This window comes from Streptomyces sp. NPDC107654 (assembly GCF_055639035.1).
The window spans coordinates 1-56,297 of the sequence record NZ_JBVKBI010000019.1; the positions used below are offsets into that span (position 1 = coordinate 1).

The following is a 56,297-nucleotide window of genomic DNA, read 5'->3' on the forward strand; positions in this document are numbered from 1 at the left end:
GCTGGACTGGTACAACTACCACCGACCCCACACCGGCATCAGCGGCCAACCACCAGCCAGCCGCGTCACCAACCTCTCCGGACAGCACATCTAGGTCTGTGTCCCCGCTTGCTGTTCCTCTCCCGTGGGCAGGCCCGTGGGGTGGCGGCCCGGTGGTTGCTGTGGTTCGGGGCGGGCGGGGGCGGCAGGCACCGGGCGGTCCTGGGGAGCGTCGGTGGTGACGGTCATCGGCTCCCCGTGGTGCAGCACGACCATCGGTTCCCCTTCCACCAGCCGGTAACGCGCCCGGGACGGGCCGATGTCCACCTTCAGCCTGCGTCCGCGGACCAGCACGGTGAACGCCACCCTGGACAGTGCTTCCGGCAGGCGCGGCGCGAAGGCGAGCAGGTCGGGTCTTCCGTCTTCGCCGACGTACCGGCGCAGGCCGCCGAACCCCGCCACCAGGGCGATCCAGGTCCCGGCGAGGGAGGCGATGTGGAGCCCGTCGCGGGTGTTGTGCTCCAGGTCGCCGAGGTCCATCAGCGCGGCCTCTCCGAGATAGGCGTAGGCCAGCCGGAGGTGCCCGGTCTCGGCGGCGAGCACGGCCTGGCAGCACGCGGACAACGAGGAGTCGCGGACGGTGAGCGACTCGTAGTACGCGAAATTGCGTGCCTTCTGCTCCTCGGAGAAGAGGTGCGGGCACTCCATCATCGCCAGCACCAGGTCGGCCTGCTTCACCACCTGTTTCCGGTAGAGGTCGAAGTAGGGGTAGTGGAGCAGCAGCGGATAGTTCTCGGGTGGGGTCGCCTCGAAGTCCCAGCGCTGGAGCGTCGTGAACCCGGCCGACTGTTCGTGCACGCCGAGGGAGTCGTTGTACGGCACCGCCATGCGCGTCGCCGCGTCCCGCCAGACCGCGGTCTCCTCGTCGTCGACGCCGAGTTCCGCGGCCCGGTCCGGATGGCGCGCGGCCGCGTCGGCGGCGGCCAGCAGGTTCTGCCGGGCCAGCAGGTTGGTGTACAGGTTGTCGCGGGTGATGGCGCTGTACTCGTCCGGTCCGGTGACCCCGTCGATGTGGAAGACGCCTTCCGCGTCGTGGTGCCCGAGGGAGCGCCACAGTCGGGCGGTGTCCACGAGGAGGTCGAGCCCCTCATGGCGTTCGAACTCCTCGTCGCCGGTCACCATGACGTACCGGACGGCGGCCAGGGCGATGTCGGCGTTGATGTGGAAGGCGGCGGTGCCGGCCGGCCAGTAGGCGGAACACTCGGCGCCGTCGATGGTCCGCCAGGGGAAGGCCGCTCCGGCCAGGCCCAGTTGACTCGCGCGTTCCCGGGCCGGCTGCAGCATCTTGTGCCGCCATCTCAGGGCCGACGCGACGGCTTCCGGCGCGGTGAACGTGAGGACGGGCAGCACGTACGACTCGGTGTCCCAGAAGGAGTGCCCGTCGTACCCGGTGCCGGTCAGGCCTTTGGCGGGGATGGCCCGGTTCTCGCCGCGGGCCGCCGCCTGGAGCACGTGGAAGAGGGCGAACCGGACCGCCTGCTGGATCTGCGCGTCGCCCTCGACCTCGACGTCCGCGCCGGCCCAGAAGCGGTCCAGGTATTCCCGTTGCGCGGCGAGCAGCCCGTCCCAGCCCGTGCTGACGGCGGCCGCCACCGCTCCGTCCACCTGGTCGTGCACGGCCGGCAGCGAGCGCTGCCCCGACCAGCCGTAGGCCACGAACTTGACCAGTCGCAGGGGCTGCCCGGGTACCAGGTCCGCGGTCACCGTCAGCCGGCTGACGTCGGGCTCGCTCTGTGCCGTCCGGCGTGTGCTCTCGGGGCCCTCCACGAGGTGGTCGGCCGCCGCGGCCACCCGCAGGGCGCTGTGGGTGGTGCGGTGCACGAGCCGCAGGCGGGTGTCCTGGGCGAAGTGCTCTTCGGCGATCAGGGGGGTTTCGACCGCGGCGGCGACGCGCGGGTCGCCGTGCAGTCGGGGCAGTTGTTCGTTGGCGACCAGCTCGGACTGCACGGCCACCGTGGTGGGTCCGTCGACCGGCTCGACCTCGTAGACGATCGCGGCCACCGCGCGCTGGGTGAAGGAGACGAGCCGCTGTGAGGTGATCCGGACGGTGCGGCCGCCGGGCGAGGTCCACCGCGCCGTGCGGCGGACGACACCGGCGCGGAAGTCCAGAACGCGTTCGTGTTCCTGCAGCCGGCCGTAGCGCAGATCGCACGGGTGGTCGTCGACGAGCAGACGGATGATCTTGCCGTCGGTGACGTTGATCATCGTCTGGCCGGACTCGGGATACCCGTAGCCCGCTTCCGCGTACGGCAGCGGGTGGCTCTCGTAGACGCCGTTGAGGTAGGCGCCGGGCAGTCCGTGCGGCTCGCCCTCGTCGAGGTTGCCGCGCCAGCCGACGTGTCCGTTGGAGAGCGCGAACACCGATTCGCTCTGGGCGAGCACGTCCAGGTTGAGGTCGGTCTCGCGCAGGCACCACGGCTCGACCGTGTAGCTGGGATGGGTGATCACCGCGACTCCAGAAGCTCGGCCAGGTCACGGACGACGATGTCCGCTCCGTGGGCGCGCAGTTGGTCCGCCTGGCCCACCCGGTCGACGCCCACGACCACACCGAACCGTCCGGCCCGCCCGGCCTCGACGCCGGCCAGGGCGTCTTCGAACACGGCGGCCTCGTCCGGTTCGACGCCGAGGCCGCGGGCCGCTTCCAGGTAGGTGTCGGGGGCGGGCTTGCCGCGCAGTCGGCGTTCGCGCGCCACGACTCCGTCGATCCGTTCCTCGAACAGGTCCTCGATGCCCGCCGCCGCCAGGACGTCTCGGCAGTTCGCGCTGGACGACACCACCGCGCGGCGCAGGCCGGCCTCCCGTGCCGCGTGGAGGAAGCGGACCGAGCCCTCGTAGGGTTCCACGCCCTCCTCCCGGATGCGTTGCAGGACCAGGGCGTTCTTGCGGTTGCCCAGTCCGTTCACCGTCTCCGCCTGTGGCGGGTCGTCCGGGGTTCCCTCGGGCAGGCGCACACCCCGTGCGGCGAGGAAGGTGCGCACACCGTCCTCGCGGGGCCGCCCGTCCACGTACTCGTCGTAGTCGTCCACCGCGTCGAAGGGCACGAACTCGGTCCCCTCGCGTGTCGCGCGTGCGCGGAGATAGCCGTCGAACATCTCCTTCCACGCGGCCGCGTGGACCTTCGCGGTCTGGGTGAGGACACCGTCGAGGTCGAACAGACAGGCACGGACATGAGCAGGAAGCCCCAGCATGCCGCCGAGGCTAGGAGCCGCCCGCGGCCGCCCGCGTCAGGCCGTCGTCCGGCACGCCGGAAGACACCCGCTCGGTGGAGGGCCGCGCCGTGGGGTTCCCGTGGCGCGGTGGTGTCCGCGCGGCGGTGTAAGGAGCGGGGCCGGTTCCGGTCCACGCCTCGGCGTCGCGGAGCCGTGGCCGGCCGCGGCTCACTGTCCGACGGTGGCTCTGCGCTGTGCCTGTTCGAACTCGGTGAGGGGGTCGCCGCCCGTCTGCCAGGGCCACGGGGTGACCGTCCCTCCGATGGCCTCGAACACCGGCCGGGCTTCGACACGGCGGTCGGCGGCCATCAGCGCGTAGGCGAGGAGGTTCAGGTCGGCGAGGGCCCTGGCGTGGCGGAGGAACCCCGGCTGCCCCCAGGTGTGCGCCACGCGGTCGAGCGCCTGGGCGGCCATTCCCTGGGACCAGTGGGTCCGCGCCACCAGTGCCTCGTATCCGCCCCGGCCGAGAATGGCGTGGTACTGGAAGACCTGGGCGGTGAGTTCCGTCGCCGCGCAGGGCGCGTTGGAGGGCATGCGGGCACACAGCGCGTCGACGAACTCCAGAACCTGGAGCCGGGAGCCACCTTCCTCGGGGGTGAGGTAGCCCAGCATGTTCATGTACGCCTCGCGGTTCCAGCGGTCACGCGCGAGCACCTCGTTCCACACCCCGAAGACCTGGGGCTGCTTCCAGCGCTGCCGGCGCGCCACCTTCAGCAGGGCCACCCAGGGGGTGGGGTCCTGCGGTGCGAGTTCGGCGGCGCGCAGACAGGTCTCCACTGCGTCGTCCGCCGTGTCGCCCGCGTGGTCCTCCGTGTGGGTCCGTGCCGCCTGGGACCACGCGTGCAGCACGAGCGCGGTGGCGTTGCGGGGCTCCCGCGCGGCCCAGGACGCCGGCAGTCGGGAGGCGGCGAGGAAGTCCGCCAGGACGCTGATGCGGTGCGTACGACGGTCCCAGTCGCCCGGGTCCTGGTCCAGGAGCCGGGACAGCTGAGCCGCGCACAGGTCGGTGGTGGCGATCGTTCCCGTCCTGGTGGTGGCCAGCAGGGACTTCAGCAGTCTGCCCAGTTCCTGGTCGTCGAGTTCAGGGGCGAGACGGGCCCGTTTGCGGCGGCTTGAGAGAAATCCCATGGCCGGAGGCTAGATCGGATCACACCAGGCGCAAGGGGCGAGGTGAGATCGTTATCGATCACACACCCTCCGTGATCAACGGTGCGGGCATCGGGGGGTTGTCCCCCGTGGAAACGTGATCTCGTATCCGTAGGATCGCCGTGACCGCTCATCGATTCCACTCGCTTCACACGGGGGACCTTCATGCGACGCCCACAAACACGCGTCCTCACAGCCGTCACTCTGGTTGCTCTCACCGCCGGCGGGCTCTCCGCCTGCTCGGAACTCGGCCAGGACACCACCTTCGAGGACGATGCCAAGGTGTCCCGGAAGGTGACCTCGATCCGTCTCGACAGTGAGAACGGCAGTGTGCGGGTGGACGCTTCGGCCGCCGCCTCCGCGGTCTCCGTGCACCGCAAGGTCACTTACCGCGGTGACAAGCCCGGTGGTACGTCCTTCCGTGTCGAGGACGGCGCCCTGACGCTCTCCGGCTGTGGTGAGCACTGCGGCGTCGACTACGTCGTCACAGTGCCTGCGGGTCTTCCCGTGACGGGGGGAACGACCAACGGCTCACTGGTGCTGGCCGGTGTCGGCCCGGTGGATGTGCGGACGAGCAACGGTGAGGTCGCGGTGACCGGCGCGGCGGGCCCGGTGAAGCTGCGCACCTCCAACGGCGACATCGGCGTCAAGGACGTCAAGGGCGGCGACATCGTCGCGGAGACATCGAACGGCGAGGTGACGATCCGGACGGGATCCCCGCAGAACATCAAGGCCCGGACGAGCAGCGGCAACCTCACCGTCACCGCGCCGCCCGCCAGGTACCGGATCTCGGCGGAGGACTCCCACGGCGACAGGCAAGTGGCGTTCAGGAACGACCCGTCGGGCGAGTACCGCCTGGATCTGTCCACGACGAACGGTGACCTGACGGTGGAACGGGCGGGGTAGCGGCCTGCTCGAAGGGCTCGTCGTGCCAGGGCATGTTGGTGCCGGTCAAGGTCAGCGGGCGGTCTCCACCACGGTGAGGTGCCGCCGCGTCCCGGCTTGCGCGGGAGGCGGCGGCACGTCGTCGTACGGAGACGACCGGGAGATGGCCGGTCGCCGGTGAGCGGCCGGCGGGACCCGTGCCCTAGGCGTCCGGCGTGAGCGCGGTGAGCAGGGCGCGGATCGGGTCGTTGTCGGAGTCGGTGCCGTGGGTCTCGGCGCCCTCGGCGGTGTCGGCCTCGGCACTGCGGGGGAACATGGCCTCCTCGTACGCGGTGAGCGCGGCCTCGATGTCGTCGGGCCGCGCGGCCAGGGCCTTGCCGAGTTCGGCGCCGTCGAGCATGGCCAGGTTGGCGCCTTCGCCGTTCGGGGCCGAGAGGTGGGCCGCGTCGCCGATCAGGGTCACCCCGGGCACCCGGTCCCACCGGTGCCCGGCCGGCAGGGAGTGGAGGGCACGCAGGACCGGCGGGGCGTCGCAGTCGGTGATCAGCGCGGTCAGCTCCGGCGCCCAGCCGTCGAACTCCTTCGCGATCCGCGCCGTGGCCACCGCCGCGTCGGCGAAATCGACGGCGTCGAACCACTCCTGCGGTTCGGCCAGCCCCACGTAGGCGTGCAGCGTGTCGCCCTGTTCCCGGTGCGCGAAGAGCTCTCGGCCCGGCGTGTGCACGATCATCGACCCGCCGCCGACCGCTTTGGCGGCGGCGGGATGCCGGGTGTCGGCGTCGAACAGGTAGGTCTCGACCACCGACTTGCCGGTGTACTCGGGTACGGCGGTGGAAAGCAGCGGGCGGACCCGGGACCAGGCGCCGTCCGCGCCGACCAGCAGGCTGGTGACGACGGTGCCGCCGTCGGCGAACGTCACCTCGTGACGGCCGTCGCCCAGGGTGCGGGTGCCGCTGACCTTGTGTCCCCACCGGACGGTGCCGGCCGGGAGCGAGTCGAGGAGGATCCGGCGCAGCTCGCCGCGTTGCACCTCCGGGCGTCCCCCCGTGCCGTCGTCGGCTTTGTCGAACAGGACGGTCCCGTCGGGGGCGAGGAGCCGCAGCGCCTGGCGGCCCTCCAGGATGATGCCGTGGAACTCGTCCATCAAGTCAGCTGACTTCAGCGCGAGTTGGCCGTTGTAGTCGTGGATGTCGAGCATCCCGCCCTGCGAGCGGGCAGCCGGGGAGGGCTCCGCCTCGTAGACGGTGGCCGGTATTCCGTGGACGTGCAGGACGCGGGCGAGCGTGAGGCCGCCCAGTCCGGCGCCGATGATCGTGATGTCCGAGGTCATGGGGGTTTCCGATCCGGTGAGTCGGGACGATGGCGCTGCTGGTGGCCGGTGCCGGTACCGATTCCGGTACTGCCGGCGCAGGCGGCCGGCTCCAACCAGCTCCAATGTCCCGTCAGCCACCGACAGACCACCGACAGATCATCGACACGGCACCCACAGGGGACCGACAGAGCGCCGATGGGCCGTCGGCGGACAATCACCGTACGATGCTGTCGTGATCACCTGTGTTGTCGAGTACACGATCGACGCGGCGAAGATCGACGCCTTCGAGCGCTTCGCCGAGCGGTGGATGACGCTGGTCGAGGAACACGGCGGCACCCACCACGGCTACTTCCTGCCGGCCGAGGGCGCGAGTGACAGGGCGATGGCGTTGTTCAGCTTTCCCGGTCTGGCCGCCTACGAGCGGTACCGGGAGCTGTTCGGCAGGCATCCGGACTTCATCGAGGCCGATCGCATCCGGGACGACAGCGGATGCGTCCTGCGCTACGAGCGCACCTTCATGCGTCCGTTGCTGCCGCGCCGTGACTGATCGGCGGACGGGGCCGCGTACAGGTCGCGGAGCAGTGCGATCTCCGCTCCGTGGTGGATGACCTCACGGTTGACGTGGAGGACGACGGCCGCGAGCGGCCAGTCGCGGTAGGTGTCCCACAGGTCGTCGCTCGGGGCGCTCAGCGCGTCGGCGTCCAGTCCGCGCACCCCGGCGGTCCACCCCTCGTACGCCTCGTCGAGCTGGCGCAGCGCCTCGGTGGCCGTCGCCGCGTACGGGAAGGTCTCGTAGTCGGTCTTCGGGCCGCCGAAGTAGTGCGCCACCCGCATGCCCAGGACTCCGACGACGACGTGGCCGAGCCGCCAGGCGATGGTGGTGACCGGGGCCGGGTGCGGCTCGGGCGTCGCCCAGTCGATGACGTGGCTGCCCGATCCCGCCGCCGACGCCGTCCGGACGCGGTCGCGCGGGCGGACGTTCCAGGCGCCGGCCGCCGGTTCCCAGAAGTACTCGTCGTCGCCCAGGCCGTCCAGCCTCGGGCGCAGTTGGTGGCGCCAGTGCCAGTCGAGTTGCGCCACCAGCTGCTCTTTCCAGTCGATCTCCATGGCGACGACCGTAGGCGCGGAGCGGACCCGGCCGGTCCAGCGGCGCAGCCGACGCCCGGAAAGTGTGAACGGCTCTCCCCCGTTCGTGGGGGTGCCGTCCCGTCAGCCGTGTCCCGCCCGGCGCTCGGTCCAGGCGGCCGCGTTCGCGACGAAGTTCCCGATCAGCCGGAGACCGGAGCGGGTGCAGACGCTCTCGGGGTGGAACTGCACGGACTCGACCGGCAGGCGACGGTGGCGCAGGCCCATGACGTACCCGTCGTCCCGCGATCTCGCGCTCACCTCCAGCTGCTCCGGCAGCGTCTCCTCGACGACCACCAGGGAGTGGTAGCGCGTGGCGGTGAAGCCGTCGGGCATCCCGGTGAAGACACCGCGTCCGTCGTGCTCGATGTCGCTGGTCTTGCCGTGCATGATCCGCTCCGCCGGCCGGACCAGGGCGCCGTGGGCGGCGGCCACCGCCTGGTGCCCGAGGCACACCCCCAGCAGCGGGACCCGGCCCGCCGTCGCCCGGACGAAGCGCGGGTAGTCGTGGTCGTCGGGCGTTCCCGGCCCGGGGCCGAGGACGACCGCGTCCGTGCCCGGCCCGGGCAGGTCGGCGGCGTCGACGTCGGCCGCGCGGACGACGACGACGTCCACGCCCGTCGTCAGCAGGTACTGGCGGATGATGTGGACGAAACTGTCGAAGGCGTCGATGAGCAGGACCTTCACGTCAGCAGTTCCTCTCCCGTCACCGCCCAGTGGGCGGCGCTGCACTTGGCGAGGGTCTCCGTCCACTCCCGCTCGGGGTCGGAGTCGGCGACGATGCCCGCCGACGCTCTCGTCCGGTAGGCCCCGCCGTCGTGGACCAGGGTGCGGATGCACAGGGCGAGGTTGAGGTGGCCATGGTGGCCGATGATGCCGACGGCGCCCGCGTACAGGCCCCGGCGCCTGGTCTCCAGGGCTTCGATGATCTCCATGGCGCGGATCTTCGGTGCGCCGGTCATCGTGCCGGCCGGGAAGAGGGCCGCGATGACGTCGAAGACGTCCGTGTCCGGCTCGGTCCGCCCGGTGACCGTGGACACCAGGTGCAGCACCCTCGTGTACCTCTCCGTCCGCAGCATGTCGGGCGTGTCCAGCGTGTCCCTGCGGCACACCCGCCCGATGTCGTTGCGGCACAGGTCCACCAGCATGACGTGCTCCGCGATCTCCTTCGGGTCCGCGCGCAGCGCCGCGGCCTGGCGGGCCGCCTGACCGGGATCCGCGCCGCACGGCAGTGTGCCGGCGATGGGCCGCATGGTCAGCAGGTCGCCGTCCTTGCGGACGAACAGCTCGGGGCTGGCGCCGATGACCGTCCGCCCCGCGAACGGCGCGAGGTACATGTACGGCGAGGGGTTGCGCAGGCGCAGGCGCGTGTAGACGTCGACGGGGTCGGCCTCGCTCTCGATCGTCAGCTCGTGGCCGAGCTGCACCTGGTAGATGTCCCCCGCCCGCAGGTGGGCCAGGGCCTGCCGGGCGTCGGCGCCGAACCGTTCGGGCGTCGTGCTGTCCCGCACGCGGAGCGGCGGCGGCACCTCGGGACACCCGGGGCCGTCCGCCGGTGCGGGCGGGGCGAGGGCGAGGGTGTGCCGGACGGCCTCCGCGTCCAGCCGCGGCCACCCGGGGGCGTCGGCGAGCGCCAGCTCGGCGGGCGGCTGGGGCCCACGCGCCTGCTCCGCCGTGTACGACAGGCAGCCCTGGAACAGGGCCAGGGAGAGGTCGGGCAGGTCCTCCTCCTGAGGGATGAGGCGGGGGAGGTCCTCGATGTAGTGCACGGTGTCGTAGCCGAGGAAGGCGAGGAAGCCGAACTCCCCGTCGGGCTCGGCGGGTTCACCGGGTTGACCGGGTTGACCGGGTACGCCGGGTTCTTCGCGGCAGAAAGCCTCGGTCAATGCCCGCAGCGCGGTCCACAGCGCACCGGGCGAGGGCAGGTGCAGCGAGCCGCGGTCCGCGGCCGGCAGGCCGAGTCCCCTGCGCATCGCGCTCGTCGCGAGCCGCGTGAGCGCCGGGGCGCCGGCGGCCTCGACACGGCCGCGGGTGACGGTGACGGTGAGCAGGGCGCGGAAGCCGACCAGGCTGCGCCGGCTGTCGGGCTCCGGGCCGCCCGCGGACTCCAGGAGGTAGACCTGGTCCCGCCCGAAGCGAGCGGCCAGCGCCCGGTACGCGGCGAGCGGCCGCGGCGCGGCACAGCGCGAGCGCCGTACCGTGACGGTGACGGCCGGGGGGTGAACGGGCGAGTGCGTCGTCATGGAGCGGCACTCCTTCCTGGCCTCTGCCGACGCCTGGTCTCTGCCGGGTACGGGTGGTCAGCCGGGCAGCAGGTGCCGCACCGCGGCCTGCCGGGCTGCCCGTACCTCGTGATCCGGTTCCGCACGGTTGTCCTGGAAGCGTGCCGCCTTCCAGCTGACGAACGCACCGGTGTGGGTCACGGGGTCGAGGTCTGCGGTGAGTTCGACGCTCGCCCGGACGCCGCACCTGTCGAGGAGGCGCCGCTCGGTCGCCGCCGCCACCGCCGCCGCGTCGTCCTGGTGGCCGGGCAGGAGTTCCAGCCGTACGGTGACCCGGTCCGTGCCGTCGGGGCCGGGGTCGACGACGATCTGGTAGCCGAGGCAGCCCCGCACACCGTCCAGCAGCGCCTCCTCCAGCTCCGCGGGGCGCAGGCGCCGCCCGCCGACGGTCACGTGGTCGGCGACGCGTCCCGTCACCGCGACCTGGGGCCCGGGCCGGCCGCAGGCGCAGCGCTCGTCGGACAGTCGCACGTGGTCGCCGGTGCGGTACCGGACGAGGGGCTTGATGCCGTCGACCAGCATGGTCAGGACCAGCTCGCCCTCGCCGGTCCGGCCGAGGCTCCGCCCGGTCGCGGGGTCGACGACCTCCGGGAGGTAGTTGGGACGCGAGAGGTGGAGCCGGCCCTCGGCACAGCCCGTGGCGATGGCGAGGGCCTCCTGTGAGCCGTACAGGATCGGCAGGGTGTCGGCTCCCCACAGCGAGGCGACGTTCCGGGCGAACGCCGGGGTGCAGATCTCGCCCAGCACCAGGAAGAGGTCGACCTTGAAGTCCCGGCGCAGGTCGTAGCCGTAGTGCCGGGCGGCTTTGGCGAGGCCCAGGCACAGGGCGGGCGCGCCGACGACGACCTCGACCTCCAGTTGGTGCATCAGACGCAGGGCCTTCTCGAAGCCGACCCGCGGCGACTCGGGCCAGATCTTGACGTGGGCCGCGCCGAGCCGCTGGGCCACCTCACCGAAGGTGTCGCCGAACGCGTACAGCTCGCTGGGGCCCATCAGCCCGATCACCGGCATGCGGTCGCCGTAGCGCGCCGTGAACAGCCGGCGGCACGCCTCCTCCACGTGCAGGTCGCTGGTGAAGACGTCCCTGGCGTCGCGCGGGCAGGGCGTGGAGGCCCCGGTCGTGCCGGTCGTCTCGTAGTAGACGAGGGCCTCGGACATGGGGCCGCACAGCACGTCCAGCAGTTCGCGGCGCAGGTCGTCCTTGGTCGTGTACGGCAGGTGCTCCAGGGACCGCGGGGTGAGGCCGTCGACGTCGGCGTCGGCGAGGTGCCGGCGGTAGAACGGGGAGTTGTCCCGCACATGGCGGACCACCGTCCGCAGCCGCTCCGTGTCCCAGGCGTCCCAGCGCTCCGCACTCAGCGTGCCGTTGAGGTAGTCGCCGGTGAACGAGGCGTACGCCTCACGGAACGGCGAGTCGACATGGTCGGCGTTCATCGGCCGGCTCCCTGGGCTCGGCGGGGCGATCGGTGACGCTCGCTGGCGATGTCGACGGCCAGTGCGTCGCGGCCCGTCAGCTCGCGGTGTTCACGCAGCACCTGGATCAGGTCGACCATGCGGTGCAGCATGCGGGTGACCATCTCCATGCCCTCCTCGTCCTCCAGCGCGCTGCCGGCCTCGTCGCCGTACACGACCGACGGGAAGCCGTGCCCGGCCACGATCATCCGGTTGAGCAGGATGTTGTGGAGCAGGTGCGCGTAGGTCTCGACGTGGCTGTAGCGGCGTCCGGTGACCACGGCGCCCGCCACCTTGTTGGTCAGCCGCCGGTCGAACCGGAGGTAGCCGGTGCCGGAACGCTCGATGAAGGCGGGCATGAGCGGTGCGCTGCCGAATCCGTGGACGGGGGTGGCGTAGATGATGCCGTCGGCCTCGGCCATCCGGTCGACGACCGCGGCCACGTCGTCGTCCACCGTGCAGGGCGTGGTGCGGAAGTTGCAGTCGCCGCAGGGGCCGCACGGGGACATCCGCAGGTCGCGCAGGCAGACGACGTCCAGGCGGGCGCCCCGGCCCGCGAGTTCCTTCTCGGCGTGGCGGAGTATGGCCGCGTTGTTGCCGTCGGGCCGTTCCGAGCCGTTGACCGCCAGGATGCGGATCTTCTGCGTGCCGCTCGCCACCTGCGCCTCCCTCGTGTGAACCGGTCGGGGTGTGGATCCTCGCCGGGCGCGGTTAGCCGGCGGTTACATCAGCGGCGCGAGGCGGCCGTGCAGCGCGTCGTCCAGGAGGCGCCGGGTGCGCGGGGCGGGCTGGGCGTCGAGCCCCTGACTGAGCCGGCGTGCGCACACGTCGTGCCACGACTTGACGCTGCCCAGTTCACCCCGCTTGCCGTGGACGTACATGAGGGTCTGGTAGGCCTCCTCCTGGTAGGGGTCCACGTCCAGGATCTGCCGGCAGTACCGCGTCGCCGCGGTGTCCTCGGCGTCGCGCAGGGCCAGTTCGCGCAGCCGGTGCAGGGCGCGCAGCACGGTGGACCGGGTCCACTCCCGCTGTTCGGCCACCCAGTCGGTGGTCTCCCCGGGCAGGAACTCGCCCCGGTAGAGCGTGACGGTCCGCCAGTAGTGGGCCGTCGCCGCGGCCGTGTCGCCGCGGCGCTCGGCCAGAGCGCCTCCCTCGAGGTGGCGTTCCATCTCCTCCGCGTCGATCCACACGCGGTCCGCGTGGAGGATGTAGCCGTGGTCGCGGTACTCGATGGTGACGGCGGGCCTCCCCCGCCCGTCGGACTCGGTGCGCAGCACCTGGCGCAGCGCGTGCATGGCGACCTTCAGCGAACTGCTGGTGGGTGTCCACTCGCTGCCGGGCCACAGCGCCTCGTACAGGTGCTCCCGCAGCATGAGGCGGCCTCGGTTCATCACCAGGTACTGGAAGAGGTGACGGGCCTTGCCCGCCCGCCACTTCAGGACGGGCGCCCCCTGGAGGGTGACGCTGAAGTCACCCAGGCAGCGGACCTCCACCGGCGCGCCGTCCGAGGCGTCGGCGTCGTCCGAGGCGCTCGCGTCATGGGGGGCGCGGCTGGTCGCGTGCGTGTCGGGCATGGTGTTTCCCCCTGATTTCCCCGTTGTGTCCGGCGTGAGACGGCTGGGGGGCCAACGTAGGAAGGTGCCATACGCGCCAACAAGCCAACGGTCGGCCGGTGAGCCCTTCGCATGAGCCGCCGAGTCCGAAGGTCGTAGTCATGCCTACACCCTTGGGGTCATCGGGTGGGAGCGGTCCCCCGGCGGGCTGCCGGCCGAGCGGTTCCAGCCACAACGGCCGCGCGCGCGGTCACAGGTTCGGCCGGGAGGTATAGCCTTGAACGGCGCTGAAGACTGTCACTTGGTTGTGCAGTGAGGGGGACCTGCATGGCGTCTGCGCAAGGGTGCAAGGAACGGAACGGCTCGTCGGGCAGTTGCACGACCGGCCCCGAGAGACGCGCGAGACACTTGCGTCGGCAGCCCGCCGTACGGGCGCGAGGCAGCGGCGCATGACCGACCCAGCCACCCATATGATCACCATCGTGGTGGCCGACGATCACCCCCTGTTCCGCGAGGGACTCGCGGAACTCCTGGCGACGGTGCCCGAGTTCAGTGTGGTGGGCACCGCGGGCGACGGCGACGAGGCCCTGTCCCTGGTAGGGGAGCACCGGCCGGACATCCTGATCCTGGACGTGCAGATGCCGGGCCCGGCGGCCGCGGTCGTGGTGGAGTGCGCCTGCCGGCTGTCACCGACGACCCGGACGGCCGTCCTCGCCATGCACGACGACACCACCCTGATGGAGGATCTGCTGCTGCGCGGTGCCGCCGCCTACCTGGTCAAGAACATGGCCCGGGACGAACTCGTGGCGGCGCTGACCACGGTCATGCACAGCAGCGGGAACGTGCTGGTGTCTGTGCCGCAGGGGGCCATCCGCGCCCTGGGGCGCAGTTCACCCGAGACCGAGGAGCCCTCGCCCCGTGAACTGACGATCCTGCGTCTGGTGGCACAGGGTATGACGAACCGTCAGATAGCCAGCAGGCTGCACGTGGCCGAGGCCACGGTCAAACGGCACCTGACCAACGTCTACGGCAAGCTGGGCGCCGTCTCCCGCGCCGACGCGGTGCGCCGTGCGGGCACGCTCGGGCTCATCGACTTCTCCTAGCGTCCGCCTCGCCGGAACCTAGAATGAGGGCCATGTCCCGTTCCTTACGGCCACGGCCGCTCACTTGGTCCCAGGTGGCGGCCTGGCGGCTGCGCCGGCACCACCTGGTCGACCCCCTGACCGCGCCGGATCCGGGCGATGCCGTGGAAGGCGTCGCGTCGGCGCTGTGCGGTGTGCACGCACAGGTGATGTCGTCGGCCGAACAGGCGGTGGCGGCCCGCACCCGGCTCCCCGACACCGGGGCCGCGGTACGTGCCGCGCTCTGGGACGACCGGAGGCTGGTCAAGACCTGGGCGATGCGGGGCACCCTCCATCTGCTGCCGGCCGCCGAACTCCCGTCGTACGTGGCGGCGCTCCGGCACGACGGGCGTCTTCTGACCGAACGGCTCCTGGAGCAGCAGGGGATCGCGCCGCGCGATGTGGAGCTGGTCCTGGACGCGTTGCCGGAGGCGCTGGGCGGGGAGACGCTCACCCGGGAGGAGCTGGCCGAACGCCTCGGTGCCGTCACGGGTGACGACGCGCTCGGCGAGAAGGTGCGCTCGGGGTGGGGGGTCCTGCTCAAACCGGCGGCGCGGCGGGGCCTGTTGTGCTTCGGCCCGCAGCGGGGCCGCAACGTGACCTTCTGCGCGCCGCGTCACTGGCTCGGCGGCCACGGCGAACCGCGCGGGGACACCGAACCGCCCCGGCCGGCGGCGGTTCCCGACGACGCGGAGCCGCCCGGGCCGGCCCGGGCGCTCGGCCGGATGCTGGAACGCTATCTGCGCGCGTACGGCCCGGCCGCACCGGACGACTTCGCCCGTTGGTGGGGCACGGGCACGCCCGAGGTCCGCGCGGCCCTGCGCGAACTGGGCGACGCGGTGGAGGCCACGAGTGTCGAGGGCCACCGGGCGTGGGCTCTGCGGGAGGACCTCGACGCGATGGAGGCGGCCCGCCCCGCGGCGGGCGACACCCCCCTGGTCCGGCTGCTCCCCGGTTTCGATCCCTACGTCGTGGGCGTGTCCCGGCAGTTGGCGTCCCTGCTGCCCGATCCGGCGCTGCGCACGAAGGTGTCGCGGACCGCGGGCTGGATCTCCCCCGTGCTGGTCGTCGACGGCCTGATCGGCGGGGTGTGGACGGCGCGGCGGTCGGCGCGGCACACCGAGGTCGAGGTCGAGGCGTTCACGCCGCTGCGCCCCGGGCTGCGCCGCCGGGTCACCGAGGAGGCAGAGACGCTGCTGGCGGCCTCCGGTGACCACGAGGTCGCGGTCCGCTTCGCATAACCGGTCGCTAACCTCCCCGCCCTAGGGTCGCGCTCCGACCGCCGCGGCACAGCCGAGCCGCGTCGGCGGACGGACCTGGGGAGGACGGATGATCCCACCGGCCACGGGCAGGAGGCCGCCCCCGGCGGGACGCTGGCTGCTGCGCGAGCCGTCGCACGAGTCTGCGGCACGCTTGTTCTGCCTGCCGTTCGCCGGCACCGGAGCCGCCTCGTTCCGCGGCTGGCCCGGCCGGATCGGCCCGCTGGAGGTGTGCCCGGTGCAGTTGCCCGGGCGGGAGAACCGCATCCGCGAGGACGGCTACCGCGACTTCGACACCTTCGCCGCGGACGCCTCGCGGGCACTGACGCCGTACCTGGACCGGCCGTACGCGCTGTTCGGGCACTGCATGGGAGCGCTGCTGTGCTACGCGCTGGCGGTACGGATCCAGGAGGACGGCGGGCGGCTTCCCGACCGGCTGTACCTCTCCTCCTGCCTGGTGCCCAGCCGCGGCTTCTTCGGCATGTTCCACCCGTCCATGAGCGACGAGCGGCTCGGCCGTGAACTCGGCCGGGTCGTGAGGCGGTTGGGCGGCGGTGAGATCCTGCCGGACCTGCTCCCCCTCGCGATCCGCGTGCTGCGCAACGACGTCGACATGTGCTACGGCTACCGGCCCCCGGGCCCGTACGCGCTCAAGTCGCCGATCAGCGCGATCGGCTGGCGCGACGACCCGGACGTGGGGCCGCGCGACCTGCGCGAGTGGGACTCCTACGGTCAGGTCACCCATCACACCCTCGACGGTGACGCGCTCGCCTACCTGACCGCGCCCACCGCCCTGACGGAACTGATCGCCGCGGACTTCGCACCCGCCGCCCCGTGACCGGGATCCGTCCGGGGCCGTCTGCTGGAAGGGACGACGATGAATCAGGACGCACGTGAGGCCGGATCCGCGACCCTCGTGGCGCTGTTCGCGCGGAGCGTGGGCCGGTACCCGGACGCCCCGGCGGTGAGCGACGGCACGTCGCGCCTGTCGTACGCGGAGCTGGACCGCCGTTCCACCGCGCTGGCCCGGGCACTGGTCCGGCGGGGGGTGCGCCGGGGCGACCGGGTCGGCCTGTACCTGCCGCGGGGCGTCGACCTGGTGACCGCCGTGGTGGGCGTGTTGCGGGCGGGCGCCGCCTGTCTGCCCGTCGACACCGGGTATCCGGCGGCCCGCCGGGACCACATGCTGTCGGCGGGCCGGGTGGCCTGCGTGATCACCGAGCCGGCCCGGTCCGAGGGGCCGGTGGGCGCCGGCTGCCCGGTCGTGGAGTGGAGCGGCGCCGAGGCAGGCACCACGACCGACGGCCCGCCGCTGCCGGAGCCGGCCGGGGCGGACGCGGCCTGTGTGCTGTTCACCTCCGGCTCGACGGGCACCCCGAAGGGCGTCGTGCTCGAACACCGGCAGATGGCCGCCTTCGCCCTGGACCCGGCGCTGCCCGAACTGCGTCCCGGTGACCGGTCGGGGCAGGCCGCGAGCGTCTCGTTCGACACGTTCACCTTCGAGGTCTGGCGGGCCCTCGCGGGCGGTGCCGAGATCGCCGTACTGCCCTCGTTCGCGCAGCTGCTGGCCACCGATCTCCAGCGCGAGCTGCGGCGGCGCCGGATCACCGCGATGCTGGCGCCGGCCGTCGCCCTCAACGACGTGGTGCGCCACGACCGTGAGGCGTTCTCCTCGCTGCGGCTGTTGTGCTCGGGCGGCGACGTCCTGCTCCCGGCGACCTGCCGGGACCTGCTGGCGGGCGGCTTCACCGGACGGTTGTTCAACCTCTACGGCCCCACCGAGACCACCGTCGCGTGCACGGGGCACGAGATCCGCAGCGCTCCGCCGGACACCGAGGAGAGCGTTCCCATCGGCAGCGCCTTCGCGGGCGCACGCCTGTACGTGCTCGACCCGGCGCTGCGTCCCGTGCCGCCCGGCACGCCCGGCGAGCTGCACGTGGCGGGCAGCGGGGTGGGCCGGGGCTATCTCGGCCGGCCGGGGCTGACCGCCGCCCGTTTCCTGCCCGACCCGTTCGCCGGGGACGGCAGCCGCATGTACCGCACGGGTGACCGGGTCCGGCAGCGGCCGGACGGGGTCGTGGAGTACCTGGGCCGGATCGACCGCCAGTGGAAGATCAGCGGCTACCGGGTGGAGCCCGGTGAGGTGGAGGCGGCGGTGCGCAGTCATCCCGGGGTGCGGGAGTGCGCGGTGACCGCGGTCGGCGAGGCGGGTGCGCGGCGCCTGGTGGCGTTCACCGTGCCCGCCGGCGAGGCGCTGTCGCTGCGGGAACTGCGGGCCTTCCTGGAGCAGCGTGTGCCCCGGTACCTGGTGCCGTCCGAGTTCGTGGTCCTGCCGTCGATGCCGACCGATCCGCACGGCAAACGGGACTGGGACCGCCTGTCGGCGATCCACGCGGACCGCCCCGTGCGCGGTGCCGGTCACGCTCCCCCGCGGGACGACGTCGAGCGCTACCTGGTGCGGTTGTGGGAGGACCTGCTGGCCCTGGAGGGCATCGGTGTCCACGACGACTTCTTCGCGCTCGGCGGGCACTCCCTGCTGGCGGTCCGGGCCCGCCTGACGATCCAGCGGGACATGCGGATCTCGCTCAAGCCGGAAGCGCTGTTCGAGGACAGCGTGCTGGAGGACCTGGCCCGCGTCATCAACGAGAAGCGAAAGGCGATGGTGAGCTCATGACCGGCCGCACACAGCCAGACGCGCCGACCGACGCGCCGATCGACCTCAACGACCTGGACCTGTTCGTGTCCGGCGACCCGCACGCCGCGTGGTCGTGGCTGCGGGAGAACGCGCCCGTGTACTGGAACCCGACGCCGGAAGGCGGCTTCTGGGCGCTGACGAAGTACGAGGACGTCGCCGCCGCGTACATCGACGCGTCCGCGTTCTCGTCCCGGTTCGGAACGGTGCTGGGCGGTTCGTACCGCAACGCCGCGGACACCGCGTCCGGCCAGATGCTGATCTGCTCCGATCCGCCCGACCACCGGCTGCTGCGCCAGCAGGTCCACAAGGCCTTCGCACCCTGGATGATCGAGAAGGCCACGCGGCGGGTGGTGGAGTTCCTCGACGCGGCACTGGACAAGTTCGTGGCCGCCGGCGGCGGCGACTTCGCCACCGAGGTGGCGCTGGAGCTCCCGGCCGGTTTCCTGTCCGCGATGTTCGACCTCGGACGCGACGACGCGTTCCGGCTGCTGCGGCTCACCCGTTCCATGATCGGGCACAAGGACCCGGAGTACGCGGGCTCGGCCCGGACGGGGATGACGCTGGTGGCCTCCCAGGTGGAGATCTTCGACATGGTCTCCGAGCTGATGGAGCGACGACGGCGCGAACCGGGCGGCGACCTGGTCAGCATCCTGTGCTCGGCCGAGGTCAACGGCCGCCCCATGTCGGACAGTCAGATCCTCTACAACTGCCTGAACGTGGCGGTGGGCGGCAACGAGACCACCCCGTACACCGCCACGGCGGCCGTGCTGGCCCTGGCGGACCACCCCGACCAGGCCGAGCGTCTGATCGCCGACCCCGGGCTGCTGGGCACCGCGGTGGAGGAGGTCTTCCGCTGGACGTCCACCAACGCCTACGTGCAGCGGACGGCCACCCGCGACGTGGAACTCCGCGGCGCCCTCATCCGCGCCGGGGACTCGGTCACGCTGTGGAACGCCTCCGCCAACCGGGACGAGGAGCAGTTCCCCGCACCGGACGTCTTCGACGTCTCCCGCACCCCGAACCAGCATCTGGCGTTCGGCGTGGCGGCGCACCGCTGCATCGGCATGGGCGGAGCACGGCAGGAGATCACCCTGCTCATGCGGGCGCTGGCGGAGCGCCGGCTGCGGTTCCGCGTGGCCGGTCCCGTCGAGCGCCTGCGGTCGAACTTCATGCTGGGCATCAAGCACCTGCCGGTGACGGTGACCGTCGGCTGAGCCGCGAAGGAACGGCCGCGGCATACGGCGGGAGGGGGGAGACGGTGTCTCCCCCCTCCCGCCGCCGTATGCCGGCCGGCTCCGTCACGTCCGCCCGGTGGCGTGCCGGAGGCTCAGCGGCCGCATGTCGGTCCAGTGCTCGTCCACGTAGCGCTCGCACTCCTCCTCGCTGCCGGAGAAGCCGGTGTGCCGCCAGCCGCCGGGCGGCTCCCGGTCGGCGGGGAACAGGCCGTACTGCTCCTCGACGTTGACCAGCACGTTCCATGCGCGGGGCGCGGAGTCCGCACCGGCGTCCTCGTGGTCGACGCTCATGCCATGCCCTCCACCGTGTCGTCGCCGTTCTCGTCGCCGTTCTCGTCCGCGTGCTTGTCCGTGTGCTTGGCCGCGTGCTTGGCCGCGTGCTTGGCCGCTGCGGTCCCGGCGTCCCCGGGCCGGTCGTGCGCCGTCTGTTCCAGGTGCGCGGCCAGGGTGCGCAGCCGGGGGTTGGCGAAGACGGTGCTCATGGGGACGGCGAGCCGGGTGGCTCGCCTGATGCGGGCCGCCACCCGGATGGCCAGCAGCGAGTTCCCGCCGATGCGGAAGAAGTCCTCGTCCGCGCCGACCTCTTCGACGCCGAGGACCTCGCACCAGGTCCGGGCCACCAGTTCCTCGTACGGCCCCGTGGGCGCGGCGTGCGCGGCCGTCCGGTCGGGGGCGCCGGTCGTACGCGGCTCGGGTCGCGGGAGCGCGGCCCGGTCCGCCTTTCCCGACCCGTTCAGCGGGAAGGCGTCCACGACGACGTAGGCGGCGGGCACCATGTGGTCCGGGAGGTGCCGGCGCGCCCATGCGTCCAGGTCCTCCTCGTCGGGTCGTCGCGGTGCGTTCGGCGCGCTCCGGCAGTACGCGACCAGGGCGGGGGCCGCGGGCACGTCGTCGCGCTTGACGACGAGGGCCTCGGCCACCAGCGGATGCCCGCCGAGCACCGCCTCGATCTCACCGGGCTCGATCCGGAAACCCCGCAGCTTGATCTGGTGGTCGAGCCGGCCCAGATAGGCGAGCGTGCCGTCGGTACGCCGGCGGGCCAGGTCTCCCGTGCGGTACAGCCGGCTGCCGTTCGCGGCGAACGGGTCCGGGACGAAGCGGGCAGCGGTCAGTCCGGGCCGGCCCAGATACCCGCGGGCGAGTCCGGTGCCGGCGAGGCAGATCTCCCCCGGCTCGCCGTCGGGGACGGGGCGCAGGTCCGGCCCGAGCAGGTGCAGGCCCACCCCGGGCAGGGGTGCGCCCAGGTGCGGGTCGTGCCGTGCCTCGACGGGGGTGCTGGTGACGTCCACGGTGCATTCGGTGGGGCCGTACAGGTTGTGGGCCACGGCGGCACCGGTCGCTCGGAGGGCGGCCAGGGACCGCCAGAGGTCCGGGTCGATGGCCTCGCCGCCGACGAGCAGCGTGAGCGGGTCCGCATCGGCCGCGGGCGTCAGGTGCTCGACGAGGGGGCGGAGGTGGGAGGGCGTGATGTCCAGGTCGGTGACGCGCTGTTCGCGCAGGAACCGGGCGAGCGCCTCCGGGTCGGTGCGCAGGTCCTCGGGCAGGAGGAGCAGTGTGTCGCCGGCGCAGGCACGGATCCACTGCTGCACGGAGGCGTCGAAGGAGATGCTCGCGTTCCACCCGACGCGGGCCGGTTCCCGGCGGACGATGCCGGCACCGCGCAGCCGGTCCAGCAGCTCGGTCAGGGCGCCGTGCGGGATCTGTACGCCCTTGGGCCGGCCGGTGGAGCCGGAGGTGTAGATGACGTAGGCGGGATGGCCGGGGCGGAGGTCCACCCGGGGCGGACCCGCCGCCGCGTCGGTGTCCAGGTCGAGGGAGTCGAGGTACAGGGCGCGGTCGCGCAGCGGCCGGGGCAGCCGGGCGGCGACCGAGGAGTGGGTCACCACGGTCGTCATGCCGCAGTCGGCGGCCAGGAAGCGGAGCCGGTCCTCGGGGTGGGCCGGATCCAGTGGTACATAGGCCGCGCCCGACTTCAGGATGCCGAACAGGCCCACCGTCAGGTCCGCGGTCCGGGGCAGGCACAGGCCCACCATGGTCTCCGGGCCGGCTCCCCTGGCGCGCAGGACGCGGGCCAGTGCGTCGGAGTGGGTCCGGAGCCTGCGGAAGGTCAGCGACCGGGCCGCGGCGACGACGGCGGGCCGGCCCGGATGCCGGGCGGCGGCACGGTCGAGTCCGCGGTGGACGGGCTCCCACTCCCCCGGCGGGCTCGGTGCCCCCTCGCGCGTGACGGTGGCCCAGGGTGTGCTGCTGCGTGTCACACGGTCCTCCTCTGCCCTGTTCGGCGCGGCCCTCTCCGGTCAGTACCGGTACTTGGCCGGTTCGGCGTCCAGGGCGGCTACGGCGTCGGCGAACTCACGTTCCAGGGTGGCCAGGCGCGTGGCGTCCGGCGTGGCGGCGTCGCGTTCGCGCATCAGCCGCTGGGTGGTGTCCAGCAGCGGCTTGAGCGCGGCTGCCGTGACGTTCTTGCCCGCCAGGTACGGCAGGGACCAGAAGTCGAAGTCGTACAGGGGCAGCCAGGTCGACTCGGTGACCGCGTCGAACATGGCGTCGCAGTGGGCGGCGGCCTCCCGGGAGTTCATCGTGAAGTGTTCCCAGCTGTAGCCCGCGCCCTTGATGCCGTACAGCTCCCGGTTGCGGTAGACGGGTGAGCGCTCGTTGCCCCACCACGCCTGGGCCCGCCAGAAGTCGGGGGCGGTCTCGTTGAGGAAGTCGACGGTGTTGGCGACGGTGCGTTCGTTCTCACCGGGGAAGCCGACGATGAGGGAGGCGAAGGTGGTCACGCCGCGTTCCTTCAGCCGCTGGATCCCGGTGCGGTACTGGCTGTCCTGCGCGAGCTTGTTCATGTTCTGCAGGACCTGGGCGTCCCCGGACTCGATGCCGAGGAAGACGCCGGCGCACCCGGACTCCGCCGCGAGGTCGAAGGTCTCGTCGTCGCGGGCGTTGGAGCAGCGCAGGTAGGAGTACCACCGCAGACCGAGGTCCTCCTCGATCATCATGCGGCACAGCTCCTTGAACCGTTTGGGCGGGACGTTGAAGGTGTCGTCGACGAACACGACGTTGCGTACGCCCTTCTCGGCGAGGGTCCGCAGCTCCCGGCGCACGGTGTCGATCGAGGCGGTGGTCAGGGCGCCGGCCCGGGAGGGGTAGTCGCAGAAGGCGCATTTGAAGGCGCAGCTGCGGGCCGTGCGGGTCTGTGCCGTGGCGCCGATCTGCCGGCTGCTGAAGCGGCTCCAGTCGATGGCGCAGGCGTCCAGGTCGTTGGCCTCGGGGCGGCGGCGGGTGAGCACCCAGGTGTCGTCGGGGCAGTGGATGACGTTGGGGACCTTCTCCACGGAGGCGCCCGCGGTCAGCGCCGCGCACAGGTCGGCCAGGGTCTGTTCGCCCTGGGACTCCTGGACGTAGGTGTCGGCGCCCATGGCGAAGAACATGTCCTGGAGCTCGTCGGTGATGCCGTTGAGGCACAGGTTGTCGATGAGGGGGCCGCCCACCACGATGTGCGTGTCGGGCGCGTGCTTGCGCACGAACTCCACGATCTGCACGACCGGCAGGATCGTCACGTAGAACGTCGTCGTGATCGCCACCATGCGCGGGCGCCGGCTGAGCAGCCCGGCCAGCTCCTCCTGCTCGGCCCCGAACAGCGAGACGGGTTCCGCGGAGTACCCCTGCCGGCGCAGGTGGTTGGTGAGGTAGAGCGCGGCGAGGTTGAAGACCTCGCCCACGTGGTAGCGGTCGTTGCGTCCGGTGGCGCGGTTGCGCAGCCGGCTGAACGCCTCCAGCCACGGCATGGAACGGCCCTCGAGGACGAGGTGCTCCTTGCGGTAGATCTGCCACTCGGGGGAGTCCGGACCGGCCTGTTCGCACATCAGCCGGTAGTCGTCGAAGTCACCGGCGTGGTAACCGATGACGACGCAGTCAAGTCCGGTCATGTTCGGCTCGCTTTCCGCTCGGGTCGGCGGGGGTGGGGAGGTGGGCGCGCACGAGTCCGGTCACGTACGGCAGGTGGTCGGCGAAGTGGAAGTGGTCGCCCGGGAGGAGGTGCACCTCCGCGGCCCGCCGGGTCCGCTCGGTCCACGCCCTGAGGGTGGGCTCGCTCACCAGGCGGTCCTCGGTGCCGCCCAGCACGGTGATGGGGCAACCCAGCCGTCGTGGTGCGGGCCCGAACCGGTAGTTCTCCACGATCGTCAGGTCCGCGCGGACGGCGTCGAGGACGAGCGTGAGCAGATCGGGGTCGGCCAGCACCTCCGCCGGCATCCCGCCGTACTCGTGCAGCCAGTCCACCAGCGCCGGGTCCGACCAGAGGGCGTCGCCGTAGGTCGCGCCAGGTTCGCGGGCGTGCGGTGCCCAGGCCCCCGACACGCACAGGGCGGCGGGCGGGCGCCCGGTCTGCTCCAGCTGCCAGGCCACCTCGAAGCCGAGGAGTGCGCCCAGGCTGTTTCCGAAGATGACCAGGGGCAGGTCCAGGGCGTCCAGCGCCTCGACGAGGGCGTCGCGCAACTCCTCCATGCTGCGCGCCGGCGGCTCGCCGAAGCGGGAGCCGCGGCCGGGGTACTGGGCGGCGAGGACGGTGACGTCGTCGGGGAAGTGCGCGGGCCATTCGGTGAAGGCGTGGGCGCTGCCCCCGCCGTGCGGCAGCAGGAGGAGGGCCGCGGTGTGCGGTCCGGGGGTCGGCCGCAGGTCCCACACCCAGGGCCGGGAGAAGTAGGCGGCGCGCTGGGGTGCGGAGGTCATACGGCCGGCTCCGCCGTGTAGCCGGGGAGCGGGTGCCGTCGGCACAGCCGGTGCACGGCTCGCCGTACCCGGTCCCGTACGACGGGGTCGAGCCGGTGTCCGGCGCCGCCGGCCGGCTCGGTCGCGGCGAGGACCTGGTGGACCAGGTCGGCGCACTCCCCCATGTCCCGCGGTTCCAGGCCGCGTTGGGCGAGGATGTTGGTCCCGAACCGGAGCCCGCTGGTCAGGCGCGGGGAGCGGGTGTCGTTCGGGATGCGGTTGCGGTTGGCGAGGATGCCGCACTCCTCCAGGGCACGCTCCGCGGCCGCCCCGGACAGGCCGAGGGGCGTGGTGTCCACCAGGACCATGTGGGTGTCGGTGCCGCCGGTGAGCACGCGGTGACCGCGGCGGGTCAGCTCCTCGGCCAGGGCCCGGGCGTCGCGCACGATGCGCTCGGCCAGCTCCCGGAACTCCGGTCGCGCCACCAGCGCGAGGGCCCGCGCCTTCGCGGCGATGCCGGCGGCGTTCAGGGTGCCCTGGCTGCGCGGGAAGACCGCCCGCTGCATGAGCTGGGCGAGGGTGCGGACCCCGTCGGGTCCGGGTGTGTCGCACTCGGCGCCGCTCAGGATCAGTCCGCCGCGCGGGCCGCCGAGTTGCTTGTAGGTGCTGAGTGTGGTGATGTGCGCGCGGTCGATCGGGCTGGGGTGCACGCCCGCGGCGACGAGGCCCGCGATGTGCGAGATGTCGGCGAGCAGGTACGCGCCCACCTCGTCGGCGACGGCGCGGAACCGTTCGTAGTCCAGGGCCCTCGGGTAGGCGCTGGCGCCGGCGATGACGACCTTCGGGCGGTACCGGTGCGCCAGGCGCCGCACCTGCTCGTAGTCGATGCGTCCGTCCTCGTCCACGCCGTATCCCACGGCGTGGAAGTAGTCGCCCACCACCGACGCGGGTGCGCCGTGGGTGAGATGGCCGCCCGCGTCGAGGGTGAGACCGAGCACGGTGTCGCCGGGGCGCATGAGGGCGAACAGGACGCTGAGGTTGGCCTGGGAGCACGAGTGCGGCTGGACGTTGGCGTAGCGGGCCCCGAAGACGGCGCGGGTCCGGCGCACGGCCAGCTCCTCCACCTGGTCGAGCCAGCGGCAGCCGGGGTGGTAGCGGGCACCGGGGTACCCCTCGGCCGTGACGTTGGCCAGGACCGAGGCGCCGCAGGCGAGGACGGAGGGGTCGGCGAGGCTGGCGTAGGCGACCATGGCGAGCGTGTCCTGCTGTCGCCTGAACTCCTGTTCCAGCAGCCCGTCCAGCTCCGGATCGTGCCGCCGGAGCGACGCCGCGGCGCTGACGGTCAGGTCCCGCTGCCCGGTGCCCCGCGCCGCGGGCCCGGCCTGGTTCGGCAACGTCAATGAGTCCACTGCCCTGCCCTCGCGTCCTGGGTGCGTGGTCGGCGACCCCGGGGGAACCGGGGCCCGGTGACCGTAGGGCGGCGGGGTTTGGCACCGGTTACGCCGCCCCCGGCGGCCGTGCACCGACGTCGGGTGCGGACCGATGGGCGGAGGGCGACGCACAGGGGGGAGGCAGCCGGCCGGGGGGACAGTCCGGGACCGTCGGCCTGATCGGCACCGGCGGCGGCAGCAGTGGCGACGGCAACGGCAACGGGGATTGTGCCGACGACCGTCTCACGAGCCGGGGTCCGCGGCCGACACCGTGCCGGCTGCGGCTGCGGCAGCGGCAGCGGCAGCGGCAGCGGCAGCGGCAGCGGCAGCGGCAGCGGCAGCGGCAGCGGCAGCGGCAGCGGCAGCGGCAGCGGCAGCGGCAGCAGGGAGCGTGTCCGCCGCCGTGGTTACAGGCCTAGGCCCGACCGGTCCGCGGCGGGTAGCCAGACGGGGCCGAGCGCGTCGGCCATGTCCCGGACGCGGGTGCCGCTCCCGGCGGCGTCGAGCAGCTGCGACAGGAGGCGGTGCGGCCGGTCCCGGCGCCACACGGCCGACCACGGGTACACCGGGGTGGGGTCCACGAGCGGAACCGTCCGGATGCGCTGCCCGTCGGGCACGTTCATGCCCGCGCCGACGAGGGTCGCCTCGCCGGGACTGTCCGCGACGGTGTCCACCAGATGGTCGAGGCTGAGTGCCGGTCCGCTCGTGTTCAGGTCGAGCGACCAGCTGTCGGCGAACTCCCGCACGAAGGCGGTCCATTCCAGCACACCGCCGCCCATGGGCGTTCTCAGGGGGACGCCGGGCAGCTCGGCGAGGCGGACGGACGGCTTCTGGGCGAACGGGTGGTCGAGGCCCACCAGCAGCACGAGGGGTTCCAGTCGCGCCGGACGGTACGCGAACTCGTCCCGCCACGGAGCGCGCAGCGCGTGCACCCGGCCGAACGCCACGTCGATCTCCCCGCGCCGCAGGGCGGGCAGCGCGTTCTCCAGGCCGTGCCGCATGCTCACCTCCAGCGGCGCCTCCGGGTCGGCGTCGATCCAGCGCTGCACGAGGTGTATGGGGACGAGGCGCTCGTCGAGGACGTCGATGCGCAGCGGACGGCCGGCCGCGGCGACGGCGGCGACGGCCGTGTCCGCGGCGTCCAGGGCGGCGACGGCCGGACCCAGGAAGCGGGAGCCCGCCTCGGTCAGTTCCACGCCCTGGCTGGAGCGCTCCAGGAGCCGGGTGCCGAGCAGCTCCTCCAGCCGGCGGATGCGTTTGGACAGCGCCTGCTGGCTGAGGTGGAGGCGCTCGGCCGCCTTGCCGAAGTGCTGCTCGTCGGCCGTCGTGATGAATGCCCTCACCTGCGCCATGTCCAGATCCACGCTCTCATCTTCGAAGACTCCCGATGGTTGTCAAACCGGGAGTGATCGTTGTTGGACAGGCCGCGTGCGCCCGGCATTGACTCGACGTGACGAAGATGTCCGTCCGCTTGCTGGGAGAACAGATGTCCACCATGGAAACCGGGCCCGAGCGCGGAGGAGGCGCCGCCGCACCGCCGGAGCAGCCCGCCGCGTTCCCGCGCCGCTGGAAGGCGCTGGCCGTGCTCTCGCTGGTCCAGTTCATCATCGTGATCGACAACACGGTGGTGAACATCGCGCTGCCCTCGATCGAGGACGATCTGGGCACCTCGCAGGCGGGTCTGGCCTGGGTGGTCAACGGCTATCTGCTGGCCGCGGGCGGACTGCTCCTCCTGGGCGGCCGGGTGGCCGACCTCGTCGGACGCAAGCGACTGTTCGTGATCGGTACGACGCTGTTCGCCCTGGCGTCGCTGACCAGCGGCCTGGCCTGGAACTCCGGCGTGCTCATCGTCAGCCGGTTCGCCCAGGGCGTCGGCGAGGCGATGGCGTCGCCGGCCGCCCTGTCGCTGATCGTCCTGATGTTCACGGACGGCAAGGAACGGGCGAAGGCCCTCGGCATGTGGGGTGGGCTGGCCGGCATGGGGGCGACGGTGGGCGTCCTGCTGTCGGGCGTGCTGGTGGATCTGGCCGGCTGGCGCTGGGTGTTCCTGATCAACCTGCCCGTCGCCGCCGTGGCACTGGCTCTCGCGGCGCGCACGGTTGAGGACGCGCCGGTCACGGGCGCCCGGCGACGGCCGGACGTCTGGGGCGGTCTGCTCATCACGGCCGGGCTCGTGGCGGTCGTCAACGGTCTGCTGCAGGCGTCGGAACACCCGTGGGGCAGTGTGGCGGTGTGGGGGTCCCTCGCCGGCGGGGTGGTGCTGGTCGCGCTGTTCGCGCTGGTCGAGGCCCGGGCGGCGGATCCGATGATGCCGCTGCGGTTCTTCACCGACCGCACCCGGATCACCGCCAATGTGGCCACCGTGTTCCTGACCAGCGCCATGGCCGCGATGTTCTTCCTGGTCACGCTGTACGTGCAGCAGGTCCTCGGCTACTCCCCGCTCCAGTCGGGTCTGGCCTATCTGCCGTTCTGCGCCGCCTTCATCCCCGGGATGGTGGTCTCCACGCAGCTGGTGACGAAGGCCGGCGCGAAGACGGCGATCATCGTGGGCTTCGGTGTCAGCGCGGTCGGCATGCTGCTGCTGGCGCGCATCGACGCCCAGGGCTCGTTCTGGGGACAGCTCGTGCCCGCGACGGTGGTGCTGTCGTTCGGTCTGGCGATCGGCCTGCCGGCACTGCAGAACGCGGCGCTGCACCGCCTGTCGGACGCGGACGCCGGCTTCGGGTCGGGGGTGCAGACGTCGGTGCAGCAGCTGGGCAGTTCGCTCGGACTCGCGGTGCTGACGACGCTCGCCGTCACCCACGCCCATGACGCGCGCGGCTCCGGCGGTGCGGCCGGGCAGGCCATGGTGGACGGTTACCGCTTCGCGTTCGTGACGTCGGCGGTGGTCCTCGTCGTCGGCGCGGTCCTGGTGGCCGTCGTCATGCAGGCCGTACGGCAGCCGCAGCAGCCCGGGTCCCCCCAGGTGCAGGCGCCCCCGGCCGGGGCGCAGCACACCTGACAGCCGGTCACGTCCGACCGGCCCGCGACGAGCGGCCGTCCCGCCGGAGTCATCCCCCGCCTCCGGTTCGGGGCGGCCGCTCTTCTTCCCTCCTACGGCTTGTCCCTCCTACGGCTCTTCCCTCCTACGGCTCTTCCCTCCTACGGAGTTCCCCCCCGCGTCGGGCCCGGGTTCAGGGGGTGTCGCGCAGTCGCTCCAGCGCCCGCGCCACCTCCTCGTCGCTCATCCCCTCCACCTGCTCCAGCAGGTCCGCCGCAACGGTCCCGTCGTCGCCCGCCCCGCCGGTTCCGGCGGCGTGGGCACCGGCCTCGACGGCACGGGCCAGCGAGGCGACACTGCTCGTCTCGAAGATCTGCAGCACCGACAGGTCGGTGCCGAACTCCTCGTTGACGGCGGCGATCACGTCCACCGCCAGCATCGAGTAGCCGCCGAGGGCGAAGAAGTCGTCGTCGCGTTCCAGCGCGTCACGGCCCAGGGCACCGGCCCAGATACGGGCCACGGCGCGCTCGGCCTCGGTGCGCGGTGCGCCGCCGCTGCCGGGCACCGGGCCGTCCGGGGATGCGGGAGCCGGGGCGTCGGCCGGTGCCGCGGACCAGGCCGGCAGCGGCGGGCGGGACCGGCCGGACTCCTCGCCCGGCGGTTGCGGCAGGGGTGCGCCGGGGTGCTCCACCGCGGCGCCGAGGATGTCCAGGTAGGCGTCGCAGATCAGGCGGGCGCTGCGCGTGTCGATGCGGTCGCTGTCGTACTCGAACCGGCCGGTCAGCCCCTCCAGGGTGTCGTCCAGCACCAGTTCGAAGTCGAAGCGGACGGTGTCGTTGGACATGCCCCGGCAGGCTGCGCGCACCGAGTCGCCGAGGGGGGTCCAGCCGAGGGTCGCGGGTGTGCCGCCGTAGCTGAAGATCGTCTCGGTGATGGGGTTGGTGCGCCCGTGGCGGGCCGGCCGCAGCTCCTCCACCAGCTTGCCGAACGGCAGGTTCTGGTGCTCGATGGCGCCCAGGACGGCCTCCCTGACCCGGTCGAGGACCGTCGCGAAGGAGGCGCCGCCGCCGGTGTCCGTGCGGATCACGACGGTGTTCGTGAGCGAGCCGAACACCCGCTCGTAGCCGGGGGTGTCGCGGCACGCGAGCGGCAGGGCCGTCGCCACGTCGGGGCGGCGGGCGAGCCGCGCGAGCAGCACCTGGTAGGCGGCCAGCAGGACCATGAACGGCGACCCGGCGTGCTTCCTGGCGAGGCCGACGACCCGCCGGCGCAGGGCTGCCGGGACGGTGAAGCGGACGGTGCGGCCCTGGGGAAGGGCGGTGCCGGCCGGGGCCGGCCGGTCGTAGGTCAGGCGCAGGCCGTCGTAGCCGTCGAGGCGGCGGCGCCAGTAGGCGGTCAGCCGCTCGGTCTCCGCCGGGGTCAGGGTGGCCCGCTGCCAGACGGCGTAGTCGGTCAACTGGGGCCCGGGGTCCGGCAGTACGACGTCACGGCCGGCTGTCAGCGCGGCGTACACGGCGCCGACCTCGTCCAGCAGGACGCCCACCGCTCCGCCGTCGGCGATGGTGTGGGAGGCGATCCACACCAGCACGTGCCGCTCGCCCGCCTCGTCCAGCCGTAGCAGCTCGAAGCACCACAGCGGCGCGGTCTCCAGGTCGAAGACGGTGCGGGCGAGTTCCAGGCAGCGGGCGTCGGCCGCGGCGCGGGGGTCGTCGTGCCGGGACAGATCACACATCGGCAGCTCCACCGGCACCCGTTCCCGGACCACCTGGCGCAGCCCGCCGGGGTCGGGTCGCAGCCCGGTGCGCAGGGCGTCGTGCCGTTGGACGACCGTGCGCAGTGCGGTGTGCAGGTGGTGCGGCTCCAGGGGGCCTTCCAGATCGAAGCGGAAGGGCACGTTGTAGTTCGGGGTGCCGGCGGTCAGCCGGCTGAGGAACCACAGCTGTTCCTGGGTGTGGGTGGCCGGGCGGGGGGCCGCGGGGTCGGCGCGCGGCACCGGCGGGGCGGCGGGTGTCTCCGGTCGTCCGTGTGCGGGGGGCTGTCCGGCCCGCGCGCGCTCGGCGAGGCGGGTCCACTGCTGGGGCGTCAGGCGGCTGAGGGAGTCGTCCATGACCGACCGAGGCTAGGGCCGCCGGGTTAGCGCCCGGTTACGCCCCACCGCGTAACCCTTGCCTAACCTCGGCGGTCTACCGTCCCCGCCTCCTGTCTCCAGCGCGGAAAGGGCGGAACGTCGTGCGGGACACCCACTCCCCCGAGTCACAGCTCTACGTCCACGAACGTGTGGCACTGGCAGCCCGCCGCACCCCCCGGGCCACGGCCGTCGAACACGCGGGCACGGCACTGGACTTCGCCGGCCTGGAGGAGTCGGCCAACCGGCTCGCCCGGCACCTGCAGGGGCTGGGAGTGCGGCCGAAGGCGCGGGCCGGCCTGTACCTGGGGCGCGGCACGGCGCACCTGATCGCCCAGCTGGCCTGCTTCAAACTGGGCGTGGCGGCGGTGCTGCTCGACCCCGCGCACCCCTCGGCCCGGGTGGCGTCGATGCTGCGGCACGCCGAGGCGGCCGTCGTCCTGGCGGACGAGCACACGTCGGCCGGGCTGGACGAGGATCCCGGGGTGCCGGTGGTCCTGATGGACGACGACACCTGGCGTTCGGCACCCGCCGAACCGCCCGGGGTCGCGGTGACCGACGCCACCGTCTGCCATGTGGCGTTCACATCCGGCTCGACGGGCGACCCGAAGGCCGTGCTGTTCCGGCACGGCGCCCTGCGGACGCTGGTGCACACCCTGATCGAGCAGTGCGCCATCGAGCCGCTCTCCCGCGGAAGTTGGCTGTGTTCCCCGGGAGCGGGACTGGTCGAGGTGGACTGTCTGCCGCTGCTCGCCGCGGGCGCGGCGGTGTGCGTACCGGAGCCGCATGTCGCGGCGGACCCCGGAGCACTGCGGGACTGGCTGGTGGGCGAGCGCGTCTCCCACAGCCTCATGATGACCGCGACGGCCGAGCGCTGCTGGTCGCTCGACTGGCCGGACGACACGGTGCTGCGCACCGTGCGGGTGGCGGGCGAGCGCCTGCGCGCCTGGCCTCCGGACACGCTGCCCTTCGAGGTGGTCAACGTCTACGGATCGTCCGAGGCCACCGTGGTGACCACCTGCAACCTCTCGGCCGTGAGCCGCACCCTGACCGAGGACGAGCGCCTGCACCGCGCCCCGCCGGTGGGCCGCCCCGTGCCCGGCGTGAACGTCCATGTGCTGGACGAGTCGCTCGCTCCGGTCCCGCCCGGCGAGCCCGGCGAGCTGTACGTCTCGGGCGCCGGACTGTCGCTGGGCTACCTCAACCGGCCGGCGACGAACGAGGAGAGGTTCCTGCCCAACCCCCTCCCCGACGATCCGCACCCGGTCCTGTACCGGACCGGCGACGTGGCACGGCGCTGGCCCGACGGCGAGATCGAGGTCATCGGCCGCGCCGACGACGAGGTGAAGATCCGCGGCTACCGGGTCCACCTGGGCGAGGTCGAGTCGGCGCTGGCCCGGCAGCCGGGTGTGCTCCAGGCCGCGGTGACCGTGACCGAACCGGCGGACGGGGAACGCCGGCTGGCCGGCTACCTCGTCACCGCCCCGTCCGCCCCTCCCCTGCTGTCCGAGATCCGCCGGGCGCTGCGCCGGACGCTGCCCGCCTACATGGTTCCCGTGAGCCTCACGGTCGTGGACGAGATACCCGTCGGCCCCGGCGGCAAGGTGGACCGGGCCGCGCTGCCGGCAGCCGACCGGAACCGGCCCGGCCTGGACGTGCGCAGGGTCGAACCGCGCAACGAGACCGAGCGGCGCCTGGCGGCCCTGTGGTCGGAGGTGCTCGGTCTCGACGACATCGGTGTCCTCGACGGCTTCTTCGACCTGGGCGGCGACTCGCTCAGCGCCGTACGGCTGCTGACCCGCGCACGGGAGGAACTGGGGCTCGACGTGGCCCTCCCGGAACTCATGCGCGCGTCGAGCGTCGCCTCCCTGGCCCGGCTGGCCGCGGCACGCGGCGCGGCCGAGGCGACCTCGTCCCTGGCCGGCCTGCCGCCGGTGCACCCCGACCCGGCCGGCCGGTACGAGCCGTTCCCGCTGACGGAGACGCAGCAGGCGCTGTGGATCGGCCGGGGCGCTGCCGTCGACTTCGGGAACGTGGGCTGCCACGGCTACTTCGAGTGGGAGCGCGACGGACTGGACGTGCCGCGGTTCGAGCGGGCGTGGGCCGAGGTGGTGCGCCGCCACGACATGCTGCGCGCGGTCGTCCTGGCCGACGGCACCCAGCGTGTGCTGCCCCGGGCCGCGGGCCAGGACGTGCGGGTGCTCGATCTGCGGGACGAGTCCCCGGACGCGGCCGGTGAGCGCGCGCGGCTCCTGCGCGAGGAGATGTCGCACCAGGTGATGGACCCGCAGACCGGCCCGCTGTTCGACGTCCGGGTCACCCTGCTGCCCGGCGGCCGGGTGCGTCTGCACATCGGCGTCGATCTCCTGGTCGTCGACGCCTGGAGCCTGTTCCAGGTGCTCTTCCCGGAGCTGATCGAGCTGTACGAGGACCCGGACACGGCCCCGCCCGCGCCGGACATCACGTTCCGGGACTACGTCACGCAGGCGCGCTCGGCACTGGAGGCCACGCCCGCCTACGAACGCTCCCGCGCCTACTGGCTGGAACGCGTCCCCGATCTGCCCGCCGCCCCCGACCTTCCCCTGGTCACCCGGCCACGGGGCACGATCCGCTTCGAACGGCACGCGCACCGGCTCGCCCCCGCGCGCTGGCACCGGCTCCAGGAACGGGCCCGCCGGCTCGGTGTGACGCCGTCCGGCATCCTCGTGGCGGTCTTCGCCGAGGTCCTGCGCACCTGGAGCGGGAACGACGCGTTCACCATCAACTTCCCCGTCTTCGACCGGCTTCCGGTGCACCCGGACATCGACCGGCTGCTCGGCGACTTCACCAACACGCTCCTGGTCGCCGTGGAGAAGACCGACGGGACGTTCGCCGAGCGGGCCCTGGACATCCAGGAGCAGATCTGGACCGATCTCCAGCACCGGCACTTCAACGGGGTGCGGGTGCTGCGCGAGCTGCAACGCCGCCGGCCGGTCGCGGGGGCCCGCCCGGCCATGCCGATCGTCGTCACGAGCCTGCTCGGGCATCCGCCCCGGCGACAGGTGTCGGGGCTCGGCGAGGAGACGTACGGCATCTCGCAGACCCCGCAGGTGCTGCTCGACTTCCAGATCCGGGAGATCGACAGGACCCTGCACCTGAAGTGGGACTTCCTCGACGCGATGTTCCCGCCCGGCCTCGTCGACGACATGTTCACCGCCTACTGCCGTCTGCTGGACCGCCTGATCACGGAGGAGGCGCTCTGGCAGGCCGAGCGGTTCGATCTGGTGCCGGCCGAGCAGCTCGCCGTACGCGCCGAGGTCAACGACACCGCCCGGGAGGTCGGCGACACGCTCCTGCACGAGGTGCTCGCGCGGCAGGCGGCCGAGCGCCCCGACGCCCCCGCGGTCGTCACCACCGCCCGCACCCTGTCCCACGCCGAACTGCACGCCCACGCCAACCGTGTCGGACGGAGGCTGCGCGAACTGGGGGCGCGTCCGGGCAGGCTGGTGGCGATCGTCGCCGAGAAGGGGTGGGAGCAGTACGCGGCGGTGTACGGCGTCCTCACCTCCGGAGCCGCGTATCTGCCGGTCGACCCCGGGGTACCGCCGCTGCGGCTGCGGGAGTTGCTGGAGAACGGCGAGGTGGAGCTGGTTCTCACACAGAGCCGGCTCGTCGACGCCCTCTCCTGGCCGGGGGGCGTACGGGTGCTGGCCGTGGACCGTGACTTCGACACCGTCGGAGACGCCCCGCTCGCCTCCGTGCAGGGGCCGCGCGACCTGGCGTACGTCATCTACACCTCCGGGTCGACGGGCCGTCCCAAGGGCGTGATGGTCGACCACCGCGGTGTGACGAACATGTTCGGCGACATCAACGCACGGTTCGGTGTCGGGCCCGGGGACCGGGTGCTCGCCGTGTCGGGGCTGCACTTCGACGCCTCCGTGTACGACGTCTTCGGCATCATCGCCGCCGGCGGGGCGGCCGTACTGCCCGACGCCGGTGAACGGCCCGACCCCGCGCACTGGGTGGACCTCGTCCGCCGGGAGTCGGTGACGTTCTGGAACTCGGTGCCCGCACTGGCGCAGATGCTGGTCGAGGCGGCCGAGCAGGTCGCCGGCGACCACGCGGCACCCGTGCTGGAACCGCTGCGGCTGACCGTGCTGTCGGGCGACTGGATCCCGCTGACCCTCCCCGACCGGATGCGGGCGCTGGCCCCCCGCCTGCGGGTGATGGGGTCGGGCGGGCCGACGGAGACCATCTGCTGGTCGATCCTGCAGCCGGTCGGCGAGATCGACCCGGACTGGACGAGCATCCCGTACGGCAAGCCGATGGCCAACCACCGCTACCACGTACTGGACGGCGCCTGGCGGGACCGGCCCGTGTGGGTGCCCGGAGAGATGGTGGTGGGCAGCGAGGTCGGACTGGCCCACGGTTACTGGCGCGACGAGGAACGCACCCGGGAGCGCTTCTTCCGGCTGCCCTCCACAGGCGAGCGCGTGTATGCCACGGGCGACCTGGGGCGCTATCTGCCGGACGGCTCGATCGAGATTCTCGGGCGCGACGACTTCCAGGTCCAGGTCAACGGGTACCGGATCGAACCGGGTGAGGTGGAGCACGCCGCGCGCAGCCATCCCCGGGTGGAGGCGTGCGTGGTCGTGGCGCCCGCACGGGAGAGCCGGGCCCGCCATCTGGTGGCCTTCGTGACCGGGGACGTCAGCGCGGACGAGGTGTCGGCGCACCTGAGGGAACGGCTGCCCGGCTACATGGTTCCGGCGGACGTACGGATCCTGGACGCGCTGCCGCTCACCGGCAACGGCAAGGTGGACCGGCTCGCCCTGACCGGGCAGGCGCGCCGTACGGCCGGGCAGACCGGTGCGGAGGACCCCGACGGCACTCCCGGGGGGCCGTTGGAGGCACTGGTGGCCGCGGTCTGCGCCGAGGTGCTGGAACGGCCCGAGGTGGGTGTCCAGGACGACTTCTTCCTGCTCGGCGGCGACTCCCTCACGGGAACGCGGTTCGCGGCCCGGCTCGGCTCGCTGCTGGACGTGCCCCTGTCCGTCCGCGACGTCTTCGACCTGCCGACGTGCGCGCAGCTGGCCAAGGGCCTGGCGACCGACCCCGAGCACGGCCCGCGCATCGTCGCCTTCGCCGAGACCGTGGCCCGGATGGCCACGGAGGACGAGGGAGACGGGGAGGGCAAGGGGTAGGCCGGGATGTGCGGTGAGGGGCTGCCGGACGGTGTCCGGCAGCCCCTCGGTGTCTCCTGGGTGTCTCAGGCAGGCGTCCCCGGGTGTCCGCGCCGCCCCGGTCAGCCGCCGCTCACGGAGGTCAGTGTCCGCCGGCCCGGCGTGTGCTCCAGGGTGCGTCCCGCCGACTGCGCGGCCGGCGGCAGCCTGCGCATCAGCTCGGCCAGGTCGCTCGTCGGCAGGGCCTGCGCCGCGTCGCACAGCGCGGCGGACGGATCGTGGTGTGCCTCGACGATGATGCCGTCGGCCCCCACGGCGGCCGCCGCGAGCGCGAGGGGCAGCACGCGGCCGCGGGTGCCGGCGGCGTGGCTCGGGTCCACGATGACCGGCAGGTGCGTGCGTTCCTTGAGGACGACGACGGCGGCGAGGTCCAGCGTGAAGCGGTATCCGGTCTCGAAGGTGCGGATGCCCCGCTCGCACAGCACGACCTGCTCGTTGCCGCCGTCGAGCACGTACTCCGCGGCGAGCAGCCACTCGTCCAGGGTGGCGGCCAGACCTCGCTTGAGCAGGACCGGCATCCGCAGCCTGCCGGCCTCGCGCAGCAGTGCGTAGTTCTGCATGTTCCGGGCACCGATCTGGACCATGTCCACCGCCTGTGCCACCCGCTCCATGTCCCGTACGTCCACCACCTCGGTCACCAAGGGCAGTCCGGTGCGCTCCCGGGCCTCCGCCAGGAGCACCAGTCCCGCGTCGCCGAGGCCCTGGAAGGCGTACGGCGACGTACGGGGTTTGAACGCCCCCGCGCGGAGCGCGTGCGCCCCGCAGCCCTGGACCTCACGGGCCGTGGTCAGCATCTGCTGCCGGTTCTCCACGGAGCACGGGCCGGCGATGACGGTGAAACCGGGGCCTCCGATCTCCACGTCCGACACCCATACCGGTGTGGTGGCCGCGCGTCCGGCCAGCCGCGCCGCCCGCGGGTAGCCGGCCGACAGCGACGTGATCTCCGTGACCTGTGGGAGGCCGTCCAGGGCGGCCGCGACGCGGTCCCGGTCACCGGTGAGCGACACCAGATGCGGCGTGTGCACTCTGAGACCGGATCCCGCGAACTGCACCGCCGACAGCACCTGCCGGCGCTGCGCGGGGGTGCACGTCTCACTCAGGACGATGGCGATCATCTGGGATCCTTCCTCGGGGTGCGCGGGCAGGCCCCGCGGCATGTGGCTCAGGCGCCGCGCAGCCGCGCGAGCCGCTGGGCGCAGTGGCGCAGCAGCTCGTGCGCGGTGCGGACGTGGTGCGGGTCGCTCGGGCAGTGCACTTCGAGGACCAGCCGCCCGGACGGCACGGGGCGCGCGGTGAGCAGCAGGGCGAATCGGGTGGTGCGGTACTCGGGCTCGACGTACGACGCCTCTAGGCCGGTGAAGCGGGGGGCGTCGCCGGTGGCCGCCCGCCCGTCCTGGTCGTCGTACACGAACATGACGTCCGCCAACGGGGCGGGCCGGTCGTACTCGTGGGGTGCGACTCGGCGCACCACGTGCTCGAAGGGGAGCCGGGCGTTCGCCAGGGCGGCGAGGACCGAGGCCCGGCCGCGCCGGACGAGTTCCTCGTCACCGGGAGAGCCGCCCACGTCGACGCGCAGCACCACCCGGTTCACGAAGCAGCCGACGACCTGGTGGGTGTCCGGTGTGTCCCGGCCGGCCACCGACGAGGCCACGACGATGTCGGTGCGCCCGGTCAGTGTGCCGAGGACGTCCGCGAAAAGGGCGTACAGGGCCATGAAGGGGGTGGCCCCGGTCCGTCGGCCGATGGCGCGCACCGCGTCCATGACGCCGGCCGGGACGTCGGCCCGCTGTACGACGCACCGGGCGCCGTCGACGGCGGGCGCGGCGGGCCGGGGCACGGGAGGCAGGCCGGCCAGGGTCCGCACCCAGTGGCGCGCCTGCCGCTCGGCCTCCTCACCGGCCAGCCACCGGCGCTGCCGGGCGGCGTGCTCGGCGAAGGGGGCGGGACGGGAAGCGGGCGCGGACCCGTTGTAGTGGGCCGCGAGGTCGTCGAGGAAGAGACGCATCGACCAGGCGTCGTTGGCGATCGCGTGGATGTCCACGACCAGGACGTGTTCGTCCGGGCCGAGGCGCAGGAGCGTGGTGTCCACGGGTGCCTGGCGTGCCAGGTCCCTGCCGCGCCGGTTGACGCGCTCGATCTCGCGCTGCACGCCGTCGGATCCGTCGGGGACCTCCACGAGACGGGGCTCCCGGGCCGGCGCGGTACCGCGCATCTGCCACAGCTCGCCGTCCTGCCGGCGGAAGGTGGAGGTGAGCAGGTCGTGCCGGTTCAGCACGGAACGGACGGCCCGGCCGAGGCCGTCGGTGTCGAGCGGCCCGCGCAGCGAGAGTGCCCACGGCCACAGGTAGCGGGGGTCGGCGGGATCGGCCTGGTTGAGCGTCCAGTACCGCTCCTGCGCCGCGGTCGTGGGGGCGCGGTCCGGCCGTCGCCCCGCCGCCAGGGCGTCGATCAGGGCCCTCCGGTCGGGTGACAGCGCCTGGATGCGCGAGCGGGCATCGGCCACCGGGATCAGCTCCTCGTACGCGTACGGCTCAGCGTGCCGGGGCCCGGTTTGCCCACGGTTACGGCCGCCTGGGCGACGGCGGGGGGCGGGGAGGCGTTGGGCGGAGGCGAGCGGGCGGTGGGTGATTGAGGCGGGTGGGGAGGCGCTGCGCGCAGGGAGGGCGTTGGGCGAGGAGCGGGCAGGCGCTGGGCCTTGGACGAGCGGGAAGGGCTGGGCGCAGGGCGGACGTTGCGCGAGGAGCGGGCAGGCGCTGGGCCTTGGGCGACGGGCGGGCGGCGTAACTTCCGGATAACCGGTTGTGCGTAGCGTCCCTGCTCGTCTTCGAGTCGACAGGCCGCGCCGCCGGACGCCGTGGCCCCGGGAGGAAGCATGTCGCAGCGCAGCGGCACCTGGCTGTTGCGGGAACCGTCGGCCCACGCGGACGCCCGGCTGTTCGTCATGCCGTACAGCGGCGTCGGTGCCTCGGTGTTCCGGCACTGGCCGGAGCGGTTCGGGCCCGTGGAGGTGTGCCCGGTGCAGCCACCGGGCCGGGAGAACCGGCTCGGCCACGCCCCGTACGAGACGTTCGAGGAGTTCGGCGCGGACTGCGCGCGTGCCCTGCTGCCCCACACCGACCGGCCCTACGCCGTGTTCGGGCACTGCATGGGCGCCTTGCTGGCGCACGCCCTGGTCATCGGGCTGGCAGCGGAGGGGGCCCCCGCTCCCCGGCGGCTGTTCGTGTCGTCGTCGCGTGTACCGCACTGGCCCCCGGAGCGCCGCTACCGGATGCCCGCCCCCGGCGCCACCGGCGTCTACCACCCGTCGATGACGGACGACCAGCTGCGTGAACAGGTGCAGCGGGTCTCCCGCATGCTGGGCCAGGGAGAGCTGCACCCCGATCTGGTCCCGATGGCGCTGCGGGTGCTCAGGGCCGATCTGCGGATGTGCTTCGGGTACCGCCCGGCCGCCGCGGAACCGGTCAACTGCCCGGTGACGGCCGTCAGCTGGGAGGACGACACCGACGTGCGCCCCGAGGAGATGACGTACTGGTCCGAATGCGGCCCGCTCAGCTCGCACACGCTGCCCGGCGGCAAGTGGACGGTCCTCGACGCCACCGCGCCGCTGGCCGAGGTGATCGAGCGGGACTTCGACCGGCCCCAGGAAGCCGACGCGCAGCGGAGGATGACGGTATGACCCCTCTCGTACGCCCCAGCGGTCCCGTGGAGATACGAGGGGTGCGCACGGAACCCGCCGAGATGGAGCGGGTGCTGCTGGAGCATCCCTCGGTCGCCAGGGCGGCGGTCCGCGCCACGGGCGGCGAGCCCCGGCGTCTGATCGCCTTCGTGGCCCCGTCCGGTGACGGACTGTCCCTGCGGGAACTGCGGGAGCACCTCGCCGACGCGAAGCTCGTACCGGACCGCGAACAGGCCACGGGAGTACCCGAGTTCGTGGCCATGACGGCACGCGCGCACCAGTCGGACGCGGCCTGGACCACGGACGGCCTCGCCGGCGCCCTGGAGGACCTGGCCCGCAGGCGGGCCCCGCACACACCGCCCACCGGTCCCACCGAGCGGTACCTCGCGGAGGTCTGGGAGGACCTGCTCGCCGTCGACGCCATCGGTCTCGACGACGACTTCTTCTCGCTCGGCGGCCACTCGTTGCTCGCCGTGCGTGTGCGGATACGGCTGCAGCGGGATCTGGCGCTGGAGGTGCCGCCGGAGGTGCTGTTCGAGAACAGCGTGCTGCGGCACCAGGCCGAAGCGGTGGACCGGGCGCGTGCCGACGAGGCCGCGCACTGAGGCCGACGAGCCGCGTACCAGGTGGAGAACCGCGCGTGTGAGGCGGAGGAAAGGAAAAGGAGAACACCGATGCCGGGGTCCCGTCCCATCCTGTCAGCCGACGAGATCGACCGTCTCGACTTCGCCGACCGGGTCCTGCACTCGACGTGCGACCTCACCGAGGTGTGGCGACATCTGCGCACGCACGAGCCGGTCCGCCGGCAGCCGCCACGCGACGGGCTGGCCGGTTACTGGATGCTGACGGCCCACCGGGACGTGAGCGCCGTCTACCGCGACACCACGCACTTCACCTCCGAACGCGGCAACGTGCTCGACGCGCTGCGCGGAGGCGGGGACTCGGCGGGCCGTCGCATGCTGTCGCTGACCGACGGTGTCCGGCACGGCGAGGTGCGCCAGATCCTGACCAAGACCTTCTCCCGGCGGGGGCTGGAGGCGCTGGGTGTACGCATCCGGGCGATGGCCCGGCAGCTGATCGGCCAGGCGCTGGAGCGCGGCACCTGCGACTTCGCGACGGACGTGGCGAAGGAGATCCCGCTGGCCGCGATCTGCGACCTGCTCGGCGTCCCGCCCCGGGACCGCGAGCGCATCTTCGCCCTCACCTCGACCATGGTCGCCTCCGAGACCCCCGTCCTCACCCCTGCCGACGCCTGGCGGGCCAAGAACGAGGTCCTGTACTACTTCGCCCACCTCTCCGAAGGACGGCGGACCGCCCCCGCCGACGACATCGTCACGCTGCTCACCTCGGCTCGGGTCAACGGCAGCGGTCTCACCGACGACGAGATCGTCTTCAACTGCTACAGCCTGATCCTCGGCGGCGGCGAGACCACGCGGATGGCCATCGGCGGGGCCGTGCTCGCCTTCCTCGACCACCCCGACCAGTGGCAGGCCTGGCAGCGTGGCGAGGTCGCGGTGGAGACGGCCGTCGACGAGGTGCTGCGCTGGACGACTCCGTCCATGCACATGGCGCGCACCGTCGTAGGGGACGTGACCGTCGGCGGCACGGATCTGCGGGCCGGCGACATCGTCACCCTCTGGAACGTGTCCGCCAACCGGGACGAGCAGGTCTTCGAACGCCCCGACGCCTTCCGTCTGTCGCGCAACCCGAACAAACACGTCACCCTCGGCGGCGGCTCCCACTTCTGCCTCGGCTCCCATCTGGCCCGCCTGGAGATCGGCGCCGTCCTGGAATCCCTCCGCGACCTGGTCACCGACCTGGAACCGGCCGGCGAGCCGGCCCGGATCTACTCCAACTTCCTCGGCGGGGTCTGCAGCGTTCCGGTGACCCTGAAGGGCCGGTGACCGGCACACGTCCTTCTCAGGCGCCGACCGGGCGGCGCAGTTCGTCGCGCGGGGCGCGGACGGTGCCGCTGTTGCACGTGCTCACCCTCTCTGTGCCGTGTGACGGGCCGGTTCGGGCGCCGAGAGTGCGGCCGAGCAGGGCCCGCCGTCTGGTGCATCAGGTGGTCGGCGCCGGCGGCCACGTGCCGCTGCCACCAGGAGGCCGGCGGGGTGCCGCGGACCCGGGCGTTGAACGCGCCCAGTACCCCGGCCCCCGACCGCTCGAACGCGGCACGGCACCCGGCACCCGTCACCCGTCACCGTCGTCCGAACCCGGACGACGCCGGCCCTTGCCCTGCCCCGCCCCGCTCCGCCCTGCCTCTGCAGCCGCTCGGTCAGGCACCGTGCCCCGTCTGCGAGAATGGAGGCCTTTCTCGGAGCGCCGCGGTATGCGGTGTTCGTCGCCCACAGGAGCACGCCACGGTGTCGCCACAGCACGGAGCCCCCTCTTCCTCCGGGGGGCGCAAGCGCCCCTCCACGGGCGAGGTCCGCAAGCAGTCCTCCTCCGCCGGGGGTCGCCGACGGCCGTCCGCCGGCGGTCAGGGCCGCCCGTCGTCCCAGGAGGCGGGCGAGCGCAAGCGTCCCTCGACGGCCCAGGGCCGCGACGGCGGTAGCCCGGGCCAGGGCCGGGAGCGCGGCACCGCAGGTCAGGGCCGGGGCCGCGGTACCACAGGCCAGGACGGGAAGCACGGCGCCGCAAGCCCGGACGGGAAGCGGAGCGCCGCAGGCCAGGACGGAAAGCGGGGCAGCGCGGGCCAGGACCGCGCGAGCCGGCAGGGTGCGGACGACAGGCCCGCCCGTGGGCAGCGGCCCGACTCAAGGAACCGGGACCGGGACCGCAGGCCGGCACGAAACGACCGCAAGGCGCCCAGGAATCGCGGGGCCGCCCAGGACGACACGGCGCCCCGGAACGGCGAGCTCGCGGAGGACCGCAAGGATCTGCAGGCCGACTGCGCCGACTGCTTCGGCCTGTGCTGCGCGGCCCTGCCCTTCTCCCGCTCGGCCGACTTCGCCGCCGACAAGCCCGCGGGTCAGCCGTGCTCGAACCTCCGGCAGGACTTCCGCTGCGGCATCCACGCGCAGCTGCGCGACAAGGGCTACCCCGGCTGCACCGTCTTCGACTGCTTCGGCGCCGGCCAGAAGGTGTCGCAGGTCACCTTCGGCGGCACCGACTGGCGTCGGGCGCCGAAGACGGCGCGCTCGATGTTCCAGGTCTTCCCCGTCATGCGGCAGCTGCAGGAGCTGCTCTGGTACGTCACCGAGGCCCTCGACCTGGCACCGGCCCGCCCCGTCCACGAGGAGCTGCGGAAGGCGCTGGCCCACATCGACGGTCTGACCCGCGGCAGCGCCGAGTCGATCACCGAGCTGGACGTGAACACGCTGCGCGGCGAGGTCAACACACTGCTGCTGAAGGCCAGCGAGCTGACCCGGGCCCGGGTCCCGGGCCGTAGGAAGAACCACCGTGGAGCCGATCTGATGGGCGCCAAGCTGTCCGGCGCCGACCTCAGAGGGGCGAGCCTGCGCGGCGCCCTCCTCGTCGCGGCCGACCTCAGCGGAGCCGACCTGCGCGACGCCGACCTGATCGGGGCCGACCTGCGGGACGCCGACCTGAGGGGCGCGGACCTCACCGGCGCGCTGTTCCTCACCCAGGCGCAGCTGAACGCGGCCAAGGGCGACGCGGCCACCGTAGTGCCCCCGGCGCTCAGCCGGCCCGCTCACTGGTAGGCGGGAATCACCACGGCGGTCACGACCGGCCCGCGCCGGGCCCGCCACCGACCGTCGGGGCGGTCCAGACGCACCCCCCACCACCGGGCCGGGACCTTCAGGGCGGCGGTGAACGTGCCGCGCTCCGGGTCGGGCGTGATCGCGCACTGGTCGAAGTCCAGCCAGCGCCCGGTCAGCGGGAAACCACGCCTTGTAGACGCTCTCCTTCGCGCCGCGGCAGACGGTCCCGGCATGGCCGGCACGCCCGTCCTGGTCCGGGAGGTGGAGCCGGCCACGGCCCGCCGCGGCGACCCCACCTCCGACGAGCTGGTCGACCGGTCGGCCGTCTGGATCATCCGACGCCCGGGCACAGCCACGAACATCAGCCCCTGGTCGTCCGGCAGGGCGACGGCCCCGCGGTCCTCGCCGGTCACCGGTGCTCCGGGTTCTCGTAGTCGTGGCGACAGCCGGCGTCCCAGGCGGTGCGCTGGTTGCCGTAGGCGGGGATGCCGCCGAGGTCCTTCAGGGCCCGCGCCATGTGGAGCAGGTTCCAGGTCATGAACGTGGTGTTGCGGTTGGTGAAGTCGTTCTGCGGTCCGCCCGAGCCGGGGTCCAGGTAGGAGGGTCCGGGCCCTGCCTCGCCGATCCATCCGGCGTCCGCCTGGGGAGGGATGGTGTACCCCAGGTGCTGCAGGCTGTAGAGGACGTTCATGGCGCAGTGTTTGACGCCGTCCTCGTTCCCGGTGATGAGGCAGCCTCCGACACGGCCGTAGTAGGCGTACTGGCCTGCTTCGTTGAGCAGACTGGAGCAGGCGTAGAGGCGTTCGATCACCTGCTTCGTCACGGAGCTGTTGTCGCCCAGCCAGATCGGTCCGGCCAGCACGAGGATGTCGGCCGCCATGACCCGGCGGTACAGATCCGGCCAGGCGTCGGTCTCCCAGCCGTGTTCCCTCATGTCGGGCCACACCCCGGTGGCGATGTCGTGGTCCACCGCCCGTACGACGTCGACACCCACCCCCTGCGCAGCCATGATGGCGGTGCTCCGGTCGATCAGCCCCTGGGTGTTGCTCGTCTCCGGGGAACGCTTGAGGGTGCAGTTGATCACCAGGGCCCGCAGGTCGTCGTACCGGGCCGGAGGCGTGTCGTCGGCGGGTGACGAAGCGGTCACGCGGTCCTCCCAGAGCCCTGCCGCCACCCCGTACCCGGCGGCGCGTCCATGTCCGGCAACAGCCTGCGTGCCGCTGCCGGCGGGCGCCAGCGCAGCGCCTCCGAACGGGCCGAGGCCGTACCCGGGGCTCGCCCGCCTGGTGTCCGGCGTCGGGCCGGCCCCGACGGAACGCGGTCCCTCCCACGCCACTCGTGGTCGAGGCCGCGTGGGCGCGGGGCGAAGTGGCGGGCCGGTGCGGTGACGTACTCGGCGTACGCGCCTGCCGGGTACGGGAAGCGTGGCATGCCGGCAAAGGCGCCGGTGAGCCAGGCGGCCGAGGAGCGTCGCATCGCACGGTGACGGGCGTAATGGGATGGTCCACGCACCGACACAGGCGGTGCCCGGCCAGGACGGCGGCCGACCCGGCGGTCGGCGGCGGCACGTGCACACACCGAGGGCCGGCGCCTTGCGGCACCGGCCCTCGGATTCAGCACAGGTGTGCGGCAGGTCTCGCCCGCCGGACCTCAGATGGCGCGGACGCTCGCGGCCTGCGGGCCCTTGGGGCCCTGGACGACCTCGAACTCCACGTGCTGGTTCTCCTCCAGGCTACGGAAGCCGTTGCCCTCGATCTCGGAGTAGTGCACGAAGAGGTCCGGTCCGCCGGCCTGGGCGATGAAGCCGAAGCCCTTTTCGGCGTTGAACCACTTGACGGTTCCCTGAGTCATTTCTTGCTCCTTGCAGGGGCTGGGTGCGGGACCCACACCGTGTGGTGTCCCGGGCCGGCCTGGACGCGACTTCTCCAGTTCCCTGAAGGAAGGCGGCGCCCGCGACATCGTTCTTCGCGAGCGTGCGGTGAAACACAGACACAAAAACTACGACCGCCATGTACAACCGACCCTCTGCCGGATTCATTCCCGCCCGTGGAGATCCTTCCCGGAGTCCCCCGTTCAACCCCGGCGACTTCGCATGCCCCAAGCTCCCCTCACTCCATTTCCGCAGGTCAGCGGCGTGATGGACGTCACGTCACCGAGATGCCCCAGACCGTCGCTGTGTCCCCGGGTAGAGGTCCCGGAGCCTCGGATGCCGGTGGGCGGGCGGCCGGCCCCGGGGAGGGCCCGTTCCCGGAACGGAGATCGCCGACCGCCGGTCACGTTGACACGGACGTGACCACTCCCATGGCACAGCTGGTCAGCAGTGCCCGCAACCGACCGGAGAGGGGCGCTCCCCCGCCGACCGGCCGGAGCGAGCTGTGAACCGGTGGCACAGGTGGATGCCGTCTGGTGGTTCTCACCGTGGCGCTGCGCGTCGTCGTTCTCGCTGTGCCTCCCGGGAGTGAGGGAAGCCGGTCGTAGGGAGCACGGGAGCGCTCCCTCGCAGCCGGCTGCCTCGGAGTCGTACTCACCTCCTGAGCCACCGCGACCAGAAGGGTGGGGCCCCGTCCGTCGTCCGACGCTCGATCAGTCCTGCTGTGGGTGTCCGAAGAGCAGGTCGTAGCCCGGCGGGAGTTGGATCAGGATGCGGTTCATCAGGTCCTCGTCCGCGATGTCGGCCACGACGCTGAGCACGGCGCTGACGTCCCAGGTGGCGGTCTTCTCCGTGGCGCCCTCGATCCAGGCCGCGGTGGCCCGGATGAACCGCTCGGGCGGCAGCGGTTCGTGGGCCTGGAGCGGGTTGAGCAGGACGAGCCCGAGCGTTTCGGGGAGCCGGGCGGCCAGCTCGGCGCGTACGTCGCCGACCAGGTGAGCGCCCAGCAGGGCCAGGACGACCCGGGCGGCGCGTTCCGCCTCGTCCCGCGAAGGGTAGTCACCGCGGTCCCGGACCGCGTCGATCAAGGCCTCCCAGTGCATTCGCATGATGTCCTCCCCAGTGGCCGGCCACCACGGCTCTCCGACGGTGCCGGGGGCCGTGGTGGCGTGAAGTGGCATCCGTGACGAGTCCCTGCGCCGACGCCCTCACCACGCTTGCGGTTCCGGGACGGACAGGCCGCCCCGGGACCGGTCGCCGCCGGGCGTGTCGGACGTGCCGGACGGGAGCGGTCCGCGCCTCCACCGGGCGCCGCAGGTGAGCCGGTTCGGTGTTCTGCGTCCCACGCCCAGTCATCGTCAGCCTGCGTCCGGCTTGTCGTCGTCGACGATCTCGGCGTCCACCACGTCGTCGTCCCTGCCGGATCCCGCCCCCTCGCCGCCCTGCCCGGCCTGGCCCGTCTGCCCGGACCGCCCCGTCTGCCCGGCCTGCTGGGCCTGTTCGGTCCGCGACTGCTCGTACATCGCCGTGCCGATCTTCTGCGCGGCCTGAGCGGCACGGTCCAGCGCCTGCCGGATCGCCGTCGTGTCCTCCGACTTCAGCCGCTCCTTCAGCTCGGCCAGCGCCGACTCCGTCTCGCTCCGGGCATCGGCCGGTATCCGGTCCGTGTTCTCCCGGATCAGCTTCTCGGTGGAGTACACCAACTGCTCGGCCTGATTCCGGGTCTCCGCCGCCTCCCGCCTCCGCCGGTCCTCCTCCGCGTGCTGCTCCGCCTCCCGCACCATGCGGTCGATGTCGTCCCGGGGCAGCGCCGAACCGCCGGTCACCGTCATCTTCTGCTCCCGGCCCGTGCCCAGGTCCTTCGCCGAGACGTGCATGATCCCGTTGGCGTCGATGTCGAAGGCCACCTCGATCTGCGGCACCCCCCGCGGCGCCGGCGCGATACCCGTCAGCTCGAACATCCCCAGCTTCTTGTTGTACGAGGCGATCTCCCGCTCCCCCTGGTACACCTGGATCGTCACCGACGGCTGGCTGTCCTCCGCCGTGGTGAAGATCTCCGAACGCCGGGTCGGGATCGTGGTGTTCCGCTCGATCAACCGGGTCATCACCCCGCCCTTGGTCTCGATCCCCAAGGACAACGGCGTGACGTCCAGCAGCAGCACGTCCTTGACCTCCCCCTTGAGCACCCCCGCCTGCAGGCTCGCCCCCACCGCCACGACCTCGTCCGGGTTCACCCCCTTGTGCGGCTCCTTGCCGGTCAGCTCCCGCACCAGCCCCGACACCGCCGGCATCCGGGTGGACCCGCCCACCAGCACCACATGGTCGATGTCGGACACCTTCACCCCGGCGTCCCTGACCGCGTTGTGGAACGGCGCCTTGCACCGCTCCAGCAGATCCGCCGTCAGCTGCTCGAACTGGGCCCGCGTCAGCTTCTCGTCCAGGTGCAGCGGGCCCTCGGCGGACGCCGTGATGTACGGCAGGTTCACCGACGTCTCCGACGACGACGACAACTCGATCTTCGCCCGCTCCGCCGCCTCCCGCAGCCGCTGCACCGCCATCTTGTCCCGCGACAGATCCACCCCGTACCCGTTCTTGAACCGCTGCACCAGGTGGTCCACCACCCGCTGGTCCCAGTCGTCCCCTCCCAGGCGCGTGTCACCGTTGGTCGCCTTCACCTCGATGACGCCCTCACCCATCTCCAGCAACGACACATCGAACGTGCCCCCGCCCAGGTCGAACACCAGGACCGTCTGCTCGCTCTCCCTGTCCAGCCCGTACGCCAGCGCGGCCGCCGTCGGCTCGTTGATGATCCGCAGCACGTTCAGCCCGGCGATCTCACCCGCCTCCTTCGTCGCCTGCCGCTGCGCGTCGTCGAAGTACGCGGGCACCGTGATCACCGCGTCCGTGACGTCCTCACCCAGGTACGCCTCCGCGTCCCGCTTGAGCTTCTGCAACACCCGCGCCGACACTTCCTGCGCCGTGTACCGCCGGCCGTCGACGTCCCCCTGGTCCGGGAACCGCCACCCGTGGTCGCCCATGTGCCGCTTCACCGACCGCGCGGTCCGCTCCACGTTCGTCACGGCCTGCCGCTTGGCCACCTCGCCGACCAGCACCTCACCGTTCTTCGCGAACGCCACCACCGACGGCGTCGTACGAGCGCCCTCCGTGTTCGTGATGACCGTCGGCTCCCCGCCCTCCAGGACCGCCACCACCGAGTTCGTCGTACCCAGGTCGATACCCACCGGACGCGCCATCGCCCTGCTCCCTCTCGCCCATGCTCTGCGTCACGTCTGTGCTGCCCGCCGGGGTGCCCGCTCCCACCGGACGGGACCGGCGCGCAGCGGAGGCTCGGGGCGGGCGGTCCCGGGCACCACGACGTACCGTCGCGCGGGCCTGACCGGACCCGCGAGGTCCGTGCCGCCGTCGCGGGCCCGCTCGGCCGTCCGCTCGCACGCCTGGTCGTAGGCGGCGCGCCGGACCGGATCGCGCAGCGTCTCGTACGCCGCCCGTACCTCGCGGAAGCGTTCGGCGGTGGCCGCGTCGACGCGGGTGTCGGGGCGCAGTTCCCACACGCGGGCGCGGAAGCCGGAGGTGATCGCCCCGGCCGTCGCGGAGGGCTGCACCCCCAGCAGTGCGTACAGGTCCGTTCCCCGCTCCGGCACCTGCATCCCGGGCCACCTCCTCGCCTGCTGCGAGCTGTGTTTTCACCCGTTGTCCGCCTCTAGTCATGAAGTAGGACGTGAGCCCGCCCTTGTCAAGATTCGGGTGTGCGTCTCCGGGCGGGTGGAGGCGGCGGGTCCTCACCCGGACGGCCGAGCCGCCGGTGGACGCTGCCGTGCGGGTGACACCGCGGTGACAACGCCGGTGACAGCGCGGAGCGGGCCTGGATCCCGCGCCGTCACGGGCCCTGGGCGGGCAGGCTCCGGTGCCGTCACGACCCCTGGGCGGGCAGGCTCCCGGCGGGTGATCTTGGGGCGGGCCCCGCAGGATGATCCCGGCTGAACGCCGCCCGATCTCCGCACACGCAGGGAGCACCCCCATGGCGATGACACAGACCTTGATACCGGCGCTTGAGGATGCCCACCAGGCCCATGCCGCGGCACGCGACCGGCTGCGGGCGGACGCGGCCCTCGCGCCGCCCGGCCCCCACCGGCAGATGCTGGAGCACGAGGCCGACGACCTCCAGGACCGTGCACGCCGCATCGAACGCCATGTCCGCGGGCTGCGTCCCCGCGGACTGCTGGGCGGCGCCGCGGACGTGGCGCGGTTCGCCGCCCGCACCACCTGGAAGACGGCCACGCTCCCGCTGACCGTCGGGCAGAAGGCCGTGACCGGGGTGGTGCGCGGCCGAGGGCCGGCCGACGAGCGGCAGGTGCTGAGGAACATCGAGGACGAGTACGCCGTCGCGGCCCGGGCCCTGGCCAGCACCCGGGCCGGAGAGGTCCTCGCCGACCAGGTCCAGGACCGCACCAGCCGCGACCTGCTGCGGGACGTGTGCCGCGAGGACCAGGAGCTGCTCGCCCTGCTGGAGGACAGCCTCACCCGGCAGGCCCGGACCGTGGCCGCCGCCGGCGACGGCCTCCGGGTGGAGGAGAGGGCGCAGGGCGGCCTCGTCGACACGGCCACCCGCCCGCTGCGGGCCGTCGTCCACCGGCTGCGTCGGCCGGCCTGGCCCGGGCAGCGTCTCGACGCCGGGGCGGAGCCGGCGGTGGACCAGCCCGAGGTGAGTGCCGCGGCCGAGCAGATCCAGGGAGCGGTCAGCAGCGAGGAAAGCCTGCCCATCGTCGGCTTCAGCCAGCTCGGCGTCGAGGAGATCGAGCGGCGCCTGCCCGCGCTGTCCGAATCCGACCTGCACGTCCTCGACGGGTACGAGCGCACGCACGCCCGCCGGAAGGCCGTCCTGGAGGCCATCGAGCGGCTCAGCTCCAGCCGGGCGGGCTGACCGCCGGGCGCCTGGGTCGCCGGGTCGCGCGTCAGGTGTCACGAGCAGTGGCGTGCCGCAGCGCGGCCGCGAGTCCGTGCGGGTCGGGGACGGACAGTGCGAGGCGCGTGTACGGGCTCCGCGGGTGAGGGAGGTCCACCACCAGGGCCGGCTCCCCCGCCACCAGCGCGACGAGGTCCCTGCCCCCGGCGTGCACCAGCTCTCCGGCGCACCACCGTCCTGCGCGGAAGCGGTAGTGCCGGCCCGGTGCGCCGAGCCGCAGTGCCCGCCACCACGACGGCTCGACCCGCACCTCCGACACGGCTTCCAGCGGCGCCCTCACCACGCGTCGCCGTGCGGCCACGGCCATGCGCCACGGCAGGCGGACCAGCAGCCGGCCACCGTCGACCCGAGCCCGTACCCGCACCGCGACCACCTCCCTGGTCCAGCCTCCCACCGCCAGGGAACCCCGCCTGCTCAGCCGGCGTCACGCGCCGCGGCCGGGTCCAGGGCGATGTCGGTGATCATGTCCTCCTGGCCGCCGACCATCCCGCGCCGGCCGGCCTCGGCGAGGATGCCGCGGGCGTCCAGCCGAGCGGTGCCGTCCAGGCGCGGGCCGGCGTCTCGCCCGGCGGCTCTCACCGGCGGGTGTCCGGGTCAGCACCGCATGGCACCTTGCTGCGACCTCGGTACGGGCGCAGGCGGCGGCTGCTGGTGGTGGTCCTGGCGCGGGAGCCGTCTCAACGCCGCGCGTGGCGGATCTTCAACCGTCCGAATCCCATGGTCCCGGAGATCCGGATCCTCGGCCCCACGGGATGGGAGCGTCGCGGGGGTGAGTAACGCGTGTCCTTCCAGGCGGTGTGCAGACCGTCGAGGTCGACGACCGCGTCACGAGGCACCGTGATCCTGGCTCTGCCGGTGCCGAGTTGCAGCTCGATGTCGACCACCGGATGCTCGATGACCGCCCGGGACAGGTCCAGGCGCACCCGCCCGAACGCGGACGCGACCGTGAGGGTCCGAGGCACCCGCCACGCGCCGCGCCGCTTGATTCGTCCGCCGGCGGCGGCGATGACGGACGTGCTGCCCGCGTTCTCCGCCGGGAGCGAGACCAGGGCCGGCGCAAGGTCGCCGTGCGTCCGGGCGGTGAGTACCCGGTGGAGGCGCTCGTCCATCTCCTCGTGGGAGATGTGCCCTTCGGCGTACGCGTCCTGCACACGCTGTACGGCCGTGTCGCGGTCGTCCTCGCTGAACTGGGGTGGCGGGTCTTCCGGCAGAGACGTCACCGTCTCAGCCTAGTGCCCTGCCGGCGATACGAACGTGCTTATCGGACACGGGAGTTGGGGGTCCGAGACCTACCGTCGTGTCCCCCGTCGCGTCCACCGTCGTGTCACCCGGAGGCCTCGCAGAGGGCGAGGCGGTCGGCGTGCCCGTGCCGGCCGAAGTACCCCTCGCCGACCGTGCGGGACGCACCGGGCGGCAGTGCGTAGCACAGGCCGGTGGCACCGTCCTGGTAGACGACCATCACCCCGACCGTGTCCGAGCAGTTGCTGGCGGCACTGGTGTACCGCCAGCTCTCGTACAGGGTGACGCAGGAGGGGGCGGCTGGGGCCGGATCGGGGTTCCCGGACGCCGCGGAGGCAGGCTCCGCGAAGGCGAACGGGAGGATCAAAGAGATGACGGTCCCAGCCGTCCGTACAGACCATTTCATCCAATTCTGCACTGACTTGACTCCCTGAATCTCGGACAGAAAACGTATGAGCGAGCGAAGATACGGGCCAGAGCAGCCCTTCATGCGTTCAGGTGTCGAAGGAATCAGGAGTCGGGTTCGGACGCAACGCGCCTGCGCCTGCCTTCGGACAGGGCGGTGGTTGCACGAGGCGCACGGCTGTTGCCCTGCGGCGCGGCCGTTGGGGCCGTGTCCGCGGCCCCTTCGGCTCTTCAACCATTTCAGCGCGGTGCGGCGCCCTCGCTCCGTTTCTCCAGGCAGCGTGTCCCGGCGCCGGTCAAGGCTCCGGGGCCTCCGCAAGCGGCGCGGCTCCGCCGCGGTCCGCCCTCGACCGAAAGAGGCTGGACCGCCGGTCACCGGGTAGGTGGATTCCGTGGGTCCCGACGAGAGCGGGCCCCCTGGTGAAAGGAGCGTCATGTCAGGAGTTCTGCAACGGCTCAAGCAGTACGCGCGGAGCCCGCAGGGGCAGCGCACGATCGAACAGGTACGCCGTACCGCGGCCGACCCGCGCCGCCGGGCCCAGGCCCAGCGACTCTTCGACAAGCTGCGCACCCGCCGGTCCGCTTAGGGCCCGTGCCCCGCGGGAGGGCGAGGGCCCACCACCTCGTCCACCGGCTGTCCCCGGTTCTCCTGGACGGTGTTCGGCGTGCTCCCCGCATTGGGCAGCGCCGGCGAGTTCAGGAACGGGGCGCCGGCGGACGAGACGCGCTCAGTGCGGGAGCACCCAGCCCGGCGTCCACGTTCCGGCGGCGTCGTGGGCGGACGTGGTGGTGGCGAGGTGGGTACGGAGGGCGGCCAGCGCCGGGTGGGGGTTGTCGCGGTGCCAGAGCAGCGAGTGCGGGTAGACGGGCGTGGGGTCGGTGACCGGGATGCGGCGCAGACCGTGGCCGGCGGGCCAGACGAGGCGGGTGTGCTCGCCCATGAAGGTGGCCAGGGCCGGGGTGTCGGCGACGGTGTCGAGGAGCGCGTCCGAGCCGAAGTTCGGGCCGGTCGCCTCGATGGTGAGACCGAACTCGGCCACAAGATCGTCGTAGTACGCGGCCCACTCGGTGCCGGGGACGATGCCGGGCATCCAGATCCGGTGCCCCGCGAGCTGGGCCAGGGACACCGACCGGGCACCCGCGAGGACGTGGCCGGGGCCGGTGAGGAGCTGGAGCGGTTCGTCGAGCACCCGGACGGACTCGACGTCCTCGGGAAGGGGCCGGCCGGGCGCGGCGACGGCGCGGAAGGACGCGTCGATCGCCCCTGAGCGGATGGCGGCGACGGCCGTCTCGACGTCGAACAGCATCAGCACGTCGAGGTCGATCTCGGGGTGCGCCTGGTGGAAGCCGCGCATGAGGCCCGACGGTGCGACGCGCGAGGCGATCACGTCGACGCGCAGCGGGCGACGGCCGGTGCGCACGGACGCGACGGCGCGCTCGGCGACGCGGAGCAGCTCGCGGGCGTGGGGCAGGAACGCCTGCCCGTCGATGGTGAGCCGGGCGCCGCGCCCGGTGCGGGTGAACAGCCGTACGCCCAGGTCGCGCTCCAGCGCGGCGATGCGCTTGGAGACGGCCTGCTGGGTGACCGCCAGCTCGGCGGCGGCCTCCTGGAACTGCCCCGCGTCGGCGGCGGCGACGAAGGTCCTGACGGTGTCGAGGTCCACGTCGACAGCTTACGTGTACAACCAATGGTTGTGCCGGGCGGCCATGTGGTTGTTTACTCCCAGGCGGTGGCGCTCGCTTTGATGCTCCCGATCGCTGATCGGTTGTGCGGATGTGGGGCGAAGGGGGTCGGGCATGCGGAGCCGGCAGGGGCTGGGACGACTGCTCGGGCACCGGCTGGGGCGGCCGTTCGGGTGGCTGTGGGCGGCGTACGGAACCAGCGCGCTCGGCACGTGGCTCGCCTTCGGCTCGTTCCCGCTGATCGCCATCCGGGTGCTGCACGCCGGGCCGGCCGAGGTCGCCGCGCTCTCCTCCGTGGGGGCGGCGGTGGGCGCGGCCGTGGCGGTGCCGCTCGGCCCGTGGGTGGAGTTCCGCCGCAAGCGGCCGGTGCTCATCGCGACGGACCTGGTGCGGTGCGTGGCCCTGCTGACGGTCCCCGCCGCGTTCGCGCTCGGTGTGCTCACCTTCGTCCAGCTCCTGCTGGTCTCGGTCGTCGTCGCGGCGGCCGACATCACCTTCCGCGCCGCGTCCGGCGCGTACCTGAAGACGCTTCTGCCGGCCGACGGCCTGCTCGTCGCCAACGCCCGGTTCGAGTCCACGGCCTGGACCACCACGATCGTCGGCCCCCCGCTGGGCGGCGCGGCGATCGGGCTCCTCGGTCCGGTGGCGACGGTGCTGGCCGACGCGGTCAGCTACCTGCTCTCGGCCCTGGGCATCCGCGCGATGGGGGGCCGCGAGCCGGGGCCCGAGCGCCGCGAGGGGGCGCGCGTGCGGGCCCGGGACCTGCTCGACGGCTGGCGGTACATCCTCGCCGACGCTGCGCTGCGTCCGCTGTTCCTCAACACCGCCCTGTTCAACGGCCTGGTGATGGCCGCCCAGCCGCTGCTGGCCGTCCTGATGCTCGGCCGGCTCGGCTTCGCACCGTGGCAGTACGGCCTCGCCTTCGCCGCGCCCTCGATCGGCGGGCTGCTCGGTTCCCGACTGGCCCGACCGCTCGTCACCCGGTTCGGGCAGCACCGGGTCCTGGTCGCGTCCGGGGTGCTGCGCGCGGTCTGGCCCGTCGGCCTGGCCTTCCTGGGGCCGGGCACAGGAGGACTGCTGCTGGTGATCGGCGTGGAACTGGGGCTCATCTTCTGCTGCGGGGTCTTCAACCCCGTCTACACCACCTACCGCCTTCAGCGCACCGCCACCGACCGGGTCGCCCGCACCCTGTCCGCCTGGGCGGTGACGACCAAGGCCACGACCGCGCTGCTGACGGCCGTCTGGGGCGTGCTGGGCGGTCTGCTGGGCCCGCGTACGGCCATCGGCCTGGCCGGCGTACTCCTGCTGGCGACCCCGCTGCTGCTCCCCCGCCGCGCGGCCACGCCCCTCCCCGAGCCGGCCCCGGCACCGAGCCACCCCTGACGACGGTGCACGCCGGTCACCGCCCGGCGGAACCCCCGGCGACACGGCTGTCCCGCACGCAGCTCGAATCGGTCATCCGGGAGTCAGGCAGGCCTCGAGCGCAGCTCGCTGCCGTTCGGGCAGGTGGTCTCCCAAGGGTGTCTTGCGCGGGCTGTGCTCACCGTCGCAGATCCAGCTGCGCTCGTCCGCGTCGAACCACCAGTCCTGGGCCCCCCACACGGGGTGTCCCTGGAGCAACCGCTCGGCCAACGGCTCGCTCGCCCGGGGAGCGCCCTGGGCGACCAGGGCCCGGGTCACGGCTGCCACAGCCTCTTCCGGGACCGCGGCGTCGCCGAGGACCGGCAGGAGGAGAAGCAGCCGGACATGCGGGTCGGTGATCCCGACGGCGTCTGCCGGTGCCCGCGACAGTGCGGCGAGTTCGGGCCAGCACAGCCCGGGCCCGATACGGTCCTGATCGTCGCCGGCCAGGACGAGGTCCTGGTTCCAGTCGGGATGCGTGAGGAAGTAGTCCGTGGTGGTGAACTCCTCGCCGCTGTTGTAGTGCACGACGATGGTGAAGCCGCCGGTCAGAGGCACCGTGAACAGGGGCCACGCCGACGGGTCGCGCAGCCTGTCCAGCGCGGCGCCCGCGTCACCCGCGTCCGAACCGAACGCCTCCGGCGGGAAGCCCTCGGACAGGTCCGCCAAGTGCGCGGGCCAGAAGCCCGGCTCGTCCAGGAGCGGGTGCCCGTCCACGACGGGCGACGAGGAGTACCAGTGCCGTGCCATCACCATGCCGCGATTCTCCTCCGCCTGGCCAAGAACGTTCAAAGGCCCCGGCCTCCCGTGGCCGCGACCAAGATCGATTGTCAGTGGTGGGTGAGAGGGTGGAAGCACCGAGTCGGAAAGAGGGGGACCCGTCATGTCCGGTAACCAGAACTACATCAATCACGTCGCCCTTGTGCTGGACGCCAGTTCGTCCATGTCGCACTTGAGCCGCAAGGTCGTCGAGGTCGCCGACCAGCAGATCGCGTATCTTGCCCGCCGCTCCCGGGAGCTGGACCAGGAAACCCGCGTCACGGTGTACGTCTTCGCGGACCAGGTGGAGTGCGTCATCTACGACAAGGACGTCCTGCGGATGCCGTCGCTGAGGCAGCTGTACCAGGTGGGCGGGATGACGGCACTGCTGGCGGCCGCGCTGAAGTCACAGCGCGAGCTGGCGCAGACGGCTCAACTGTACGGAGACCACAGCTTCCTGACGTTCGTGCTCACCGACGGCCAGGAGAACGCAAGTCATCGCTGCCCGGACGCCCCCAGCCGGGATCCGCTCGAACTCGTCGGGGCCGTGGCCGAGATGATCGAGACGCAGGAGGACAACTGGACACTGGCCGTCCTCGTGCCGGACCAGGTGGGCAAGCGCGAGGCCATGCAGTGCGGTTTCCCGAAGGACAACATCGCCATCTGGGACGCCACGAGCACACACGGTCTGGAGGAGGCCGGGCAGGTCATCCAGCAGGCCACCGAGAAGTTCATGGTGGGCCGCGCCCAGGGCATCCGGGGATCGCGGACGGTGTTCTCCATGGGCGCGGAAGCGGTCAACCGGGACACCATCAAGGCAGCCGGCCTCACCCCG

Annotated in this window: 47 protein-coding genes and 5 pseudogenes (1 of these 52 running past the window's edge); 20 read left to right on the forward strand and 32 right to left on the reverse strand. The window is 72.7% G+C overall.

Annotated elements, in window-relative coordinates; all coding sequences use genetic code 11:
* Window positions 1–90: 90 nt before the first annotated feature.
* The 3 genes from ACZ7N4_RS27960 to ACZ7N4_RS27970 form a co-directional block, all read right to left on the reverse strand.
* On the reverse strand, window positions 91–2,487 hold the full coding sequence (locus ACZ7N4_RS27960; RefSeq protein WP_471362950.1) for a glycoside hydrolase family 65 protein: 2,397 nt from the start codon (window positions 2,485–2,487) through the stop codon (window positions 91–93).
* The gene (locus tag ACZ7N4_RS27965) at window positions 2,484–3,227 is read right to left on the reverse strand and encodes an HAD family hydrolase (protein ID WP_471362953.1); all 744 of its coding nucleotides are present in this window, start codon (window positions 3,225–3,227) and stop codon (window positions 2,484–2,486) included. Before ACZ7N4_RS27965 ends, ACZ7N4_RS27960 begins: the two co-directional genes overlap by 4 nt.
* A 189-nt stretch (window positions 3,228–3,416) precedes the next feature.
* A complete protein-coding gene (locus tag ACZ7N4_RS27970; protein WP_471362956.1) occupies window positions 3,417–4,376 on the reverse strand; it encodes a hypothetical protein in 960 nt (319 codons plus the stop codon).
* Window positions 4,377–4,559: 183 nt separating this feature from the next.
* Between ACZ7N4_RS27970 and ACZ7N4_RS27975 the strand changes: the two genes are divergently transcribed.
* Entirely contained in the window at window positions 4,560–5,300 is a 741-nt protein-coding gene (locus tag ACZ7N4_RS27975; protein ID WP_471362959.1) for a DUF4097 family beta strand repeat-containing protein, read from the forward strand.
* 181 nt (window positions 5,301–5,481) lie between these two features.
* On the opposite strand, the gene ACZ7N4_RS27980 is transcribed toward ACZ7N4_RS27975, so the two are convergent.
* On the reverse strand, window positions 5,482–6,609 hold the full coding sequence (locus tag ACZ7N4_RS27980) for an FAD-dependent oxidoreductase (RefSeq protein WP_471362962.1): 1,128 nt from the start codon (window positions 6,607–6,609) through the stop codon (window positions 5,482–5,484).
* Between the two features lie 214 nt (window positions 6,610–6,823).
* On the opposite strand from ACZ7N4_RS27980, the gene ACZ7N4_RS27985 reads away from it, so the two are divergent.
* On the forward strand, window positions 6,824–7,138 hold the full coding sequence (locus ACZ7N4_RS27985) for an NIPSNAP family protein (protein WP_189295838.1): 315 nt from the start codon (window positions 6,824–6,826) through the stop codon (window positions 7,136–7,138).
* Here the strand turns inward: ACZ7N4_RS27985 and ACZ7N4_RS27990 are convergent.
* The 6 genes from ACZ7N4_RS27990 to ACZ7N4_RS28015 all read right to left on the reverse strand — a co-directional run bounded on the left by ACZ7N4_RS27990 (window position 7,093) and on the right by ACZ7N4_RS28015 (window position 13,024).
* Window positions 7,093–7,698, reverse strand: a complete 606-nt coding sequence (locus tag ACZ7N4_RS27990) for a DinB family protein (RefSeq protein WP_471362965.1) — start codon at window positions 7,696–7,698, stop codon at window positions 7,093–7,095. The two genes, ACZ7N4_RS27985 and ACZ7N4_RS27990, sit on opposite strands and share 46 nt — an antisense overlap.
* A 102-nt stretch (window positions 7,699–7,800) precedes the next feature.
* Entirely contained in the window at window positions 7,801–8,403 is a 603-nt protein-coding gene (locus ACZ7N4_RS27995; protein WP_471362968.1) for an anthranilate synthase component II, read from the reverse strand.
* Complete coding sequence (locus tag ACZ7N4_RS28000) at window positions 8,400–9,959, reverse strand: anthranilate synthase component I family protein (RefSeq protein ID WP_471362971.1); 1,560 nt, start codon at window positions 9,957–9,959, stop codon at window positions 8,400–8,402. The genes ACZ7N4_RS27995 and ACZ7N4_RS28000 overlap by 4 nt, the downstream gene beginning before the upstream one ends.
* 57 nt (window positions 9,960–10,016) lie before the next feature.
* Window positions 10,017–11,432 (reverse strand): phenylacetate--CoA ligase family protein, encoded by a 1,416-nt coding sequence (locus tag ACZ7N4_RS28005; protein ID WP_471362974.1) that lies wholly within the window; start codon window positions 11,430–11,432, stop codon window positions 10,017–10,019.
* Entirely contained in the window at window positions 11,429–12,109 is a 681-nt protein-coding gene (locus ACZ7N4_RS28010; protein ID WP_471362977.1) for a flavodoxin family protein, read from the reverse strand. The genes ACZ7N4_RS28005 and ACZ7N4_RS28010 overlap by 4 nt, the downstream gene beginning before the upstream one ends.
* Before the next feature lie 63 nt (window positions 12,110–12,172).
* Window positions 12,173–13,024, reverse strand: coding sequence for an AfsR/SARP family transcriptional regulator (locus tag ACZ7N4_RS28015; protein ID WP_471362980.1), 852 nt, complete (start codon window positions 13,022–13,024; stop codon window positions 12,173–12,175).
* A gap of 428 nt (window positions 13,025–13,452) precedes the next feature.
* Here ACZ7N4_RS28015 and ACZ7N4_RS28020 point away from each other — a divergent pair, with 428 nt between their 5' ends.
* The 5 genes from ACZ7N4_RS28020 to ACZ7N4_RS28040 all read left to right on the forward strand — a co-directional run bounded on the left by ACZ7N4_RS28020 (window position 13,453) and on the right by ACZ7N4_RS28040 (window position 19,292).
* On the forward strand, window positions 13,453–14,106 hold the full coding sequence (locus tag ACZ7N4_RS28020) for a response regulator transcription factor (protein ID WP_471362982.1): 654 nt from the start codon (window positions 13,453–13,455) through the stop codon (window positions 14,104–14,106).
* A 32-nt stretch (window positions 14,107–14,138) separates the two neighbouring features.
* Window positions 14,139–15,365 (forward strand): winged helix DNA-binding domain-containing protein, encoded by a 1,227-nt coding sequence (locus ACZ7N4_RS28025; protein ID WP_471362985.1) that lies wholly within the window; start codon window positions 14,139–14,141, stop codon window positions 15,363–15,365.
* An 88-nt stretch (window positions 15,366–15,453) separates the two neighbouring features.
* Window positions 15,454–16,221, forward strand: coding sequence for a thioesterase II family protein (locus ACZ7N4_RS28030; RefSeq protein WP_471362988.1), 768 nt, complete (start codon window positions 15,454–15,456; stop codon window positions 16,219–16,221).
* Between the two features lie 39 nt (window positions 16,222–16,260).
* Window positions 16,261–18,057 (forward strand): non-ribosomal peptide synthetase, encoded by a 1,797-nt coding sequence (locus ACZ7N4_RS28035; RefSeq protein ID WP_471362991.1) that lies wholly within the window; start codon window positions 16,261–16,263, stop codon window positions 18,055–18,057.
* Window positions 18,054–19,292 (forward strand): cytochrome P450, encoded by a 1,239-nt coding sequence (locus ACZ7N4_RS28040; RefSeq protein WP_471362994.1) that lies wholly within the window; start codon window positions 18,054–18,056, stop codon window positions 19,290–19,292. The genes ACZ7N4_RS28035 and ACZ7N4_RS28040 overlap by 4 nt, the downstream gene beginning before the upstream one ends.
* 84 nt (window positions 19,293–19,376) lie before the next feature.
* Here ACZ7N4_RS28040 and ACZ7N4_RS28045 read toward each other — a convergent pair whose 3' ends face one another.
* The 6 genes from ACZ7N4_RS28045 to ACZ7N4_RS28070 form a co-directional block, all read right to left on the reverse strand.
* The gene (locus tag ACZ7N4_RS28045) at window positions 19,377–19,604 is read right to left on the reverse strand and encodes an MbtH family protein (RefSeq protein ID WP_471362997.1); all 228 of its coding nucleotides are present in this window, start codon (window positions 19,602–19,604) and stop codon (window positions 19,377–19,379) included.
* Window positions 19,601–21,571, reverse strand: a complete 1,971-nt coding sequence (locus tag ACZ7N4_RS28050; RefSeq protein ID WP_471363000.1) for a non-ribosomal peptide synthetase — start codon at window positions 21,569–21,571, stop codon at window positions 19,601–19,603. The genes ACZ7N4_RS28045 and ACZ7N4_RS28050 overlap by 4 nt, the downstream gene beginning before the upstream one ends.
* 39 nt (window positions 21,572–21,610) lie before the next feature.
* Window positions 21,611–23,239: a PhpK family radical SAM P-methyltransferase gene (locus ACZ7N4_RS28055; RefSeq protein WP_471363003.1), complete on the reverse strand. Its 1,629-nt coding sequence runs from the start codon at window positions 23,237–23,239 to the stop codon at window positions 21,611–21,613.
* Entirely contained in the window at window positions 23,226–24,041 is an 816-nt protein-coding gene (locus ACZ7N4_RS28060) for a thioesterase II family protein (protein WP_471363006.1), read from the reverse strand. The genes ACZ7N4_RS28055 and ACZ7N4_RS28060 overlap by 14 nt, the downstream gene beginning before the upstream one ends.
* Window positions 24,038–25,420: a serine hydroxymethyltransferase gene (locus ACZ7N4_RS28065; protein WP_471363009.1), complete on the reverse strand. Its 1,383-nt coding sequence runs from the start codon at window positions 25,418–25,420 to the stop codon at window positions 24,038–24,040. Before ACZ7N4_RS28065 ends, ACZ7N4_RS28060 begins: the two co-directional genes overlap by 4 nt.
* Window positions 25,421–25,857: 437 nt before the next feature.
* Window positions 25,858–26,814 (reverse strand): LysR family transcriptional regulator, encoded by a 957-nt coding sequence (locus ACZ7N4_RS28070; RefSeq protein ID WP_471363012.1) that lies wholly within the window; start codon window positions 26,812–26,814, stop codon window positions 25,858–25,860.
* Between the two features lie 122 nt (window positions 26,815–26,936).
* Here ACZ7N4_RS28070 and ACZ7N4_RS28075 point away from each other — a divergent pair, with 122 nt between their 5' ends.
* Window positions 26,937–28,451 carry an MFS transporter gene (locus tag ACZ7N4_RS28075; protein ID WP_471363015.1) on the forward strand — a complete coding sequence of 505 codons (1,515 nt, stop codon included), beginning with the start codon at window positions 26,937–26,939 and terminating at the stop codon, window positions 28,449–28,451.
* A 172-nt stretch (window positions 28,452–28,623) separates the two neighbouring features.
* On the opposite strand, the gene ACZ7N4_RS28080 is transcribed toward ACZ7N4_RS28075, so the two are convergent.
* A complete protein-coding gene (locus ACZ7N4_RS28080; RefSeq protein WP_471363018.1) occupies window positions 28,624–30,537 on the reverse strand; it encodes a condensation domain-containing protein in 1,914 nt (637 codons plus the stop codon).
* Window positions 30,538–30,707: 170 nt separating this feature from the next.
* Here ACZ7N4_RS28080 and ACZ7N4_RS28085 point away from each other — a divergent pair.
* From ACZ7N4_RS28085 to ACZ7N4_RS28100, 4 genes and pseudogenes are all read left to right on the forward strand, one after another.
* A pseudogene (locus ACZ7N4_RS28085) lies at window positions 30,708–33,773 on the forward strand (amino acid adenylation domain-containing protein); the annotation flags it as partial.
* A 189-nt stretch (window positions 33,774–33,962) separates the two neighbouring features.
* Window positions 33,963–35,126, forward strand: a pseudogene (locus ACZ7N4_RS28090) (amino acid adenylation domain-containing protein); the annotation flags it as partial.
* Window positions 35,127–35,147: 21 nt separating this feature from the next.
* Window positions 35,148–35,339: pseudogene (locus ACZ7N4_RS28095) on the forward strand (AMP-binding enzyme); the annotation flags it as partial.
* A 111-nt stretch (window positions 35,340–35,450) separates the two neighbouring features.
* Window positions 35,451–35,738 (forward strand): phosphopantetheine-binding protein, encoded by a 288-nt coding sequence (locus ACZ7N4_RS28100; protein WP_471363292.1) that lies wholly within the window; start codon window positions 35,451–35,453, stop codon window positions 35,736–35,738.
* Window positions 35,739–35,839: 101 nt separating this feature from the next.
* On the opposite strand, the gene aroF is transcribed toward ACZ7N4_RS28100, so the two are convergent.
* Together aroF and ACZ7N4_RS28110 are read right to left on the reverse strand one after the other, a co-directional pair.
* Window positions 35,840–36,892 (reverse strand): 3-deoxy-7-phosphoheptulonate synthase, encoded by a 1,053-nt coding sequence (gene aroF / locus ACZ7N4_RS28105; RefSeq protein WP_471363019.1) that lies wholly within the window; start codon window positions 36,890–36,892, stop codon window positions 35,840–35,842.
* 47 nt (window positions 36,893–36,939) lie between these two features.
* A complete protein-coding gene (locus ACZ7N4_RS28110) occupies window positions 36,940–38,280 on the reverse strand; it encodes a condensation domain-containing protein (protein WP_471363022.1) in 1,341 nt (446 codons plus the stop codon).
* A gap of 369 nt (window positions 38,281–38,649) precedes the next feature.
* On the opposite strand from ACZ7N4_RS28110, the gene ACZ7N4_RS28115 reads away from it, so the two are divergent.
* The 4 genes from ACZ7N4_RS28115 to ACZ7N4_RS28130 all read left to right on the forward strand — a co-directional run bounded on the left by ACZ7N4_RS28115 (window position 38,650) and on the right by ACZ7N4_RS28130 (window position 43,121).
* Window positions 38,650–39,453 (forward strand): thioesterase II family protein, encoded by an 804-nt coding sequence (locus ACZ7N4_RS28115; protein WP_471363025.1) that lies wholly within the window; start codon window positions 38,650–38,652, stop codon window positions 39,451–39,453.
* On the forward strand, window positions 39,450–40,058 hold the full coding sequence (locus tag ACZ7N4_RS28120; protein WP_471363027.1) for a phosphopantetheine-binding protein: 609 nt from the start codon (window positions 39,450–39,452) through the stop codon (window positions 40,056–40,058). Before ACZ7N4_RS28115 ends, ACZ7N4_RS28120 begins: the two co-directional genes overlap by 4 nt.
* A 69-nt stretch (window positions 40,059–40,127) precedes the next feature.
* Window positions 40,128–41,357 carry a cytochrome P450 gene (locus tag ACZ7N4_RS28125; protein ID WP_471363030.1) on the forward strand — a complete coding sequence of 410 codons (1,230 nt, stop codon included), beginning with the start codon at window positions 40,128–40,130 and terminating at the stop codon, window positions 41,355–41,357.
* A gap of 978 nt (window positions 41,358–42,335) precedes the next feature.
* Window positions 42,336–43,121, forward strand: a complete 786-nt coding sequence (locus tag ACZ7N4_RS28130; protein WP_471363296.1) for a pentapeptide repeat-containing protein — start codon at window positions 42,336–42,338, stop codon at window positions 43,119–43,121.
* Here ACZ7N4_RS28130 and ACZ7N4_RS28135 read toward each other — a convergent pair.
* The 7 genes and pseudogenes from ACZ7N4_RS28135 to ACZ7N4_RS28165 all read right to left on the reverse strand — a co-directional run bounded on the left by ACZ7N4_RS28135 (window position 43,112) and on the right by ACZ7N4_RS28165 (window position 48,659).
* Window positions 43,112–43,534 carry a hypothetical protein gene (locus ACZ7N4_RS28135; protein WP_471363033.1) on the reverse strand — a complete coding sequence of 141 codons (423 nt, stop codon included), beginning with the start codon at window positions 43,532–43,534 and terminating at the stop codon, window positions 43,112–43,114. The genes ACZ7N4_RS28130 and ACZ7N4_RS28135 overlap by 10 nt on opposite strands.
* On the reverse strand, window positions 43,531–44,268 hold the full coding sequence (locus ACZ7N4_RS28140; protein ID WP_471363036.1) for a flavodoxin family protein: 738 nt from the start codon (window positions 44,266–44,268) through the stop codon (window positions 43,531–43,533). Before ACZ7N4_RS28140 ends, ACZ7N4_RS28135 begins: the two co-directional genes overlap by 4 nt.
* A 191-nt stretch (window positions 44,269–44,459) precedes the next feature.
* A pseudogene (locus ACZ7N4_RS28145) lies at window positions 44,460–44,564 on the reverse strand (NADP-dependent oxidoreductase); the annotation flags it as partial.
* 207 nt (window positions 44,565–44,771) lie between these two features.
* Complete coding sequence (locus ACZ7N4_RS28150) at window positions 44,772–44,972, reverse strand: cold-shock protein (RefSeq protein ID WP_471363039.1); 201 nt, start codon at window positions 44,970–44,972, stop codon at window positions 44,772–44,774.
* A gap of 732 nt (window positions 44,973–45,704) precedes the next feature.
* A complete protein-coding gene (locus ACZ7N4_RS28155) occupies window positions 45,705–46,100 on the reverse strand; it encodes a DUF2267 domain-containing protein (RefSeq protein ID WP_471363042.1) in 396 nt (131 codons plus the stop codon).
* Window positions 46,101–46,349: 249 nt separating this feature from the next.
* A complete protein-coding gene (gene dnaK, locus ACZ7N4_RS28160) occupies window positions 46,350–48,245 on the reverse strand; it encodes a molecular chaperone DnaK (RefSeq protein ID WP_471363045.1) in 1,896 nt (631 codons plus the stop codon).
* Window positions 48,246–48,275: 30 nt separating this feature from the next.
* Window positions 48,276–48,659: a J domain-containing protein gene (locus ACZ7N4_RS28165; RefSeq protein ID WP_471363048.1), complete on the reverse strand. Its 384-nt coding sequence runs from the start codon at window positions 48,657–48,659 to the stop codon at window positions 48,276–48,278.
* A gap of 371 nt (window positions 48,660–49,030) precedes the next feature.
* Here ACZ7N4_RS28165 and ACZ7N4_RS28170 point away from each other — a divergent pair, with 371 nt between their 5' ends.
* A complete protein-coding gene (locus ACZ7N4_RS28170) occupies window positions 49,031–49,933 on the forward strand; it encodes a hypothetical protein (RefSeq protein WP_471363051.1) in 903 nt (300 codons plus the stop codon).
* Window positions 49,934–49,964: 31 nt separating this feature from the next.
* On the opposite strand, the gene ACZ7N4_RS28175 is transcribed toward ACZ7N4_RS28170, so the two are convergent.
* From ACZ7N4_RS28175 to ACZ7N4_RS28190, 4 genes and pseudogenes are all read right to left on the reverse strand, one after another.
* Window positions 49,965–50,339 (reverse strand): hypothetical protein, encoded by a 375-nt coding sequence (locus ACZ7N4_RS28175; RefSeq protein WP_471363054.1) that lies wholly within the window; start codon window positions 50,337–50,339, stop codon window positions 49,965–49,967.
* A 50-nt stretch (window positions 50,340–50,389) separates the two neighbouring features.
* A pseudogene (locus ACZ7N4_RS28180) lies at window positions 50,390–50,503 on the reverse strand (4-hydroxy-2-oxovalerate aldolase); the annotation flags it as partial.
* Window positions 50,504–50,652: 149 nt separating this feature from the next.
* On the reverse strand, window positions 50,653–51,195 hold the full coding sequence (locus tag ACZ7N4_RS28185; protein ID WP_471363056.1) for a DUF1707 SHOCT-like domain-containing protein: 543 nt from the start codon (window positions 51,193–51,195) through the stop codon (window positions 50,653–50,655).
* Between the two features lie 104 nt (window positions 51,196–51,299).
* Window positions 51,300–51,581, reverse strand: coding sequence for an alpha-amylase (locus tag ACZ7N4_RS28190; protein ID WP_471363059.1), 282 nt, complete (start codon window positions 51,579–51,581; stop codon window positions 51,300–51,302).
* Between the two features lie 472 nt (window positions 51,582–52,053).
* On the opposite strand from ACZ7N4_RS28190, the gene ACZ7N4_RS28195 reads away from it, so the two are divergent.
* Window positions 52,054–52,206, forward strand: a complete 153-nt coding sequence (locus tag ACZ7N4_RS28195) for a hypothetical protein (RefSeq protein ID WP_471363061.1) — start codon at window positions 52,054–52,056, stop codon at window positions 52,204–52,206.
* Window positions 52,207–52,347: 141 nt separating this feature from the next.
* Here ACZ7N4_RS28195 and ACZ7N4_RS28200 read toward each other — a convergent pair whose 3' ends face one another.
* Window positions 52,348–53,283, reverse strand: a complete 936-nt coding sequence (locus tag ACZ7N4_RS28200; protein ID WP_471363064.1) for a LysR family transcriptional regulator — start codon at window positions 53,281–53,283, stop codon at window positions 52,348–52,350.
* A 133-nt stretch (window positions 53,284–53,416) separates the two neighbouring features.
* On the opposite strand from ACZ7N4_RS28200, the gene ACZ7N4_RS28205 reads away from it, so the two are divergent.
* Window positions 53,417–54,685, forward strand: a complete 1,269-nt coding sequence (locus tag ACZ7N4_RS28205; protein WP_471363067.1) for an MFS transporter — start codon at window positions 53,417–53,419, stop codon at window positions 54,683–54,685.
* Between the two features lie 72 nt (window positions 54,686–54,757).
* Here the strand turns inward: ACZ7N4_RS28205 and ACZ7N4_RS28210 are convergent, their stop codons facing one another.
* Window positions 54,758–55,459, reverse strand: a complete 702-nt coding sequence (locus ACZ7N4_RS28210; RefSeq protein WP_471363070.1) for a hypothetical protein — start codon at window positions 55,457–55,459, stop codon at window positions 54,758–54,760.
* Between the two features lie 127 nt (window positions 55,460–55,586).
* Between ACZ7N4_RS28210 and ACZ7N4_RS28215 the strand changes: the two genes are divergently transcribed.
* Window positions 55,587–56,297, forward strand: the 5' portion of a protein-coding gene (locus tag ACZ7N4_RS28215) for a vWA domain-containing protein (protein WP_471363073.1). It continues 333 nt past the right edge of the window; 711 of the gene's 1,044 nt are visible here — the first part of the coding sequence; its start codon is at window positions 55,587–55,589; its stop codon lies beyond the right edge, outside the window.

Coding starts and splice junctions, on each gene's coding strand:
- ACZ7N4_RS27965 (WP_471362953.1), bottom strand. CDS start 3,227: ATGCTGGGGCTTCCTGCTCATGTCCGTGCCTGTCTGTTCGACCTCGAC.
- ACZ7N4_RS27970 (WP_471362956.1), bottom strand. CDS start 4,376: ATGGGATTTCTCTCAAGCCGCCGCAAACGGGCCCGTCTCGCCCCTGAA.
- ACZ7N4_RS27975 (WP_471362959.1), top strand. CDS start 4,560: ATGCGACGCCCACAAACACGCGTCCTCACAGCCGTCACTCTGGTTGCT.
- ACZ7N4_RS27980 (WP_471362962.1), bottom strand. CDS start 6,609: ATGACCTCGGACATCACGATCATCGGCGCCGGACTGGGCGGCCTCACG.
- ACZ7N4_RS27990 (WP_471362965.1), bottom strand. CDS start 7,698: ATGGAGATCGACTGGAAAGAGCAGCTGGTGGCGCAACTCGACTGGCAC.
- ACZ7N4_RS28000 (WP_471362971.1), bottom strand. CDS start 9,959: ATGACGACGCACTCGCCCGTTCACCCCCCGGCCGTCACCGTCACGGTA.
- ACZ7N4_RS28005 (WP_471362974.1), bottom strand. CDS start 11,432: ATGAACGCCGACCATGTCGACTCGCCGTTCCGTGAGGCGTACGCCTCG.
- ACZ7N4_RS28015 (WP_471362980.1), bottom strand. CDS start 13,024: ATGCCCGACACGCACGCGACCAGCCGCGCCCCCCATGACGCGAGCGCC.
- ACZ7N4_RS28020 (WP_471362982.1), top strand. CDS start 13,453: ATGACCGACCCAGCCACCCATATGATCACCATCGTGGTGGCCGACGAT.
- ACZ7N4_RS28025 (WP_471362985.1), top strand. CDS start 14,139: ATGTCCCGTTCCTTACGGCCACGGCCGCTCACTTGGTCCCAGGTGGCG.
- ACZ7N4_RS28030 (WP_471362988.1), top strand. CDS start 15,454: ATGATCCCACCGGCCACGGGCAGGAGGCCGCCCCCGGCGGGACGCTGG.
- ACZ7N4_RS28035 (WP_471362991.1), top strand. CDS start 16,261: ATGAATCAGGACGCACGTGAGGCCGGATCCGCGACCCTCGTGGCGCTG.
- ACZ7N4_RS28040 (WP_471362994.1), top strand. CDS start 18,054: ATGACCGGCCGCACACAGCCAGACGCGCCGACCGACGCGCCGATCGAC.
- ACZ7N4_RS28045 (WP_471362997.1), bottom strand. CDS start 19,604: ATGAGCGTCGACCACGAGGACGCCGGTGCGGACTCCGCGCCCCGCGCA.
- ACZ7N4_RS28055 (WP_471363003.1), bottom strand. CDS start 23,239: ATGACCGGACTTGACTGCGTCGTCATCGGTTACCACGCCGGTGACTTC.
- ACZ7N4_RS28060 (WP_471363006.1), bottom strand. CDS start 24,041: ATGACCTCCGCACCCCAGCGCGCCGCCTACTTCTCCCGGCCCTGGGTG.
- ACZ7N4_RS28075 (WP_471363015.1), top strand. CDS start 26,937: ATGTCCACCATGGAAACCGGGCCCGAGCGCGGAGGAGGCGCCGCCGCA.
- ACZ7N4_RS28080 (WP_471363018.1), bottom strand. CDS start 30,537: ATGGACGACTCCCTCAGCCGCCTGACGCCCCAGCAGTGGACCCGCCTC.
- aroF (WP_471363019.1), bottom strand. CDS start 36,892: ATGATCGCCATCGTCCTGAGTGAGACGTGCACCCCCGCGCAGCGCCGG.
- ACZ7N4_RS28115 (WP_471363025.1), top strand. CDS start 38,650: ATGTCGCAGCGCAGCGGCACCTGGCTGTTGCGGGAACCGTCGGCCCAC.
- ACZ7N4_RS28120 (WP_471363027.1), top strand. CDS start 39,450: ATGACCCCTCTCGTACGCCCCAGCGGTCCCGTGGAGATACGAGGGGTG.
- ACZ7N4_RS28125 (WP_471363030.1), top strand. CDS start 40,128: ATGCCGGGGTCCCGTCCCATCCTGTCAGCCGACGAGATCGACCGTCTC.
- ACZ7N4_RS28150 (WP_471363039.1), bottom strand. CDS start 44,972: ATGACTCAGGGAACCGTCAAGTGGTTCAACGCCGAAAAGGGCTTCGGC.
- ACZ7N4_RS28155 (WP_471363042.1), bottom strand. CDS start 46,100: ATGCGAATGCACTGGGAGGCCTTGATCGACGCGGTCCGGGACCGCGGT.
- dnaK (WP_471363045.1), bottom strand. CDS start 48,245: ATGGCGCGTCCGGTGGGTATCGACCTGGGTACGACGAACTCGGTGGTG.
- ACZ7N4_RS28165 (WP_471363048.1), bottom strand. CDS start 48,659: ATGCAGGTGCCGGAGCGGGGAACGGACCTGTACGCACTGCTGGGGGTG.
- ACZ7N4_RS28170 (WP_471363051.1), top strand. CDS start 49,031: ATGGCGATGACACAGACCTTGATACCGGCGCTTGAGGATGCCCACCAG.
- ACZ7N4_RS28195 (WP_471363061.1), top strand. CDS start 52,054: ATGTCAGGAGTTCTGCAACGGCTCAAGCAGTACGCGCGGAGCCCGCAG.
- ACZ7N4_RS28205 (WP_471363067.1), top strand. CDS start 53,417: ATGCGGAGCCGGCAGGGGCTGGGACGACTGCTCGGGCACCGGCTGGGG.
- ACZ7N4_RS28210 (WP_471363070.1), bottom strand. CDS start 55,459: ATGGTGATGGCACGGCACTGGTACTCCTCGTCGCCCGTCGTGGACGGG.